The sequence below is a fragment of the Methylobacterium sp. 13MFTsu3.1M2 genome, from assembly GCF_900112625.1.
Lineage (GTDB): Bacteria > Pseudomonadota > Alphaproteobacteria > Rhizobiales > Beijerinckiaceae > Methylobacterium.
On record NZ_FOMM01000017.1, the window covers coordinates 109,965 to 165,445 of the forward strand.

Here is a 55,481-nt window from a genome sequence, read left to right on the forward strand (position 1 = left end):
CGCCCTCGATCTGGTGGAGGCGCCGCCGCCCGGCGCGGCCGCCGGAGAGATCCGGCAGGGACCGCAGCAGGCCGAGCGTGTAGGCGTTGCGGGGATCGGCGAAGATGTCGTCGACCGGGCCGCGCTCCAGGATCCGGCCGGCATACATCACCTGCACGGTGTCGCTGATGCCCGCCACCACACCGAGATCGTGGGTGATCCAGATGATCGCCATGCCGAGCTCACGCTTCAGCTCCTGCACCAGGGCGACGATCTCGGCCTGGACGGTGACGTCGAGCGCCGTGGTCGCCTCGTCGGCGATCAGAAGCTTCGGCCGGCAGCTCAGGCCGATCGCGATCATCACGCGCTGGCGCTGGCCGCCGGAGAACTCGTGCGGGTACTGGTCGAGGCGCGCGGCCGCGTTCGGGATGCGCACGAGGTCGAGCAGCTCCCGGGCCCGGGCGCGGGCCGCGCGGGCGTCGAGGCCGAGATGGATGCGCAGCGGCTCGACGATCTGCGCCGCCACGGTCATGCCGGGGTTGAGCGAGCTCATCGGGTCCTGGAACACGAAGCCGATTGCGCCGCCGCGGATCTTGCGCAGGTCCCGCTCCTTCAGGGCGAGGAGGTCGCGTCCCTCGAACAGCACCTGCCCGCCGGTGATGCGGCCAGGCGGGCGCGGGATCAGGCCCAGCATGGCCAGCACGTGCACGCTCTTGCCGGAGCCGGACTCGCCGACGATCCCCAGCGTCTCGCCCTCGTGCAGGGTGTAGGACACGCCGTTGACCGCGTGGACCGCGCCGCCGTCGGTGTCGAAGGCGACCGCGAGGTCGCGGACGTCGAGGAGGGGCTTCGTCATCGCGGCCGTCATGTGCGCTGCCTCGGATCGAGGGCGTCCCGCAGGCCGTCGCCGAACAGGTTGAAGGCGAGTACCGCGAGGAAGATCGACAGGCCGGGCCAGATCGCCATCCAGGGCGCCTCGTCCATGAAGTTCTTGGCGGTGTTGAGCATCGCCCCCCAGGACGGCTCGGGCGGCTGCTGACCGAGGCCGAGGAACGACAGGCTCGCCTCCGCGATGATCGCGGCCGCGATGGTCAGCGTCGCCTGCACGAGGATCGCCGGGACGATGTTGGGCAAGATGTGGACCCGGGCGATCCGCCAGGGTGGGTTGCCCATGGCGCGCGCGGCCTCGACGAACTCCTCCGCCGCCACGGCGCGCACCTGCGCCCGGGTCAGCCGGATGAAGGTCGAGGTCGCCGAGAGGCCGATCGCGATCATCGCGTTGACGAGGCTCGGGCCCAGGAAGGCGGCGAGCGCGATCGCCAGGATCAGGAACGGGATCGCCAGCAGCGCGTCGGTGAGCCGGGAGATCGCGCCGTCGATCCAGCCACCCGCGTAGCCGGCGAGCAATCCCAGGGGCAGGCCGAGGGACACCGCCAGCGCCACCGAGACGAGGCCGGCGCCGAGCGAGGCCCGGGTGCCGAAGATGATCCGTGAGAGCACGTCGCGCCCGACCTCGTCGCCGCCGAACGGGTGCGCGAGGCTCGGGGGGCCGCGGACGTTGCCCCAGTCGGTGGCTGTCGGGTCGTAGGGAGCGATCCAGGGCGCGAACACCGCCATCAGCACCAGCAGGCCGACGATGACGAGGCCCACGACCGCGCTCCGGCGCGCGCGCAGGCGTCGCCAGAAGGCCGCGAGGGTGCCGGGCTCCTGGATGAGCCCGTTGGCGGGGGCGCCGGACGGGGCGGCCTCCAGGCCGACCGCCTCGGCGCGGGCGATCTCGCTGCCGGTGCTCATGCCCGCCTCAGCTTCGGGTTCACGGCCGCCGCGAGCAGGTCGGCGGCGAGGTTCAGGGCGATGTAGGTGGCGGCCGTGCAGATCACGACGCCCTGCACGGTGGCGAAGTCCCGGTTGAACACCGCATCGACCATCAGCTTGCCGAAGCCCGGCACGGAGAAGACCTGCTCGGTGAGCACCGCTCCGGAGAGGAGCTGGCCGAATTCCAGCGCCCCCAGGGTGATGATCGGGATCGCGGCGTTGGGCAGGGCGTGCCGCAGAGTGACCCGCAGCGGCGAGACGCCCTTGGCGCGCGCGGTGCGGACGTAGTCGGAGCCCAGCACGCCGAGCATCGCCGCGCGGGTGTGGCGCATCATCACCGCCGCGATGGCGTTGCCGAGCACGAAAGCCGGCATCGCCATGGCGGCGAGGTTCTCCGACAGGCTCTCGAAGGGCGAGACGTAGCCCGAGGCCGGCAGCCAGCCGAGCTCCACCGAGAACAGCAGGATCAGCAGGATCCCGAGCCAGAAATTCGGCACCGACAGGCCCCAGAGGGCCACGCCGTTCGCGATCGTGTCGGCGGCCTGCCCGCGCTTGACCGCCGAGAGCACGCCCATCGGCACGCCGATGGCCAGCGCCACCAGCATGGCGAGGCAGGCGAGTTCGAGCGTCACCGGCAGCTTCTCGACGATCAGCTCGGAGACCGGCTTCTGCAGCCGGATCGACTCGCCGAGATCCCCCCGCAGCACGCCGCCGGCCCAGTAGGCGTAGCGCACCGGCAGGGGCTCATCGAGGTGGTATTTTTCCCGGATGAACGCGATCACCTGCGGGTCGCGCTCCTCGCCGGTGAGCGCCGTGGCGACGTCGCCCGGCAGCAATTGCTGCAGGGCGAAGATGATCATCGAGGCGAGGATCAGGGTCGGGACCGCCAGGGCAAGGCGCCGTGCCAGAAACCGCAGCATCAGTTCAGCTTCAGCCCGGTGAAGCGCACGAGCCCGTCCGGGTAGGGCACGAAACCCGTGATCTTCTGGCTGTAGGCCCAGAGCAGCTTGCGGTGCAGGATGTAGATGCCCGGCCGGTCCTTCAGGACCTGATCGGCCAGGGCCTTCCAGGCGGCCTTGCGCTTGGCCGGATCCACCGTCCCGCGCTCCGCCTGGAGGGCCGCGTCGGCTTCCGGGCTGCAGTACTTGGGATAGTTCAGCGCCGCCTTGCAGGCCAGGAAGCTGAACGTGTTGCCGTCCGGGTCCGAGCGGCCGCTCCACGAATAGAGCTGCGCCTCGTAGTTGCCCTTGTCGGCGGCATCGAGCGCGGTCGTGAAGTCCACGGCCTGGATCTTCACGTCGAAGCCGGCCTCCTTGGTCATCGCTTGGATCACCTGGCCGACCTGTGGCGACTCGCTGTTGGCGTAGACGGTCAGCGTGATCTGCGGGTTCGGCTTCCCGGCCTCGGCCAGCAGCGCCTTGGCCTTGGCGACGTCCCGCTTCGGGATCGGGTACTCGGCGACGTAGTTCGGGTTCTTCGGGTTGACCCACTGGTTCCCGGCCAGGAACTCGCCGTTGTAGACCACCTGATTGATGGCGTTGCGGTCGATGGCCGCCTCGAACGCGGCGCGCACCTTCGGGTCGGAGACCGGCGAACCGGCCTTGTGGGGGTTGAACAGGATCTCTTGGAAGCCGAGCTCGTAGGTTGAGTCGAGCTTCAGCTTGGCGTCACGCTTCACCTGTGCCACGTCGGTGGGGGCGAGGCGCTCCAAGAGGTCGAGCTGACCCGCGCGGAGGTTGGTGAGCCGCACGGTGGCGTCGGGGATCGGCCGGAACTCGATCCGCTGGATGTGGATCGCGTCCTTGTTCCAGTAGTCGGGGAAGCGCTCGACCACGATCCGGTCCTGCGGCACCCGCTCGACGAACTTGTACGGACCGGCGCAGACCGGCGCGGAGGCGAACTTGTCGCCGAGCCGCTCGGCGGCCTTGGGCGAGACCATCATGCCGGCCCGGTCGGTGAACTGCGCCAGCAGCGGCGCGAACGGCTGCTTCAGGTTGATGCGGAAGGTCAGGTCGTCGACCACGTCCACGGAGTCGATCGGCGCGATCTCCGAGCGGCGCTGCGAGCCCGGCATCTTCATGTGCCGCTCGATCGAGAACTTGGCGGCGGCGGCGTCGAGCTTCTCGCCGTCGTGGAACAGCACGCCCGGACGCAGGTGCATGGTCAGCGCCTTCTCGTCGGGCGACAGCTCCCAGGAGGTGGCGAGCTGCGGCACCGGTTTCAGGTCCGGGCCGATATCCACGAGCTTGTCGCAGAGCGCGGCGAACACCATCCGGCTCGCGAAGGTCCGGGCGAGCGTCGGGTCGAGGGCGTCCGGATCCTCCATCATGCCGTAGCGCAGGGTCTGCGCGGCGGCGGGCCCGGTGAGGGCGAGCCCGGCGAGGAGACAGGCGGCGTAACGCAACATGAGACCGATCCGGGTGGAGGCGGGAGAAGCGGAGCGGACCGGCCGGTCCGTTCCGGAGGCGGCCGGCAGTGTTGCGCGGCCGTTTGGCATGCACAATCCCAGGCAGCATCCATGCCATACAATCAGGATGCATCTTTTATTCAATCCGCGCCGCCAGCCTCTGAGGCCACCGTTTCGAGCCGGCCGGCGGCGTTCGATGACGGCGCGACCGCGCCAAGGTCGAGATCGGCCTGCGAACAGCTTCGTGAGCGCCGGATCTGCGGTGCGACTTAGATCGGGATAAGTCAAATTTTACGCATTGCTTGAACAGGCCAGAAGAAAATTCGGCCCCAGAAGGTCACCGATGTATTCTTTATGATGATGCGGGTGTGATGGTCCGGCGGCACATCGTCATGTTGCCCGCGTTGTGCTGGAACCAGCGGCGTCGCGATTTCTACGCCGTGACCGCCGACGTCTCGACCGAGGGCATCCGGTTCCGCTCCTCGTCGCTCCTGGTGCCGGGTGAGCATCTCACCTGCAGCATCCGCCATATCGGCACGCTCGAGGCCCGCATCGCCCGCGTGGCCGGTCAGGAGTTCGTTGTCTGTGTCCGCGGTGGACGCGCGACTCTCACTGACGTTGCCCGTCAGTTCGTGACGCTGGCAAAGGCCCAGGACCTGCAACCCGAACCGATCCGCGCGCACCGTCGGATCGTGCCGAAGCAGAAGATCGTCCAGATCACCACTTCATCGGGCGAGGCCCTCCAGGGACACGTCCTCAACGTTTCGGCCTCCGGCGTCGCCCTGCTCGTCGATCACGCGCTGGAGATCGGGGCGATGATCCGGGTCGGGCGAAAGACCGCCACCGTGATGCGCCACTTCACCCACGGTGTCGGAGCCGCCTTCTCGGAGCCGTTCGCGCCGTCCGCGGTCCACGAGGCGATGTCGCTCTGAGGGCCGCCCGCGGATCCGGGCGCCGCCGCGGAGCGGCGATCGTCGGCCACCGGCCCCTCGCAGAGGCGGCGGAAGGGCGCTACAACTTCGCGGGTCCAGCGAAGGATCACCGATGAAGCGACCGCTCTCCGCCCGTTCCGCCACATCCCTGGCGCTCCTGCCGGCCGCACTCGTCCTGCTGCCCCAGGCGGCCTTCGCCCATCCGGGGCACGGCACCGCGACGGGCGCGGAGGCGGGGTTCCTCCATCCGCTCCTGGGCGCCGACCATGTTCTCGCGATGGTCGCGGTCGGCCTCCTCGCCAGCCTGCGCGGCGGACGGGCGCTCTGGGCGCTGCCCCTGTCGTTCCTGGCGTTGATGAGCGTGGGGGCGGGGCTGGGCATGGCCGGCGCGGTGCTGCCGCATGTCGAGCTCGGGATCGCGCTGTCCATCGTCGTGTTCGGCCTCGCCGCCATCGTCGGCCTGCGCGCGCCGGTGGCCCTGCTGGCTGCCCTGGTCGGGGTCTTCGCGGTGTTCCACGGCTACGCCCACGGCGCCGAGATGCCCGAGACCGCCTCCGGCCTGTCCTTCGGCCTCGGGTTCCTCGCGGCCACCGCGCTCCTGCACGCCGCGGGGATCGGCCTCGGCGCCGCGGCGTCGCGGATCGGAGCGACGCGGGCCGCCCCGGCCCTCGGTGCCGGCCTCGCCGCGGCCGGTCTCGCGCTGCTGGCGCTCCCCGCCTGAGCGCCGTACCCGACCCGCTCCGGAGCCCCGGCCGGGCCGCGGGCGCGGCGCCCCGGCTGAGCATCCGCATCGATCTCGGGCCGGGGCACCGCCTCGGCCCCGGCAAGGTGCGGCTCCTGGAGATGATCGCCGAGCACGGTTCCATCGCGGGCGCCGGCCGCGCGCTGGGCATGTCGTACCGCCGGGCCTGGCTGCTGGTCGAGGCGATGAACACCGGCTTCGGCCGCCCCGTGGTCGAGGCGCAGACCGGTGGCCGGGCCGGCGGGGGCGCGCGCCTCTCGGCCTTCGGCGCCGACGTGGTGCGGCGCTACCGGGCCGTCGAGGCGGCCGCGGAGGCTGCGGCCGCGCCGTTCCTGATCTGCCTGGGACAGGCCGGGGACGCGTAACCGGGCCGGGCACGGGCGCGAACCCGGATGCGATGTCACAGGCCCTCGTGGGCTGACGTCCCATCATCCCGCCCCACGTCCAGCCGGTCGCGACAATCCCGGCATCAGGAAGAGAACACCCATGGCAAAAATCACGACGCTCGCCCTCATGAGCCTGCTGGCCGTCACCACCGGTGCGCAGGCGGCGCCGAAGGTCGAGCGCCTGCGCGGGACCGTCGAGGCGGTCGCGGGCGGCGGCTTCACGCTGAAGACACGGGACGGCGCGTCGGAGACCGTGGCGCTCGCCCCCGACGCCAAGGTTTCCTGGGTGGTCCCGTCGAGTCTCGACGCGATCAGGGACGGGGTCTTCATCGGCACGGCCACGAAGGGCGAGCCGCCGGTGGCCCTGGAGGTGGTGCTGTTCCCCGAGGCGATGCGCGGCACCGGCGAGGGACACTACGACTGGGACATGATCCCCGACCACACCGCGGGCGGGGCGCCGGTGCGGAGCGCCATGACCAACGGAACCGTGAAGGCGGACGTGCGCTCGACCGCTCCCGACGCGCCCCGCGTGAAGAGCGCGATGACCAACGGGACCGTCAAGGCGAGCCGCGGCGGGGCGGAGCGGACCCTCACGGTCGATTACGGTCAGGGCCAGTCGCTGCAGATCTTGGTGCCGCCGCAGGCGCCGGTCGTCAGCTTCGAGCCCGCCAGCGCCGCGGCCGTGGCGCCCGGCGCCAAGGTCTTCGTGATCGCCGCGCGCGGGGACGACGGCCGCATCACGGCGCGGCGCGTCGCCGTCGGAAAGGACGGGCTGACGCCGCCCATGTAAGGCGCCCGTCCGGCGCCGGCGAATCGGCTGGGACGGCGTGAGCCGCCCGGTCCCGGGTCGGGGCCGGGCGAAAGGCTGCCCGTCGGCGCGGCAGCTCAGCCGCTCAGGACAGCATTCGTGCACATTCGGCGGACCGTTGCCGACTAAAGCGCCCCGAGAATGTTGCCAGGCCGCAACATCGCGCTGGAACTGCCAAGGCAGCCGCGAATCCTCGTTGCTCGCGGAAACCCGTTCGCACATGGTGATCGTGCACGGGGGCATCGCCAAGCGAGAGCCCGCAGGAGCCTGCCACCTAAGACGCAGGCCAAACCTACAGAACGTGCGGCTAGACCCGGATAACCGGGCAGGTCCGCATCATTGGGTCTCGAAGCTTTGGAGATGTCTATGAAGCTCTTGAAGAGCTCATTGCTCGGGTCTGCTGCTGCGTTCGCGGCGGTAGGCGCAGCCCACGCCGCCGACCTCCCGGTCAAGAAGGCGGTCCCGATCGAGTACGTCCGCGTCTGCGGCGCCTACGGCGCCGGCTTCTTCTACATCCCCGGCACCGACACCTGCCTGCGTCTCTCCGGCCGCGCCCGGTTCGAGGGCGGCTACATGACCAGCTACTCGCGTCAGGGTAGCAACGGCGACACGTCGGGCTACCAGGGCCGGATGCGCATCAACCTCGATGCCCGCACCCAGACCGCCTACGGCACCCTGCGCGCCTTCGTTCGCCTCGATGCCGGCTCCCGCACCGGCTACTCCGGCGTCGGCACCTCCGGCACCCAGCAGCGCATCGGCCAGGCCTTCCCGGGCCTCGGCATCGACCAGTTCGGCCGCGCCCAGCAGTTCGTCAACGTCGACAAGGCCTTCATCCAGTTCGCCGGCATGACCGCCGGTCGCGCCTCGTCGTTCTTCGACTTCTACGCCCACGACTTCGAGTTCGCCGGCGCCACGCTCGGCTCCGACATCGCCTCGACCAACCTGCTCGCCTACACGGCCACGCTCGGCAACGGCCTGTCCGCCACGATCTCGGCCGAAGACCCGGTCTTCCGCCGCAGCCCGATCTTCTCGCAGACCAACAACCCGGGCGGCGTGACGAACAACTCCAACATCGTCAATTTCGCTCAGACGAACGCTCCGGCCGAGGTGTTCATCGGCTACACCGGCGGCGTGCCGACCCGGTACAGCTTCGTCGACGTGATCCAGCGCTCGCGCATGCCCGACGTCGTCGGCGCCCTGCGCCTCGACCAGGCCTGGGGCTCGGCGCAGCTCTCGGCCGCCGTCCACGAGCTGAACGTCGGCAACGTGGCCAACGGCGCCGGCACCGGCACCGGCTCGAACATCAGCATCCCCCACACCAGCAACTCGTACGGCTGGGCGGTGCAGGGCGGCCTGAAGATCAACACGCCGTTCATCGCGCCGGGCGACGCCCTCTACCTGCAGGGCGCCTACGGCTCCGGCGCCCAGATGTACACCGGCTACTGCGCCTTCAGCGGCTGCTACTCGCAGAACCCGGCCACCATCCAGGGCCAGAAGTTCGCGCAGTACATCAACGACGCCACGCTCAACCCGTTCACGGGCCAGATGGAGCAGTCGACGAGCTTCACCGCGACGGCCTCGTACCTCCACTACTGGTCGCCGGAGTGGCGCTCGGCCTTCTTCGGGTCGTACGGTGAGATGAGCTACGGCAGCGGCGCTCGTCTGGCCCAGGGCGCGGCCTTCGCGCTGGCCAACAACACCGGTGCCAACTCCTTCGGCGTGAACGCCGTCGGCGTGCCGGGCACCCGGTTCTACCAGCTCAGCGAGGCGCTGCGCGACACCTACCAGTTCGTGGCGGGCGGCAGCATCATCTGGTCGCCGGTCAAGGACCTCGATATCGGCGTCGAGGGCTTCTACACCCAGATCGGCGTCAAGAACGGCCGCGTGATCGACCGCGACAAGAGCCCGACGGCCTACGCGAACGTCGCCGGCATCAACAACGGCACCTTCGTGCCGCGGACCACGACGGCGGACAGCGTCTCCACCTTCCGCTTCCGCGTCCAGCGCGACTTCTAAGCCACTCCACCGGCGCCGGGGCCTCGGCCTCCGCGCCGGTCCCCGTGCTTCAGGAACCTCAAGGCTCGGCTTCGGCCGGGCCTTTTTCGTTGTGCCGGGCCGCCCTGGATCCGTAACGCCTCCGGCCGCCAGCGCGCGGTCGGCCACGCGACCCGGTGCGTTCCGCGCCGCGATCCCGCCCGCTCCCGGCCGGTCCGTTGACCGACCCATGATAGGGGCCGGCGATGCGCCGCCCCGCGCGCAGGGCGCCGCCGGTGCGCGCCATCGTTCGTTCGGACCCGCTTTCCGGGCGCGCGCCGCGTCCATCGAGCCGGGCAAACGCCGCCGCGCCGTGCGACACGTGCCGTCCCGCAAATGAGCCGAGCCTCCGGCCGACGCGTCGGGCGGGCAGGACCCGCGCGTCGAATCGCTCGCCGGCGACCGCGTGCCGTTCGCGGGGCACCCAGGCGGTTCTGACTGCATCCGCCACGCCTGTCCGGTCAGAGACGGCCCGCACGACAGCTCCGAGTTGACTTCCGGGCCATCGCTTCTCGATTGGTGCTGGTCGTTCGAACGAGCCGGTTTTATCAATATTTAATCCGTTCGGCTAACCTGATAATATATAGATATACTGAGTAATTATCTCCGATTTTGCATTATTGGATAACATTTTGTTGCGTGCGCGCAACGTTCATCTGCAAGATTGAAGATAAATCCGAATCTTTGTTGCGCGCGGTGGGGCCGCTGCACATCGTCGCCGGGCAAATGGGCCTCAAAACCGCCGTGGCGAGCGAGAACATGCCGATGATCTGCGAATAAATCGTGGATTATATTTGGTGTGTCCGGTCTTGCTCATCCGTTTGCGAGAATTGAGCTTCAAATTCCGGAGACATCGATGACATTACTGAGATCATCGCTGCTGGCGACTGCCGCCGCGTTCGCGACAATGGGCGCTGCGCACGCCGCCGACCTGCCGGTCAAGAATGCTGTCCCGGTCGAGTACGTCCGCGTCTGCGGCGGGTACGGCGCCGGCTTCTTCTACATCCCCGGCACCGACACCTGCCTGCGCATCTCGGGCCGCGCCCGGTACGAGGGCGGGTACATGACGGCGTCGACGCGGCAGGCCGGCATCAACGCCGGCGACAGCGCGGGCTATCAGGCGCGTCTGCGCATCAACCTCGATGCCCGCACCCAGACCGCTTACGGCACCCTGCGCGCCTTCGTGCGCCTCGATGCGGGGTCCCGCACCGGCTACGCACGCTCGGGGACGCAGGCGCGCATCGGGCAGGCCTACGACGCCACCGGCGTCGACCAGGCCGGGCATGCGCAGCAGTTCATGAATGTCGACAAGGCGTTCATCCAGTTCGCCGGCCTGACCGCTGGTCGCGCGGCGTCGTTCTTCGACTTCTACGCCCACGACTTCGAGATCTACGGCGCGACCGCGGGCTCGGACGTCTCCTCCACCAACCTCCTCGCCTACACGGTGACGGCCGGCGCCGGACTGTCGGCCACGCTGTCGGTCGAGGACCCGGTCTTCCGGCGCAGCCCGATCTACGCGCCGGCCGGCACTGCGTCGCCGGTCAGCCCGGTCTTCGTCGGCTACTTCAGAGGCGCACCGATCGGGGTCAGCGGCGTCGACAGCATCCAGCGCGAGCGGCTGCCCGATGTCGTCGGCGTCCTGCGCGTCGATCAGGGCTGGGGCTCGGCGCAGCTCTCCGCCGCGGTTCACGAGCTGAACGTCGGCAACATCGCGGCGACGCCCGCGGCGGGCGCCAATGTCAGCGTCGCGCACACCAGGAGCGTCGAGGGCTGGGCGGTGCAGGGCGGCCTGAAGATCAACGCACCCTTCGTCGCGCCGGGGGACGCCCTCTATCTCCAGAGCGCCTATGCCGACGGCGCGCAGATGTATACGGGATACTGCGCCTTCACCGGCTGCTACACGCAGCTCAACAACGGCTTCCAAGGCCAGAAGATCTACCAGAGCTTCTCGGACGCGACGGTCAACCCCTTCACCGGACGGCTGCAGACGTCGCAATCCTTCTCGGCGGTCGCGTCGTTCCTGCATTACTGGACGCCGGAATGGCGCTCGGCGGTCTTCGGCGCCTACGGAGAGCAGGACTTCTCCCGCAACGCGCGCCTCGCACAGGGCGCGCTCTACAACGTCCTGAGCTTCAACGGCGCCGCCAATCTCGGCTCCAACGCGGTCGGCGCGCCCGGAACCCGCTTCTACCAGTTGAGCCAAGCGCTGCGCGACACCTATCAGTTCGTCGCGGGCGGCAGCATCATCTGGTCGCCCGTGCGCGACCTCGATATCGGCGTCGAGGCCTTCTACACCCAGATCGGCGTGAAGCACGGCCGCGCGATCGACTCCGACAAGAGTCCCACCGCCTACGCCAACGTCGCCGGCATCAACAGCGGCACGTTCGTCCCGCGCACCGTGACGCAGGACTCGGTCTCGCAGGTCCGCTTCCGCGTCCAGCGCGACTTCTGATCGACGATCCCGGCGGCGGGGCCTCGGTCCCGTCGCCTGTCCCCGTCCGATGCCGTCATGGCCCGGTCGGCCGCTTGGCCAATTCTGTGAGCTGTGATCACGACGGAGACGGGATCTTAATCCCGGCCGACGGGACAGGTCGCGTCCTTTGTTCCCTGGATCGCGTTGCCGCCCTTCATCCGCGCTGATACGCCGGATGTCACTTTATCGCCGCCGATCGTGCGCGTTCCGATGGATCGCGGCCCGGCGCGCGGTCGCGAGGGCGCGGCGAAGCGGCCCGCGAGCGGTCAGAGATCCGGGGGGACGCCATGACCAGCACCGTTTCACCGAGCCCGATCCCGTCGCCGGCGGAGGGCCGGGCCGAGGACGGGCGCGCGGCCCGGTTCTGGCCGGACGTCTGGTGGCGGCTGATCGACTTCAAGATCGGCATCATACCGCTCCCGATCTTCGTCGTGCTGGCGATCCTCCTCACCGTCCTGGTCCAGGAGGGCGAGATCAAGCCCGACGGGCCGACCATGATCGCCGTGCTGGTGATGGGCGGCTTCACCTGCGCGGAGATCGGCAAGCGGATCCCGATCCTGAAGAACATCGGCGCCGGGGCCATCTTCGCGACCTTCATCCCCTCGGCGCTGGTCTACTACGCCCTGGTGCCGCCGCAGATGGTCAAGGCGATCACCGATTTCACCAAGTTCACCAACTTCCTCTACATCTACATCGCCACGATCATCGTCGGCTCGATCCTCGGGATGGACCGCGAGGTCCTGATCAAGGGCTTCCTCAAGATCTTCGCGCCGCTCGCCCTCGGCTCGGTGGCGGCGGCCCTGGTCGGCACGCTGGTCGGCACGCTCCTCGGCCTCGGCCCCTACAAGACCTTCTTCTTCATCGTCGTGCCGATCATGGCGGGCGGCGTCGGCGAGGGGGCGATCCCGCTCTCCATCGGCTACGCGGCGATCCTGGGGATGCAGCAGGGCGTGGTCTTCGCCCAGGTGCTGCCGCCGGTGATGCTGGGCTCCCTGACCGCGATCATCCTGTCGGGCACGCTCAACTCCGTCGGCAAGCGCTACCCGCACCTCACCGGCGAGGGCCGCCTCCAGCCCGACTCGGACGGCATCAAGTCGAGCGACGCCCAGGCCAAGGCCGAGGCGGCGAAGGGCCAGATCGACCCCGCCACGATCGGTGCGGCCGGGCTCACGGCGATCACCCTCTACCTGCTCGGCGTCATGGCCCACCACCTCGTCGGCCTGCCGGCGCCGGTGGCGATGCTGTTCCTCGCGGTCCTGGCGAAGCTCGCCAGCGCGGTGTCGCCCCATCTCCAGGCCGGCGGCTTCGTGGTCTACAAGTTCGTCCAGGTCTCGATGACCTACCCGCTGCTCTTCGCCATCGGCGTCGCGCTGACGCCCTGGCACGAGCTGATGGCGGCCTTCACTCTGGTGAACCTGATCACGATCGTGTCGACCGTCGTGACGCTGATGACGGTCGGCTTCTTCGTCGGCCGCTGGCTCGGCATGTACCCGATCGAGACCGCCATCGTGAACGCCTGCCACAGCGGCCAGGGCGGCACCGGCGACGTGGCGATCCTCACGGCGGCGAACCGCATGGCCCTGATGCCCTTCGCGCAGATCGCCACCCGCATCGGCGGCGCGCTGACGGTGACCGGCACGATCGTCGCCATGAAGTGGATCGGTGCCTGACGGGCACCCGGAAAGGACGTCGTCATGGCCGGTGATCCCGGGGCCGTCGGGGCCACGCTCAAGTCGCGGATCGGCGCGATCCTCCGCTCGACGAGCGGCAACTTCCTGGAGATGTTCGACTTCTTCCTGTTCGGGTTCTACGCCACCTACATCGCGCGGGCGTTCTTCCCCTCGGGCAACGAGACCACCGAGCTGCTCCTGACCTTCGGCACCTTCTGGCTCGGGGCGCTGATGCGGCCGCTCGGGGCGATCGTGCTCGGCGCCTATATCGACCGGATCGGCCGCCGGAAGGGCCTGATCATCACCCTCGCCATCATGGCGAGCGGCACGGTGCTCATCGCCTTCTGCCCGAGCTACGACACGATCGGGGTTGCGGCCCCGCTGATCGTGCTGGCCGGGCGCCTGCTGCAGGGCTTCTCGGCGGGCGTCGAGATCGGCGGCGTCTCGATCTACCTGTTCGAGATCGCCACGCCGGGCCGGCGCGGCTTCTACACGTCGTTCCAGTCGGCGAGTCAGCAGGTGGCGATCATGTTCGCCGCCCTGATCGGCTACGGGCTGAACGCGTTCCTGACCAAGCAGCAGCTCGGCGATTTCGGCTGGCGCATCCCGTTCTTCATCGGCTGCCTGATCGTGCCGTTCATCTTCTTCATCAGGCGGTCGCTCCAGGAGACGCAGGAATTCGCCAAGCGGACCCGCCACCCGACCACCCGCGAGATCCTGACCACGGTGGCCGCCAACTGGCGGATCGTGCTGCTCGGCATGATGCTGACCACGATGACGACGGTGACGTTCTACATGATCACCGTCTACACCCCGACTTTCGGCAAGAACGTCCTCAAGCTCACCGAGACCGACAGCCTGATCGTGACGCTGTTCGTGGCGATCACCAACTTCGTCTGGCTGCCCGTGGGCGGAGCCCTGTCGGACGCCATCGGCCGCAAGCCGGTGCTGCTGACGATCTCGACCCTGTCGCTGCTGACGACCTACCCGGCGCTGCACTGGCTCGTGGCCGACCCGACCTTCGGCAAGATGCTCGCCGTCGAGCTGTGGTTCTCGTTCTTCTTCGGCGTCTACAACGGCGCGATGGTGGTCTCGCTCTCGGAAGTCGTGCCGGCCCATGTCCGCGCCAGCGGCTTCTCGCTGGCCTACAGCCTCGCCACCGCGCTGTTCGGCACGGCGACGCCCATGGTCTCGACCTTCCTGATCGAGAAGACCGGCGACCGGGCGGCGCCGAGCTACTGGCTGATGGCGGCGGCCGCCTGCGGCATCGTCGCGACGCTCGCCCTGTTCCGCGGCCGGCCCGGTCTGGAGCGCGTGCCGGCTCACGCCTGAGGGTCGGGGGCTCTCAGCTCTCCTGCCAGATCCGGATCCGCGCCTTGAAGGCGGCGCGGATATGGGCCCGGGCCGCGGCCTCGGCGGCATTCCCGTCGTGGGCCCGGATCGCCGCCACGATCGCCGCGTGTTCGGCGAGCGATTCCGCGGCGCGGTCGGGTGCCGCCAGCGTGGTGGCGCCCGGGAGCAGCACCAGGGACAGGCGCATCGTCTCCAGCGTGCCCTGCAGGAAGCGGTTGCGCGCCGCCCCGTGGATCTGGCGGTGGAACAGCCGGTTGGTCCGTGCCAGCGCGGGCGCGTCGCCGAGCAGCGTCCGGTCCCGGGCGACCATCTCCTCCAGGATCTCGGTCTCGACCGTGCTGGCGTGGATCGCCGCGAGGCGCGCGGCCGTCCCCTCCAGCACTTCGCGCAGGTCGTAGAGCTCGCTCACCTGCCCGTAGTCGAGCTGCGCCACGCTGGCGCCCCGGTGCGGCTCGTGGGCGACGAGTCCCTGCGCCTCCAGCCGGCCGAGCGCCTCGCGGACTGGCGTGCGGCTGATCTGGAACCGTTCGGCGAGCTCCGCCTCGCGCAGACGGCTGCCGGGCGCGAGCTCGCCCTCCTCGATCGCCCGCAGCAGCCGCTCGTAGGCGCCGGCGCCGCTGGAGCGCTCCGCTTCGCTGGCCTTCATGTCCGGCTCTCCTCGGCTCGGCCATAGCGCGAAAGCGTGACGCCTGAAACGCTTGCGAAGAATTGCATGCAAACGTATACAATGCTTCGAGAGCAGCTGTTGGAGAGGAGGCAGGCATGCAGCGTCCGGACGATGCGCCGTGGGATGTGGTGGTGGTCGGCTCTGGCAACGCCGCCATGAGCGCCGGTCTCGCCGCCCTGGAGCGCGGCGCCTCGGTGCTGATGATCGAGAAGGCCGAGCGGGACCTCGCCGGTGGCAACACCGCCTACACGGCCGGGGCCATGCGCTTCGTCTACGCGGGCAACGACGACCTGATTCCGCTGCTGGTCGATCCCGAGGACCCGCGCCTGCCGCGGACCGATTTCGGTACCTACACGGCACAGAAATTCGAGGCGGACCTGCTCGGCTTCAACGACGGGCGGCCGCTCTCGCGCGAGCAGCGCATCCTGATCGACGAGAGCGGCGCGGCCCTGCGCTGGCTGGCGACGCAGGGGGTGAAGTTCGAGCCGATCTACTCCCGTCAGGCGTTCGAGAAGGACGGGCGCTTCGTGTTCTGGGGTGGCCTGACGCTCGCCACCCACGACGAGGGGTTCGGCCTCGCCCGGGCCGAGCTGGAGGCCTTCACCCGGGCCGGCGGCGAGATCCGCTACGGCTGCCCGGCCCGGGGCCTGATCGTGGAGGACGGGCGCGTCGTCGGCGTGGAGACGCCGCAGGGTCCGGTCCGGGCGACGTCCGTGGTGCTGGCCTGCGGCGGCTTCGAGTCGAACGCCGCCCTCCGGACACGCTTCATCGGCGAGGGCTGGGACAAGGCCCGGGTACGCGGCACGCCCCACAACCAGGGCGACGGGCTACAGATGGCGCTCGACCTCGGCGCGAAGGCCCACGGCTTTTACGGTGGCTGCCACGCCACGCCGATGGACCTGCACACCCCCGATTACGGCAACCTCGAGCTGCCGCACGGCGAGCGCAAGCACTACCGGAAGATCTGCTACTTCCTGGGCCTCATGCTGAACGCGGACGGCGAGCGGTTCGTCGACGAGGGCAAGAATTTCCGCAACTACACCTACGCCCAGTTCGGCCGCTCGATCATGGAGCAGCCCGGGCACGTGGCGTGGCAGATCTTCGACGCCAAGGTCGATCACCTGCTCTACAGCGAGTACCGGTTCCACGACGCGCACTTCGTCGAGGCCGACACCCTGGACGGGCTCCTCGACAAGCTCGAGGGCATCGACCGCGCGGCGGCGCGGCGGACCATCGCGGCGTTCAACGCCGCCGTGGACGAGAGCGTGCCCTTCGACCCGACCGTGAAGGACGGGCGCGGCACGAAGGGGCTCGCCCTGCCGAAGTCGAACTGGGCGCAGAGGATCGAGACCGGGCCGTTCAAGGCCTACCCGGTCACGGGCGGCATCACCTTCACCTACGGCGGCGTCGAGGTCGGCGACGACGGCGGCGTGAAGCGCGCGGACGGCGGCGCGATTCCCGGCCTCTACGCCTGCGGCGAGATGGTCGGTGGCGTGTTCTTCAACGGCTATCCCGGCGGCTCGGGGCTGACCTCCGGCGTCGTGTTCGGCCGCCGCGCCGGCTACGGCGCCGCCGCGAGGGCGAAGGGCTGAGGTCAGCGGCGGAGCGCGACCGAACTCCTCCGATGCGGGGAGGGAAGCCGCGCGATCGTTCCCCAGCGGCCCATCGTCCCCTGTCCGCCGCCCCGGCGCGGGCGTAGAAGCCCAGCCATGCCCGCCCGACAGGCCGTTTTCACCATCTCCCGCGGCGTCCCGTTCCTGCCGACGCTCGCCGAGGCGCTGCTCTCCGGCCGCCTGGTCGGGCCGGTGGCGGACGATCCGCTGGCGCTCGCCTCCGTCACGATCTACCTGCCGACCCGCCGCGCGGCCCGGGCGCTCGGCGCGATCCTGGCCGAGAGGCTCGGCCGGGACGCGCCCGGCCAGGCGACGCTGCTGCCGCGGATGGTGCCGCTCGGTGAGGCCGACGAGGCCGAGCTCGACCTCGCCGCCGAGCCGCTGCTGGAGGAGAACGCCGACCCCCTGAGCATCCCGATGCCGCCGCTGGAGCGCCGGCTGATCCTGGCCCGCCTCGTCCAGGCCTGGGCCAGGACCGTCGACCGGACGCTGCTGCCGCTGGACGCCGAGGTGCCGTTCCTCGTGCCGTCCTCCCCCGCCGACGCGGTCGGGCTCGCCGGCGATCTCGAGCGCCTGATGGACGCGCTCACCGTCGAGGGCCTGCCCTGGTCGGAGATCGGCGCGGCCGTCGATGCCGAGTATTCCCGCTACTTCGGCCTGACCCTCGACTTCGTGAAGATCGCCGCCGAGAACTGGCCGAAGCTCCTGGCCGAGCGGGGCCTCGCCGATCCCGTCGCCCGCGCCCGCGGGCTCGTGCTCGCCGAGGAGAGGCGCCTGTCGCGCGGCGCGACGCCGGACCCGGTGATCGTCGCCGGCTCGCTGGGCTCCGTCCCCGCCACGGCCCGGCTCATCGCCACAGTGGCCAAGCTGCCCCACGGCGCCGTGGTCCTGCCCGGGCTCGATCTCGACCTCGACGCGGCCGGCTGGGACGGCATCGACACCGGCGAGGGTTTTTCCCGCGTGATCGCGCACGGCCATCCGCAGGCGGTGCTGCACCGGTTGCTCGGACCGGAGAACCTCAACCTCGACCGCGCCGAGGTCGTCGCCCTCGGCGAGCCCGACCCCGGCCAGGCGGCGCGAGCCGCGCTCCTGTCGCAGGCCCTGCGGCCCGCCGACACCACCGACGCGTGGGCCGCCCTCGACCCGGCCGCGCGCGACGCCGTCGCCCGCCTCGGCCTCGCGGGGCTCGCGCTCGCCGAAGCGGCCGACGAGCGCGAGGAGGCGCTGGTCGCGGCGCTGGCGCTGCGCGAGACCCTGCAGACCCCCGGTGCGACTGCGGCGCTCATCACGCCCGACCGCGGGCTCGCCGGCCGGGTCGCCGTCGAGCTGCTGCGCTGGGGCATCGTGGCCGAGGATTCCGCCGGGCTGTCCCTGGCCGTGAGCCCGGCCGGGCGTCTCGCCCGGCTCGCGGCGGAGCTCGCCGCCGACCTCGCCCGCGATCAGGCCGACGCGATCCCGGCCCGGCTGATCGCGCTGCTCTCCCATCCGATGGTCCATCTCGGCCTGCCGCGTCCCGACGTGGTCCGGGGCGCGGCCGCCCTGGAGATCGGATTGCTGCGCGGCCCCGTCCCGGCCCCGGGCTTCGACGGCCTGCGCAAGGCCCTCGCCGCCGAGCGCGTCGGGCCGCCCGAGCACCGGCCCCGGGCCAAGCGCCGCCTGAAGGACGTCGACTGGGAGCTGGCCGCGAACCTGCTGGACCGGCTCGATCTGGTGTTCCGGGATTTCCCGGGACCGGACGGGGCGGGGGAATGCGACCTCGTCACCACCGCCGCGGGTCACCGTGAGGCGTGCGACCGGCTGATCGCCGGGCCGGAGGACGGTCCCCCGGTCGAGACGGACGGATCCCTGTCCTGCCTCGACGCCCTGTTCGACGACCTGGAGATGGCGGAGCCCGGCCTGATGCCGGGGCGGTTCGACGACTACGCCACCTTCTTCACGTCGCTCGCCCGGGAGCGCAAAGTCGCCTGCTCGGGCGACGCGCCGCATCCGCGCCTGCGCATCCTCGGGTTGCTGGAGGCGCGCCTCCTGTCGGTGGATCGCGTGGTGCTCGGCGGGCTGGACGAGGGCGTCTGGCCGGTGCGCACGCTGACCGACTCGTTCCTCAACCGGCCGATGCGCGAGCGGGTCGGCCTCAACCCGCCCGAGCGGCGGATCGGGCAGATGGCCCACGACTTCGTGCAGGCGCTCGGCTGCCGCGACGCGGTGATCACCCGCGCGCTGAAGCGGGAGGGCGCCCCGACCGTGCCGTCGCGCCTGATCCAGCGCCTGCGCGCGCTCTCGGGCGACGCCCGCTGGGACGCCGTCCTGCACGCGGGGCGCCGGCTCGCGGGCCTCGCCGCGCGGCTCGACGCGGCGCCGCCGGAGCCGCGGCTGAAGCGCCCCGCGCCGAAGCCGGACCCGGCGCTGTTCCCGCGCTCGCTCAGCGTCACCGAGATCGAGACGCTGGTGCGCGATCCCTACAGCATCTTCGCCCGCCACGTGCTCGGACTGGACCCGCTCGATCCGCTGGCGGCGGCGCCGGGCGTCGCCACCCGCGGCTCCCTGGTGCACGACGTCTTCGCGGAATTCGCCAGTCGCCATCCCAAGGACCTGCCGCCGGACTTCGCGGAGCGGCTGCTGAACTTCGCGGTGAACGCCTTCGGCGACATCGAGGCGGAGTACCCGAACCTCTACGCCGAGTGGTGGCCGCGCTACGAGCGCATGGCTTCGGCCTATCTGGACTGGGAGACCCAGCGCCGGCCCGGCCTGACCCGGGTCTACCCGGAGGTCTCCGGCCGCTGGGCGATCCCGATGGGGCGCGAGACCTTCACGCTGCGCGCCCGGGCCGACCGGATCGAGCTGCGGCCGGACGGCACCGCCTGCATCGTCGATTACAAGACCGGGACGCCGCCCTCGGGCAAGATGATCTTCTCCGGGTTCTCGCCTCAGCTCACCCTGGAGGCGGCGATGCTGATGCACGGCGCCTTCGCGGACCTGCCGGCCGTGACGACGACGCCGGACCTGCTCTACGTCCACGCCTCGGGCGGCCGGAAGCCCTTCGTCCCGATCCCGGTGAAGCCGCCCCGGGGCGAGGAGCGCGGGGTCGAGCAGATCGTGGCCGAGCACGCCGCGCGGCTCCGGGGGCTGGTGGCCCGGTTCATGACCGGCGAGGCGGCCTACACGGCGCGGCCCTACCCGCAATACGCCAGCAAGTATGGCGCCTACGACCACCTCGCCCGGGTGCTCGAGTGGTCGCTCGCCGGGGACGAGGGCGGGGAGTGACCCCGCCCGCGCCCTCATCCTGAGGTGCCGAAGCGCAGCGGAGGTCTCAAGGAAGCCTCCCGATATCGCCGCGGTTCCGGAGGACTTCTTCGAGGCGACTGCGCCGCACCTGAGGATGAGGTGACCCGGTGGGAGGCGCGTCCTCCGCGCCTCAGAAGAACGCCTGCAGCCCCGTCTGGGCCCGGCCCAGGATCAGGGCGTGAACGTCGTGGGTGCCCTCGTAGGTGTTCACCGTCTCGAGGTTCTGGGCGTGGCGCATCACGTGGTACTCGCCCATGATGCCGTTGCCGCCGTGCATGTCCCGGGCGGTGCGGGCGATGTCCAGCGCCTTGCCGCAATTGTTGCGCTTGACCAGCGAGATCATCTCGGGCGCCATCTTGCCCTCGTCCATCAGCCGCCCGACCCGGAGCGAGGCCTGGAGGCCCAGCGCGATCTCGGTCTGCATGTCGGCGAGCTTCTTCTGGACGAGCTGGGTCTGCGCCAGGGGCCGGCCGAACTGCTTGCGCTCCAGCGTGTAGGTGCGGGCACGGTGCCAGCAATCCTCGGCGGCGCCCATCGCGCCCCACGAGATGCCGTAGCGCGCCCGGTTGAGGCAGCCGAACGGCCCCTTCAGCCCGGAGACGTTCGGCAGCAGCGCGTCCTCGCCGACCTCGACGCCCTCCATGACGATCTCGCCGGTGGTGGAGGCGCGCAGGGACAGCTTGCCCTTCAGCGTCGGGGCGGACAGGCCCTTCATGCCCTTCTCGAGGACGAAGCCGCGGATCGCGCCCTCGTGCGCGTCGGACTTCGCCCAGACCACGAACACGTCCGCGAAGGGGGCGTTCGAGATCCACATCTTGGCGCCGGAGATCCGGTAGCCGCCGTCGATCTTCTCGGCCTTGGTCTTCATGCCGGCCGGGTCCGAGCCGGCATCCGGCTCGGTGAGGCCGAAGCAGCCGATCCACTCGCCCGAGGCGAGCTTCGGCAGAAACTTCTCGCGCTGCTCCTCCGAGCCATAGGCGTGGATCGGGTACATCACGAGGGAGGATTGGACGCTCATCATCGAGCGGTAGCCGGAATCCACCGCCTCGACCGCCCGCGCCACGAGCCCGTAGGCCACGTAGGAGGCGCCCGCGCAGCCGTACTCCTCCGGGAGCGTCACGCCGAGCAGGCCGAGCTCGCCCATCTTGCGGAACAGGCCGGGATCGGTCTTCTCGGTGGCGTAAGCCTCTACGATCCCGGGCAGCAGCTGCTCCTGCGCGAAGCTCTGAGCGACGTCGCGGATCGCCCGCTCGTCCTCGGTGAGCTGATCCTCCAGCAGGAAGGGGTCGTCCCAGACGAAGCGGGCCGAGGCCGGGGCCGACGGGGAGGCGCTGCCCGGAGGGCGCATCGGAGCGTTCATCGAGATTCCTCGCCTGCAGGGTGGCGCGGGTCTTCGCGGCCCGCGCGCTTGACCCTACCCTAGACCCGTGCGCCGCCCGGTCCAACGCGCGCGGTGACGCCGGGGCGCCGCCGTCACGCCCGGCCGAGGAGCATGAGCCAGAGCAGCGTGGTGAGTGGCGCCAGCAGCGTCGAGACCAGGACCGAGGCCGCGACCATGCCGGTCTCGGTCCGGTAGCGCGCCGCCAGCAGGTAGGCGTTGATCCCCACCGGCATGGCGGCGAACAGGGTCGCGACGCCCGCGTAGGCGGCCGGCATCGCGAAGACGTGGAAGGCCAGGAGCCAGACCGCCAGCGGGTGCAGGAGGTTCTTCAGGAGCGCGATCACGAGCGCACCCTTGAGGTCGAACAGCACCCGGTAGCGCTTCAGGCCGGCGCCCAGCGCCACCAGGGCGCAGGTGGAGGCCGTGCCGGCGAAGGCGTCGATCAGCGACTGGGCGATGCCGACCGGCGCGAGGCCGAGGGCCTTCATGGCCATGCCGATCAGCAGCGCCACGAAGATCGGGTTGCGCAGCAGCACCAGGGCGAGCCCGCGGATCCGCGCCAGGACCGGCAGGCCGGAATCGGACTCGATCAGGAAAGTGGCGCTGCCCATCATCAGGGGCAGGTGGACGGCCAGCAGCATGAACAGCGGGAAGGCGCCCTCCTCGCCGTAGGCCTGGAGGATCATCGGGACGCCCACGAACACCGTGTTCGACTGGCTCGCCGCGAAGCCGTGGAGGATCGCACCCCGGCGCTCGATCCCGGCCCGCCGCCGGGCGATCAGCGTGCCGACGGACCACGAGATCGCCGCGCCGCCGAAGTACGCGACCCAGTAGGACCACGCGATGGTCCCGCTCATCCCGGGCTTGGTCAGCGTGGCGATGATCAGCGCCGGGACGGCGACGGCGAAGACGTATTCCGACAGCCCGTCGCTGACCTTGTCGGAGAGGAGCCCCGCGAGGGCGGCGGCCCAGCCGATCAGGACGATCCCGAAGATCGGGGCGATGATGGCGAGGGCGTTCACGGGGCCGGCGGGAGCGGGGGCTGATGCGCGGGGGGAGGACTCGGCCCATAGCACGCCCGCGCGCCGCGTCGCGCCCCGTCGGAAGCCGTGCTGGCATGCCGGACGAGAGGGGGGAGAATCACCGTGCCGCCGAGCGCGCCCGGGTCGCCGCAGCGGTGCGGGCCCTCATGCCGACACCCGGCAACGCGCCGGCCGCGAGACCGTCGACGTCCCCTTCGTCACCACGGCCGACAGCGGCGCGTGACGGCGCCCGCGCCGCCTACTTGTTCTCCAGCACCTGGATCGGATCCGTGCGCTGGCTCGCGGGCGGTTCCTTGGTCAGGTTGGCGCCGCCCTCCCGCTGCACCTTGACGTCCTTCGGCGCACCCGGCCCGCCCACCGCGCGGCCGCCCTCGGCGCTCTGGGTCGGCACCGTGCCGGACGCCAGTTCCAGGCAGGTCACCATCTCGACGTAGGAGGGGAAGCCGCCCGCCTTGAACTGGTTCTGGCACTGGCTCTTCGCGGCGGGCGTGTAACTGCTCCAGTGGCGCTCGGCCTCCTTCTTGGCATCGCGCTCGGAGCGGATGCAGCCGTCGTAATTCGCCTTGTCGCTGATGCTCGTGTTGGCGACCTGAGCCGACCGGCAGGTCCGCTCGACGTCGAGATCGGGCACCGCGTCGGCCCGGGCGGAGGCCGGCGCGAGCGCCAGCATGAGCAGCGCGAAGGTGCCGGGGACCAACGTGCGGGAACGGGTCGTCATGTCGTCAGACTCGCGATCTGTGGCGGTTCGCGCCGCCGGAACTGCCGGCACAACGCGCCAAAAGCCGGTTCGGCACCAAGCGCCCGCGACGATCAGCCCGCGTGGGCGCCGCGCAGGGCCTGGTCGAGATCGCCGTACAGGTCGTCCGTGTCCTCGATGCCGGTGGACAGGCGCAGCAGGTCCGGCGGGCAGGGGCTGCCCGGGCCTTCCACCGAGGCGCGGTGCTCGATGAGGCTCTCGACGCCGCCGAGCGAGGTCGCCCGCTTCCAGAGCCGCACCCGCGCCGCCGTGGCGATGGCGCCGGCCTCGCCGCCGGCGACCCGGATCGACAGCATGAAGCCGAACCCGTCCCGCATCTGCCGGCAGGCGACCGCGTGGCCGGGATCGTCCGGAAGGCCCGGGTAGAGGACGCGGGTCACGTGCGGGTGCCCGCTCAGGCGCCCGGCGAGGCGCAGGGCGCCCGCCGCCTGCGCGGCCGCCCGCAGGTGCAGGGTCCGGAGCGAGCGCATCAGCAGGTAGGCCTCGAACGGCCCGAGGATCCCGCCGCTGCCGGCGCGGATCCCCCGGATCCGCTCCCAGAACGCGTCGGCCCGCGCCCCCGCCAGCACGCCCGCAACCACGTCGGAATGACCGTTCAGGATCTTGGTGGCCGAGTGCATCACGATGTCGGCGCCGAGTTGCAGAGGGCGCGTGTGCACCGGTGAGGCGGCCGTCGAATCGACGGCGAGCCGCGCCCCCGCCGCGTGGGCGATCTCGGCCGCCGCGGCGATGTCGGTGACGGTCCAGAGCGGATTGCCGGGGGTCTCGATCCAGACGAGCTTGGTCCGGCCGGGCTCGATCGCGGCGCGCAGGGCGTCCGCGTCGTCCGTGTCCACGAAACTCAGTGTGAGGCCGCGCCGGGGCGCCTCCTCGCGCAGCCAGCGCTTCAGAGCCCAGTACATGACCGTGCCGGCGACCACGTGGTCGCCGGGCTCCAGCGCGCCGAACACCGCGGTCGCCGCCGCCATCCCCGAGCCGAACAGCAGCGCGCCGGCGGCGGCGCCCTCCAGCATCGCCAGGACCGACTCCGCCTCGCGCACCGTGGCGTTGTCGGGCCGCGCGTAGCTGTAGCCGGAGCTGTAGCCGTTGTCGGGATCGCGGATGAAGGTGGTGGCGACGTGGAGCGGCATCACCACCGCCCGCGTCTCCGGCTCGATCCGCCCCATGGCCTGGGCGGCGAGGCTCCGGCGCGTGTATTCCGGCTCGGCGTCGCTCCGGGTATCCGACGGACCCTGCGGCGCGTAAGGCTGTGACATCTGGCGATTCTCGGCGGATGGAGACGGGCGCGTGCCACGGCGCGCGGGTGCCGGCAAGCCGCGCCACATGCCGGGCCACATGCCGCGCCCCGTGGAGACAGACGATCATGACCGCCGCCACACAGGTCCCCGAGGGATCGCCCCTGCCGCGCTGGCTGCGCCTCGCCGCCGCGATCCTGCCCGTCGCGGCCACGGCCGCCGTCGGCTCGGTGTCGACCCAGGCGGAGATCCCGGGCTGGTACGCGAGCCTGAACAAGCCGGCCTTCAACCCGCCGAACTGGGTGTTCCCGGTCGCCTGGACGATCCTCTACACGATGATCGCGGTCTCGCTCTGGCGCCTGCTCGGCGCCATGCCGCGCACGGGACCGAGCCGCCAGGGCTGGTGGCTCGCCCTCGCGGCGTTCGTGGTGCAGATCGCGCTCAACGCCGCCTGGACGCCGGTCTTCTTCACCGCCCACGCGATCGGCGCCGGCCTGATCGTCGTCGCGATGCTGCTGGTGATGGTGCTCTGGACGATCCGGCTGACCTGGCGGTTCGACCGGCTCGCGGCGTGGCTCCTCGTCCCCTACGCGGCCTGGGTCGCCTTCGCGACGCTCCTCAACGCCGCGATCCTGCGGATGAACTGATTTCCAATTCCGGTTCGGTTTCCTTCCGTCATCGCGAGCGAAGCGACCCAGTGCAGCGTTACCTCGGTCGGCGTGGCGCAACTGGATTGCTTCGCTGCGCTCGCAAGGACGGTCAGGGCAATCCGGACGCCGTCAGGCGTACGGATCAGTGCAGGTCCTTCGTGAACGCCGCGAAGGCGCGCGGATCTCAGGACACGTGCTCGGGCTTCTCCTCGCCGGCCGGCTTGCCGTCGTCGCGGGCGCGGTGCAGCAGGAAGATCGCGAACACCATCGTGAGGATCAGACCCGCCAGCACGCCGAGCTCGATCATCGAGGCCTGGAACAGCGCCTGCTTCTCCGGCGACCAGTCCTTGGCGTGCATGATCTCCGACGATTGCAGGGTGATCACCAGAACCCGCCGGATCGAGGCGATCAGCCCGACGATCAGGAATGGCTCGCAGGTCAGAGTCCCCGACCGCATCGAGACCCGGACCGTGTGCAGGATCTCGATCAGCATGAGCAGGAACAGCAGCCGGTCGATCACCTCGAGGATCTGCTGAGCGCCGCCGAGCGCCCGCATCGCCTCCCAGGTCATGCCGGCGGCCTCGATCAGCGCCACGAGGGCGGTGAGCGCCAGAAGGATGCCGAGCGCCGCGTAGATCGCGTGCTCGGTGTGCAGGAAGATCGCGCTGGCGACCTTCGTCAGGCGTCCCTGGTCTTCTGGAAGTTCCGACATCATTCCCCCCTGGAATGCGCCGAGACGATCAGCTTCCGGACCGCGCGTCCAGTGCGGCGACGCTTGTGCTCGATCGATCGGGATCGGGGGTGGCGTTAAGTCGCTGCCGGCGGCCGGGGCCGCTCAGTGGAAGAACGGCAGGGCGTGCGGCGCGAGGTAGCCGAAGCCGAGCAGCGCCGCCCCGGCGAGGCCCAGGAAGCCGCCGGCGAAGACCAGCAGGCTGATCCCGGTGATGACCTCGGCCGAGGCCAGCACGATCCCGATCTGGAAGGCCGCCGAGGCCAGCTCGTAGTGGTGGTAGCGCAGCAGCGCGAGGTCGCGCCGGCCCTCCGAGGCGCGGGCCTTCTCGGACAGCTCCTTGCGGCCCTCGCCGGTCGCCGGCTCCGAATCCCAGCGCGCCAGCGTCTTCGACCACTCGGCGCGCTTGGCGGCGATCGCGTCCTGGTTCGGTCCCGGGGGCACCAGCGCCAGGGCCTCGTCGGCGGTCTTGAGCACCGTCGCGCGGATCGTGCGGGCCTGGAAATAGGCCCACTGGTTCGCGGCCTCGACGTTGGCGCCGATCGAATCCGTCTGGGACGCCTTGCCCAGTGTCTCGCTGAACGCGAGGAACAGCGCCAGCACCGAGATCAGCAGCGCCACGCGCTTGTTCGACCCCTCGACCGCCCCGTGACCACCCGACATCGTCTCGCTCGTCTCCGTTGATTCGGCGGGGCCGAGTCACAGCCCATCGCGGCGCGCGACGCAATCCGCGACACCGATCCGGCACCCGCTCTCCGCGCCGACCTGCTCTCCGCGCCGACCCGCTCTACTCCGCGGCGATCCGCGGCGGCGGCGGGTGCCCGTCATTGGCCGGATGGGCCGGATCGAAGACGGGGGCATCCTCCGGATCGTCGCGCTCGCCGAGGAAGCGGCCGAACAGCCGCGTCAGCAGGCGGGACAGGTCGTCCATCAGCACGAAGATTGCCGGCACGAAGACGAGCGACAGCACCGTCGAGACGATCAGGCCGCCGATCACCGCCACCGCCATGGGCGAGCGGAACTCGCCGCCGATTCCGTAGGCCATCGCGGAGGGGACCATGCCGGCTGCCATGGCGATGGTGGTCATGACGATCGGCCGGGCGCGCTTGCGGCCGGCATCGACGATCGCGACGTTCCGGTCGACGCCGGCGCGGATCTGCTCGACGGCGAAGTCCACCAGCATGATGGCGTTCTTGGTCACGACGCCCATCAGCATCAGGATACCGATCACCACCGGCATCGAGATCGGCATGTGGCAGATCAGGAGCGCCAGGATCGCGCCGCCGATGGAGAGCGGCAGCGAGAACAGGATGGTCAGCGGCTGCAGGAAGTTGCCGAACAGCAGGATCAGCACGCCGAAGACCATCATCAGGCCGGCGCCCATGGCCAGCGCGAATCCCTCGAAGACCTCGCCCATCACCTCGGCGTCGCCGGTCTGGCTGATCGTGACGCCGGGCGGCAGGTTCTTGGCGGTCGGCAGGTTCATCACCTGGCCGATCAGCGCGGCGAGCGCGTCGGTGCCCTGCATGTCGCCCTCGAGCGCGACGCGCACGGCGCGGTCGTAGCGGTCGATGCCGGTCGGGCCCTGGCCGAGGCTGATGTCGGCCACGGTCGCGAGCGGCACGGCCGTCCCGCCCTTCACCGGCACCTTCAGGGTCTCGAGGTCGGAGAGCCGGCCGCGCACGCTCTCGGGGAGCTGCACGCGGATCGGGATCTGCCGGTCCGTGGCGTTGAACTTGGCGAGGTTCATGCCGATGTCGCCGATCGTCCCGACCCGCACGGTCTCGGCGATGGTGTCGGTGCTGACGCCGAGATCGGCCGCCACGGCGGGCTTCGGCCGGATCCGGACCTCGGTCCGGTCGAGGGGGGCCGTCGACATGACGTTGACGAGGTGCGGGACCTGCTGGGCCTCGCGCTGGAGCTTGGCCGCCGTCTCGGCCACCACGGCCTTGTCGGGGCCGGCGATGATCAGCGCGAGGTCGCGCTGGCCGCCCTCGCGCAGGGCCCAGAAGCGCAGGTCCGGCTCCTCCCGGAGGATCGCCGCGACCTCGGCGTCGATCTGCTTCTGGGTCTTGTCGCGGCTGTTCTTCGGCGTGAGGTTGATGGTGAGGCTCGCGAGGCGCACCTCCTTCTTGGCCGGCAGCTGGCGGCCGCCGTCCACGAACACGCTCTTCACCTCGGGCAGCGCGCGGATCTTCTCCTCGATGCGGTCGGTGACCCGGACCGTGTCCTGGAGCCGGGCGCCCGGCGGCAGCTCCACCACGAACAGGGTGCGGGCCTGGTCCTCGGCCGGCAGGAAGCCCGCGGGCAGCAGGCCCGTGGAGGCGATGGAGCCGGCAAAGCACGCGAGGCCGAGCACCAGCGTGATGAACTTGTGCCGGACCGACCACGCCACGAGGCGGGTGTAGCCGCGCATGACGACGCCGTCCCGCTCGTGGTCCGGCCCGTGGTCGCGCAGGAAGTAGGCGGCGAGCAGCGGCGTGATCAGGCGCGCCACGAGCAGCGACATGAACACCGCGGCCGCGATGGTCAGGCCGAACTGCTTGAAGTACTGGCCGGCGATGCCGCCCATGAACGACACCGGCGAGAAGATCGCGATGATCGTCGCCGTGATGGCGATGACCGCGAGGCCGATCTCGTCGGCGGCCTCGAGGGACGCGCGGTAGGGCGACTTCCCCATCCGCATGTGCCGGACGATGTTCTCGATCTCCACGATCGCGTCGTCCACCAGGATGCCGGTGACGAGCGTGATCGCCAGCAGGCTGACGGCGTTGAGCGAGAAGCCCAGGGCGCTCATCACCCAGAAGGTTGGCAGCACCGAGAGGGGCAGCGCCACCGCGGCGATCAACGTCGCGCGCCAGTCGCGCAGGAACAGCAGGACCACCACGACGGCGAGGAGGGCCCCCTCGATCAGGCCCATCATGGCCGAGTGGTAGTTGCCGATCGTGTTGACGACGCTGGTGTCGATCAGGTCGAACCGCACGTTGGGATTGGCCGCGTGGAGCGCCGCGATCTTCTTGGCGACGCCCATCGACACGTCGGCGTCGCTGGCGCCGCTGGCGCGGGAGATCGCGAAGGCGACCACCGGCTCGCCGTTGAAGCGCGCGAAGGTGCGGGGTTCCTCGGCGGTGTCCGACAGGGTCGCGAGCTCGTCGAGGCGGACCTTGCGGTTGCCCGGCACCACGATGGAGGTCTTGGCGAGCGTGTCGAGGCTCGCCGAGGCGGCGAGCGCCCGGATGGACTGCTCCTGGCCGCCGACCTCGGCCCGGCCGCCGGCCATGTCGGCCGAGGTCAGGCGCAGCTGCCGGTTCACGTCCGCGGCGGTGATGCCCAGCGCCAGCAGGCGGTCGGGCTTCAGGGTGACGCGGATCTCGCGGGCGACGCCGCCGAGGCGCTCGACGCCGCCGACGCCCTTCACGCTCTGCAAGCCCCGGGCGACGACGTCGTCCACGAACCACGACAGGTCCTCGGGCGTCATGGCGGGCGCTGAGGCGCCGTAGACCATGATCGGAAGGCCGGCGATCTCCACGCGCGAGACGATCGGCTCGTCGATCGTCCGCGGCAGGTTCTGGCGGATCTTGGCGATCGCGTCCTTGACGTCGTTGGTCGCCCGGTCCTGGTTCACCTCCAGGCGGAACTCGATCGTGGTGGTGGAGGTGCCCTCCGTGATCGTCGAGAGGATGTGCTTGACGCCCTTCACGCCGGCGACCGAATCCTCGACCCACTTGGTGACCTGGGTCTGGAGTTCGGCGGGCGCGGCGCCCGACTGGGTGATCGTCACCGAGACGATCGGGATGTCGATGTTGGGGAACCGGGTGATCGGCAGCGCGCGGAAGCTCACGAGCCCGAGGATCATCAGGACCAGGAACAGGACCACCGAGGGCAGGGGCCTGCGGATCGCCCAGGCGGAGACGTTGAGGCGCATGGCCGGATCCTTCGACTCGTCCTACCGCGGGGCCGCGTCGGCGATCGGCGTGCTGGTGGGCGCCGGCACGGGGCGCACCCGGTCGCCGTCGCGCAGGAAGCTTCCGGCGCGGGCCACGACGCTCTCGCCGGCCGCCACGCCGGAGCGGAGTTCCGTGAAGCCGTCGGCGGAGAGCCCCGCGGTCACGGACCGCGCCTCGACGCGCCCGTCCTTCACCACGAGCACGCTGGCGCGGCCGTCGGCCGCGTAGAGCAGGCTGGAAACCGGCACGGCCACGCCGGTGCGGCGCGCGATCTCGACGTTGCCGCGCGCGAAGGCGCCGATGCGCAGGGCCGGATCGTCGCCGAGGCGGATGCGCACCTTGCCGAGCCGCGTGGCCCGGTCGACCTCTGGGTAGACCCGGCGCACCTTGCCGACGAGGCGGCGGCCATCATCGAGGTCGAGGCTCGCTGGGTTGCCGACGTGGATGCGCGCCAGCGACGTCTCCGGCACCTCGCCTTCCAACTCGATCTCGCCCCGGGCGATCAGCCGGAACAGCGGCTCGCCCACCGCGGTGGCTGTGGCGCCGATCCGGGCGGTGCGGCGATTGATGATGCCGGCCTCCGGCGCCCGGATATCGGTGCGGGCACGCCGCAGGGCGATCTCGGCGCCGGCCGCCCGGGCGGTGGCGAGGTCGGCCTGCGCCGATTGCAGGCCGCCCCTGGCGGCGGCGAGGCGCCCTTCCGCCCCCTGCGCCGCCGAGACGCGCTGTTCCAGCACGGCCGCGGTTGCGTTCCCAGTCTTGGCGAGCGCCTGGGCCCGCTCCAGCGACTGCTTGGCTTCGACGTTAGCCGCCTCCGCCTGGACGATCTGGCTCTGGGCCTGGACGATGGCCGCCTCGGCCCGGGCGATCGCCGCGGCGTTCGAGGCCTCCTGGGTGACGATCATCTCCAGCGACAGCTTGGCGAGAACCTGTCCCTTGGTGACGCGGTCGCCCTCCTCGACGAGGAGATCGGTGATGCGCAGGCCCTCGACCTCCGGGGAGACGAGGATCTCGTCCCGTGGGACCAGCGTGCCGGTAACGACCGCCCGCTCGACGATCTCGCGGTTCTCGGCCGGGACCACGGTGACGGCGGGCGCGATGGCGGCCGCGTCGGGAACGGCGGCGGTCTCGACGGCCCTGGCCGGCGCCCCGGCGAGGATCGCGAGCCCGCACAGGAGACTGAGGCGGGGCGCGCGCCAACGGACGGAGTTCACGACGGGGGCCTCGCAATCGGCGCTGGACTGGTATTGCCTCTCCCTCGCTGGGCAGGTCGGCGTTTTCATGGCGAGCCACTCCACCGGAGGTCGAGCATAGCGCCATCCGGCGGGGCCGTCGCCGGGCCTCGCGCCGCAGGTGATCGGGGCGGCCGGAGCGCGGCCGTTCACGGCGCTCAACCTGCAACCAGCCACGAATAGCGACGTTAATAGGCCGATGGTCTTCTCGGGACCGGGGAGGGGTCGATGAGCATTTTCCAGATTAGGCAGACGAAGAGCGGCGCGGTGCTCTGGACGGGGGCGGCCGACGACGAGCAGACGGCCCTCGACGCCATGGCGCGCGAGGCGGGCTATCGCGACTTCTCGTCCCTGCCGGACACGATCCGCGCCGACGGGATCGAGGCCGCGAAGCTCGACCTGATATCCTGAGTCCGGACATGAGTGCGGACTGAGGCACCCGCGCCGGCGCGGCGACCGCCCGCTCCGTCGCGGCCCGGCCGTTCAGAGATCCGCGATCAAAGTCTGGATCGTCGCGGCGCAGGTCCGGACAGCGTCCGGGTCGTGCAGGCCGCCGATCACCGATGGGTCGATGGCGAGGGCCGCCGCGATGAGGCCGGGCCACGCCGCGGCCGAGGGCCAGCTGGGATGAACGATCGCGGCCCCGAGCCGGGCCAGAGCCTCGGCCTTCTCGGTCTGCTCCCCGTAGGCACGCTCCTCCGGGAGGCAGACGAAGCGCTTCCGCTGCGCGGCCGCGAGGGCGACCACGCCGTCGCCGCCGCCGCCCACCAGCAAAGCCGCCCGGGCGACCCGCGCCTCGACGTCCGGGACCCAGCCGTGCAGGTGCAGATTGCCGGGGACGGCGCCCGAGCCTGAGACCGGCCCCAACACGTGCCACGGCCGGTCCGGCACCGCCCGCGCGGCCGCGGCGAGATCCGCGAGGTCGCCCCCCGCGCCGCCGCGGCCGAACACGACCACGATCTCGCGTCCCGCCTCGATCGGGGCCTGCGCCGGCGCGCCCAGGAAGCCCGTGTACAGCGTCTTGGCCCGGACCCAGTCCGGCACGCCCGCGCCGTCGAGCGCCTCGGGGAAGGGGGCCAGCAGCCGCGTCGCGCCGCGGAAGGCCTCCAGATGCGGCCGGTCGGTCCGCGTCCCGGCGAGTCTCACCACCAGGGTCGGCACCGACAGGAGGCGCGCCAGGAGCGCCACCTCCACCGAGACATCGACGACCAGGAGGGCCGGCTCGGCCCGCTCCGCCCAGGCGGCGATGCGCGCCATCCGCGCGCGGACCCCCGGATGGTTGAGCGGCGCGTAGTGCAGCGCCTCGGGCCGCTCGGTCGCGCCGTCCCGGCCGTCGAAGGCCGGGTCGCCGAGGGGGCGGTCGTCGGGCAGGTCGACGGTGTCGAGGCCGGCGGTGTCGAACCCGGCCAGCGTCCCGAGGATCGTGCAGGGCCGGTCCAGAGCACCGGCGACGGCCCGGGCCCGCTGGAGATGGCCGGCGCCCTGGTGATGGACGTACCAGCCGATGCCCCGGGTCACGCGGCGTCCCTCAGGGACGACGCGAGGGCGTCGAGATCGGCGACCGCCTGGTCGAGGGCGCAGTCCCGCGCCGGCGGGCTGCGCGACTCGAGGATCCGGTCGGCCCGCTCCACGAAGGCGATGTCGTTCGGGCAGGCCCCGACGGCGGCGAGGTCGTCGGCGTCGAGACCGAGCCGCGCGCAGGCCGCGGCGCGGCCCTGCGGGTCGAGGTGGAAGGCCCGGCGCAGGGCCGCGCGGCGCAGGATCAGCGCCTGCCAGTGCGCGGCCTCCGGCAGCAGGTAGGCCTCCCCGTCGAGGACGCGGGTCCGGCGCAGCATCTCGGTGGCCATGCCGCCCGAGACCCGCCCCTGGTGGCGCGACGAGACCAGCACCTGCACGTCCGGGCAGTGGCGCAGGCGCGCGCCGTTGGCGCGCAGCAGCCCGACGAGGGCGTTGTCCTCGCCGCAGGGCAGCGCCGGCAGCCCGCCGACCGCCCGGTACAAGATCGCGGGAACGGCGAGGCTCGCGCCGGTATGGTCGCCGTGACGGGGGGCGGGATCGTAGGGCGGCGGGTCGAGCAGATCCTCCAGGCGCCGGACGCCGGACCAGTAGCGCTCGATGCGCGCGTGCAGGTCCGTCAGGGCGGGGTCCGGCGTGCCGTCGTCGTCGATCACCAGCCGGCCACCGACGATGTCGGCGGCCTCCAGCGCGCGGAGGTTGGCCGCGACCCACTCGGCCGGCAGGCGGGCATCCGCGTCGGTGGTCAGGAGGATGCCGTCCGGCTCCCCGTCCGCCTCCAGCCACTCGGCACCGGCATCGAGCGCCATGCGCCGCGCCGTGCCGACATGGGCGTCCGCGCCGCCGAGCTCGACCGCGATCAGCCGGAGGCTCAGGGTCGCGAGGATGCCCGAGGCCTCGACGTCCCGCACCGCCTGGACGGTCCCGTCCGTGCAGTTGTTGGCCAGCACCACGACGCGCAGGGGCGCCCGCGCCGAGACGCCGTTCTGCGCGGCCAGGGAGGCGAGCAGGCGCGGCAGGCGCTCGGCCTCGTTCCGGGCGGGGATGCAGACGACGCAGGGGGGCGGGGCCGGATGGTCGGCGTCGGTGGTCATGGCAGGTCTCCCGTGGCACCCTCGTGCGCCGCGGAGGTCAGGGGCGGCCCGTCATGCCGCCGGGCTCCGGGCTCGGGTGCGGATTGCGGCGCGCGGATCCGCGCCGTTCAGCCGCGTCCTCCGGCGACGCGCAGGGCCGGCCGTGCCCGCTCGGCGCAGCGCGCGATCACGGCGTCGTAGGCCTCCAGATAGCGCCCGGTCATGGCGGCGGCGTCGTAGAGCGCCTCGGCGCGGTCGCGGCAGGCCCGGCGCGACAGGCCGGCGGCCTCCCGGATCGCCACCGAGAGATCCTGCGGATCGTCCGGGCGGGCAAGGCGGCCGCAGGACGCGTCCAGGATGTCGGGCATGGCGCCGCGCCGGAAGGCGGCGACCGGCGTGCCGCAGGCGAGGGCCTCCGCCACGACGAGGCCGAAGGGCTCCTCCCAGCGCGGCGAGACGATCGCCACGCGGGCCCGGCCGAGATGATGGGCGAGGTCCCGGTGGGAGAGATGGCCGAGATGCGTCAGGTCCGGCCCGAGACGCGGGGCGATCTCGGCGGCCCAGTAGCCGGGATTGAGCTTGGGACCCGCGAAGGTCAGCGGCAGCCCGGCGGCGCGCGCCGCGTCGATCGCGAGGTGCAGACCCTTCTCGGGCACGATCCGGCCCGACCAGAAGGCGAAGGGCGTATCGTCGGCAGCGTGTGAGAACGCGAAGGTCGAGAGGTCCACGCCGTTGTCGACCACCTGGGCGCCCGGCACGAGATGCGCCCATTCCTGCGCCAGCGACGGGGACACCGCCAGGAAGGCCATGTCGGGGTCGGCCTGGACGACGCCGCCGACCAGGGAGTCGAAGGGCGGCGTGTGCAGCACGGTGACCCAGGGCAGGCCGAGCCGGGCGCTCTCGCGCAGCGGCAGGGCGTGCAGCGCGTTGTTGTGGACGAGATCGAAGCCTCCGGCCGCGACCATCTCCATCATGCGCCGGTAGGCATCCTCCTCCTCCCGGTCGATCGCCTCCTCCCGCTCCGGGTCGAGGAGCGCGTCCCCGGTCGGATCGCAGAGCATGACCGGGTCGAGCGCCGGGTCGGACCCGCGGCTCGCGAACAGCGTGACGTCGTGCCCGTGCCGCTTCAGCGCGACGGTCAGGAGATGCGTGTGCATCTCCAGGCCGCCGGCGTAGGGCTGGCCGATCGGGTATTTCAGATGTGCGAGGACAGCGATCTTCACGCGCGCACCGAGTCCGGTTGGGTGGGGATTTCTGCCGCCCGCAGCGGCGCGAAAGGACTTCTTTCCGCAGCGAGGGTGGCGGGGATCATGCCGAATATTTCTTCAACAAGCGTTGCGTTGACGGGGTCCGAGCGACGACGAACGCGACGCTTGCCGGCTTCCTAAGCGCGGCGGCCTGAACCATTGATGATCGACATCCGCGGGTGACCGTTCACGCCGCGGCGCGGCACGCCTCCGGGCTGCCCCGCGGACACGCGGTCGCGGAGCCCCGATCGGCCTGTTAGGCTGCGCGGCCGCGCCGGCCGTGGCGCCGTCAGGGGAGGGGTGTCGATGGGGCTTCCGTTGGGGCTGAGCGTGTTCGCCGTGGGCTTGGCGGTGCTGGCGATCATCACCCTGGCCGCGGGCGTGAAGATCGTGCCCCAGGGCCACGTCTACACGGTGGAGCGCTTCGGCCGCTACGCCCGCAGCCTCGACGCCGGCCTCGGCCTGATCACGCCCTTCGTCGAGCGGATCGGCCGCAAGGTCAACGTGATGGAGCAGGTCATCGACGTGCCGAGCCAGCAGGCCTTCACCCGCGACAATGCCGGCGTCACCATCGACGCGGTGGTGTTCTACCAAGTGCTCGACGCGGCGCGCGCCTCCTACGAGGTCTCGAGCCTCGACCTCGCGGCCACGACCCTGACCATGACCAACATCCGCACCGTGGTCGGCTCGATGGATCTCGACCAGCTCCTCGCCCACCGCGACGAGATCAACGAGCGCCTGCTCCGGGTGATGGACGCGGCGGCCTCGCCCTGGGGCGTCAAGATCAACCGGATCGAGATCAAGGACATCGTGCTCCCGGCCGACCTCGCCGGGGCGATGGCCCGGCAGATGAAGGCCGAGCGCGAGAAGCGCGCCTCGATCCTGGAGGCGGAGGGGCAGCGCGCCGCCGAGATCCTGCGGGCCGAGGGGCGCAAGCAATCGGCGATCCTGGAGGCGGAGGGCCGGCGCGAGGCCGCGTTCCGCGACGCGGAGGCGCGGGAGCGCTCGGCCGAGGCCGAGGCGGCGGCGACCGGGATGGTCAGCCGGGCGATCGCCGAGGGCGACATCGCGGCGGCGAACTTCCTCGTGGCCGAGAAGTACGTCGACGCGGTGCGGGCGATCGCCACCGCGCCGAACCAGCGGGTCGTGGTGGTGCCGATCGAGGCGGCGGCCCTCGCCGGCACGCTCGGCGGCATCGGCGAGCTCACCCGCACGGTCTTCGGCGACGGCGCCGCCGCGCCCCGGCGCACCGGGACCCCGCCGAACGTCGCGGCGCCGCGGGCCTGACGCCGGTGACGCTCGATTCCCTCGCCGGAACCCTCGGGGCCCTCGGGGCGGCCTGGAGCTGGGTCATCGCCGGCCTCGTGCTCGCCGGTGCCGAGATCCTGCTGCCCGGCGTGTTCCTGATCTGGCTCGGCCTCGCCGCCGTCGCGACCGGCCTCGCGGCCGCGGCGCTGCCCATGCCCTGGCAGGGCCAGACCCTGCTGTTCGCCGGTCTCGCCGTCGCCCTGGTGGCGCTCGCGGCCCGCCTCCAGCACCGCGGCAGGCGGGCCGGGCCGGACCTGAACCGCGCCGACCGCGGCCTGATCGGGCGCGAGGGCGTGCTCGACGAGCCGATCGTGCGGGGCGCGGGCCGGATCCGCTTCGACGACACGCTGTGGCGGGTCGAGGGGCCCGACCTGCCCGCCGGTCGCCGGGTGCGCGTCACCGGGATCGGCGGCACGGTCCTGCGGGTGGAGGCGGCCTGAGGACCGCGCCTACCCGAACGCCCCGACCTCGTGCTGGATCATCCCCGAGATCTCCCGCACCTGATCGAACATCCGGCGGATCGGCTGGAACAGGTTGGCGTGCTCCGCCTCGTAGGTGCCGACGTCGCGCGGGCCGGCCGGCTCGCCGAAGTTCAGGCCCAGCGTCGGGTCCGGCGTGACCGGGAAGATCGCGTCGAGGAGCTTCAGGCAGCCGTCGATGTCCAGCCGCAGGAAGCGCTCCAGCAGCTGCTCGCGGGAGATGCCCGCCTGCGGCCGGAAGCCCGGGATGTGCACCGCCAGGAACCAGATCCGGTGGATCAGGGCGAGGCGCAGGGCGTGGAGCAGCGTCAGCCGGGCCGACATGGCGGGCAGGTCCGGGGCGGCAGCGCTCAGGGCGAGCCAGTCCCGGGTCAGGCGTCCGAACAGGTTCCGCAGCGCTGGGGCGAGGTCGAGGCGCTCCAGCGCCCCGGAGATCACCACCAGCTCGTCCCGGCGGAAATCCTTCTGGGTGCGCCGCGCCCGCTCCAGCCACACGGCCGGGTCCAGGGTGTCGATGTAGGCCCGCAGCACGTCGAGGTCGCCGACTGAGGCGGCGTGCTGGACCAGCCGGAAGGCCCGGGAGAAGCGTACCGAATCGCGCCGCATGTCGCGGAACAGGTCGGGGCCGCGCTGGGCCGCCCGGCCGATCCCGTGGAGGGAGTTCGCCAGGAAGCCGAGCTGGTGCAGGATCGCGTTGTTGGGGATCGCCCGCATCTGGCGCGGATGGGTGATCCGCGCCGGGCCGCCGTTGTCGGTCTGGCGCGCCACCGGGCGCGACCCGGTCCGGTCGATCAGACTCGGGCCGAAGGTGCCGAGGAGCGCCGCGTAGCCCGGGTCGTCGACCAGCGACTCCATGTCCTGGCGGGCTGCGGTGAAGAATTCGAGGGCGAAATCCGGCTCGGCGTAGATCGGGTCGACCTTGCCGTCGGAGGTCCTCGGTCGGTCGTTCAGGGCGTAGTCCGAGAACGAGTCCTCCTCCGTCACGTCGAGCGCGTAGACGTGCTCGGCGATGCGGGCGACGCTGGCGCGCGCCAGCGCCTCGGTGCCGTACAGCAGGTAGCCGTCGGTGCCCTGGAAGCTCGATTCGAGCCGGACGCGGATGCCGGCCTTGCGGGCCCGGTCCCGGGCATCCTCCGGGGCGAGGTAGGCGAGGCGGTCGCGCAGGGAGGTCGGATGCGCGCCGCGCCCGATCGATTCGCCGTGCGTGTCGAAGATCGCGAGCTCGACGTCGGACAGGCCGTTCTGGACCAGCATCTCGGTGATGCGCAGCCGCAGCCGCTCGATCCAGAAGGTCGCCGCGAGCTGGCCGACGTAGCGGCCCGAATCGGAGTAGCCGAACTGCACGGTGAGCCGGCCGATGCGCTTCAGGTACTGCCGCCAGTGCGGGTTGCGCAGGGCGTCGTCGAGCACCCGGATGCCCTGCTCCAGCGCGCTCGCCGTCTCGAACAGCGGCGTGATCTCGAGCTTGTCGGCGATGCCGTAGTGGCGCGCGAGCCAGAGGGCGGCGAGCAGGGTGTAGCCGGTCTCGGTCTCGGCGATGAGGAAGCGCACCGGATGGGTGCCGTCCACGTGCTTGAGGATCTGGGCGATCGTCATCATCAGCCGCGCGGCCGAGGCCCGCTCGGCCGCGAGCGCCCCGAAATCGACCGCCACCGGGCGGACATCGTTCAGCAGCGTGTGGATCGTCGCGAGGTGCGAGCGGCGCCGGGCCGCGTCGGTGGGCTCGCCCTCCAGGTCGATCACCCGCCGCACCGCGTTGTGGATCTGGCTGGCGTTCAGCCGGAAATGCGGCAGGGCGTTCGACAGGCCGTGCGTCGCGACGCCCGCGCGCAGGACGGCGATCCGGCGCTGGTCGGCCGCGTCGTCGGCGGCCTCCAGGGCCTTGGTTAGTGCGGCGACGAGGGCGCCGGCATCGGTCTGGGCGCGCTCCCGCTCGATGATGAGCGCCAGGGCGAAGCGGTGCACCGCCTCGAGGGACGGCTGGTCGCCGAGGCGCGGCGCCACCGTGAGCTGGCGGTTCACCGCCGCCAGGGCGTTCTCGGCGAGCGCCCGGACCTCCCGGCAGGCCGGGATCTCGGGCAGGTCGCGCATTACCCGGTCGAACTGCATGCGCTTCGAGATCAGCCGGTAGCGCAGGGTGTCCCACCAGCCGATATCGGTCCGCCCGTCGGTGTCGCAGCCGACCCAGCTGGCGATGGCGAAGGGGCGGGGCGTCAGTTCGGTCCAGCGGTCGGGCCAGCGGGCGCGGGCGGCGTCGAGAAGGGCGCCGTTGAAGGCGTCGAGGGCGAGACGGCCGTTATTGGCCGCCGCGCAGGCCTGCTCGAACTCGACATCCAGGGTGATCGGCGCGTCCGGTCGGGTCGACAGGGCCGCCGCGCGCGCGACCAGCCCGGCGCGGTCCTTGGTGTCGGGCAGGCTCGCGGCCTCGGCGAGGAGGCCCGCGACGGCCCGCGGCATGCCGAAGGTGGGGTGGGCCGTGAACACCACCGCGAAGGCGGTGCGGTGGATCAGGGCCGCGAAGGCCTCGACGCCGTCCGGCCGGTCGGGTGCCGCCGCCACGAGCCGCGCGGGGATCGCCGCCTGCGGATCCTCCGGCCCGGCATCGAGCCCGACATAGGCCCGCAGCCGTTCCGCCCGCGCCGCCAGCGCTGCGGCACGCAGGCGCACGAACAGGCCGTCGAGGTCGCCCGTCGAGATCTCGTTCCGGTCGAAGCGCCGGGTGATCGCCAGGGTCACCGCCAGGACGGGGTTGCGGAACGGGTCCTCCCGGGCCTGATCCCGGGCGGCCTCGATCAGTCCGAGGAGGTGCGCCTCCAGTTCCTCGGGCTCGCGGCTCGGCTCGTGCTGCATCGGTCGGTCCCGGCTCCGGTCTGCCCGCATCTACCCGGTCCGCCGGCCCACGCAAGGAGCGTTCCGCACGTGACCCGGGACTGACCGGCTACTGACCGAGGACGTGACGTGGGACGTGACGTTGGACGTGAGGGGACACACAACCGCGACGCGGCGGGGCGATATCGACGATGGGATGGGGTGGCGGCGGCCTGAACCGCAGGCTAGAGCTGACCTCCTGATGGAGCGCCTGTTCATCATCCTGGCTATTCTGGTCATCGCTGTCGCCATCGTCGCCGTGGCCGCGATGGCGGCGCGCGGCCGGCGCGAGCCCCTGCGCATGGGTTCCGAACTCGACATCGAGGACGAGGACCTCGTCATCGGCTCGGTCGGACCGCGCAAGAGCCCGATCGACCGCAGCGCCCAGGTGCTCGACCCGCGCGTGCTCGATCTGGACGCGATCGAACTGGAGCCGATCCGCGCCCTCGACCGGACGCAGCGCGACGCGGCGCTCCGCGGAGATCCGCCGGGAGCCGGGCGATGAAGCGATGCGCGCGCGGGGTGGCCGGGCTGCTGCTCGCCGGTCCTCTCTGCCTGTCGACGATGCAGGCGACGGCCGCGCCCGCCGGCAAGTCGGCGGCGGCCGTTCCGGCACCGGCCGCGCCTCCCCAGGCTGCGCCCGCGCAAGTCGCGCCCGCACCGGCCGCGCCTGCGCCGGCCGCGCCCGCCGCGACGGCGCCGCCAGGTCAAGCCGCCCCTCAGGCGGCGAGCCCTACGCCCGCCGCCGGCCCGACCCTCGAGCAGCCCTGCGGGACGCAGGCGGCCCGCTTCGAGAGCGCCAAGGGGTTCAAGATGGTGATCACGCGGGCCGGGCAGGTCCGCACGACGAACCCGCTCAGGCCGCTCACGCCCGAGGTGAACGAGGTTCTCCAGGTGGTGATCGCCGGAAAGGTCGCCACGGCCTACGGCCCCGATTTCACGACGCTGCGGCGCGGCGGCGCCGCGTCGGGCATCGAGGCGATGCTGGGCGGTTCGATCCACTGGGAGCCGACGCTGCCGACCTTCCCCGATCCGATCGCGATCGTCAGCGAGGAGGGGACGCCCTTGGCGCAGCTGACCTTCCGCGCCTGCGAGGCGGCGCCCGCCGTCAAGGCGCCGAAGGTGCCGAAGGCCGAGGCCCGCAAGAAGGCGCCCCGCCAGGCGGCACCGAAGGCGGCGGCGGCCCCGAAGACGCCCCCCGGCTTCTCCATGCCTCAGGGGGCGATCGCCGAGTAGCGGCTACTTCTGCTTGGCGATGACCTTGTCCTTGATGCCGTCGTAGACGTTCTGCGGGATGATCTTCTTGGAGACGAGATCGTCCTTCCCGCGATACGGCCGTCCCTTGATGATCGCGGCCGCGCGCGCCGCGCCGATGCCGGGCAGCGCGTCGAGCTCCTCGGTGCTGGCGCTGTTGAGATCGATCAGCGCCCCCTTGGCGGCGTTCGGCGATCCGGCGACGGGCGCGCTCGGGGCCGCGGGCTTCGCGGGGGCCGTCGGTGCCGCGGTCGTCGGCGCCTGCGGCGCCTGCGCCAGGGCTGGGGCCGCGACGAGGCTCGACAGGAGGGCGAGGAGGGCGAGGGTTTTGGTGGAGGAAGCCATGGCGTTCTCCCGAGAGGCGCGGCCCGCACCGCGGTGCCGTCCGGCCAGATCTGCGCCGCTCCGCTTGAACCCGCCCTTAACGGTTGTGGTCCGGCACCCCTAGTCACGGGCCGGCGCCGGAGCTATAAGCCCGGCCTCATCCGTATCCCGCGGTGTGCGTGGCGATCCTCGATCGAGGAGCCGCCCGCGCGCCGCTTTGTCCGCGGCGTCACGAAGGATCCAGCCATGGCCGTTCCGAAGCGAAAGACCTCCCCCTCCCGCCGCGGCATGCGCCGCTCGGCCGACGCCCTCAAGGCGCCGACCTACGTCGAGGACAAGGATTCCGGCGAGCTGCGCCGTCCGCACCACATCGACCTGAAGACCGGCATGTACCGCGGCCGTCAGGTCCTGAAGGTGAAGTCGGCCGAGGCCTGAGCCTCGCGAGGGCGGCGCCTCAGGCGAGGCGCCGCGCGGCCTCCGCGTAGCGCGCGGCGGCCATCCGGGTCCGTTCCAGGCGCGACGGCAGCAGCGTCGGATCGCCCGCCGTCAGCAACTGCGCGATGAAGCCGGCGCGGGGTCTCCCCGCGGCCGCGCGTTCCGCTGTCCGGGGGGCGGGCGGCTCGTCGGGCCGGCCCCCGTCGATCAGGGCGAGCGCCTGGACCTCCGTCCGCGCCGTCTCGGGGGAGGTTTCCGCGTCCGGGACCGGCGCGCGCCGGGTGGAGCGGACCTGTGTCGGGCCGAGACGGCTGACTGTTCCGATACGCACCATGCGCACATTCTCCGCACGTTTCCGTGCCCGTGTCGCAAAGGTGGGGCCGACGTTTACCGATCGTCAACCCTTCGTCCGGTCGGTCCGGCCGAATTACTTTTTCGCGAGCGCCTCCAGGCGCTGCTGCATCTCCAGCATCTGGCGCTTGAGATCGTCCAGCTCGCCGCCCCCGTAGGTCGCGGGCTGAGTCGCGGCCGGCGCCGTCGGCTGGGCTCCCGGCGCGGGCGGGGCGAAGCCCGTGAACATCTTCATGGCATCGCCGAAGAAGTTCATGTTGGTGCGCACCTGCTGCTCGATGGCGTTCTGGAACGCCGCCGGGCCGAAGCTCTGGGCGAATTTCTCGCGCAGGCCGTCCTGGTCCTTGGCGAAGTTCGCCATCGAGAATTCGAGGAAGCTCGGCACCATCGTGCGCATGCTGTCGCCGTAGAAGCGGATCAGCTGGCGCAGGAACGCCACCGGGAGCAGGTTCTCGGCGCCGGCCTTGTTCTCCTGCTCGAAGATGATCTGCGTCAGGACCGAGCGCGTGATGTCGTCGCCCGTGCGCGCGTCGTAGACGACGAAATCCTCGCCGTTCTGCACCATCGTGGCGAGGTCCTCCAGCGTCACGTACGTCGAGGTGCCGGTGTGATAGAGGCGCCGGTTGGCGTACTTCTTGATGACGGTCTGGGTGGCCTTGACGGTATCCGCCATCGGGAACGGCCTTTCTGGACTCGGGACCGGGGGGCGTTGCAGACGCGCGGTGCTGTCTGACGGGGGCTGTCTTCGCGCCCGCAACACGATCCTTAAAGCCTTCCCCGGGCGCAGAAAACAGCAAACTGCAGCTGTTCAACGCAGAATAATGCAGAGCGGTCGGGGCGGTCGCGCCATTTCAGTCTCGCGGTCGCGTCATCGGCGCGTTTGGCGCGTTGATCCACAACCTTGACTTCGCCCACCTCAGGCCCTTCATCCCAGGGCCGGCACAGAGCGCGCCCCGGGACGTGGAAGGCGCGCCGGCTCGCGAGAGGAGAACGTTCACATGGCAGGCAGCGAAGAGATCGTCATCGTCGGGGCGGCGCGCACGCCGGTCGGCTCGTTCGGCGGCGCCTTCGGGGCGGTGCCGGCCCACGAGCTCGGCGCGACGGCGATCAAGGCCGCCCTGGAGCGCGCCAAGGTCTCGCCCGACGAGGTGGACGAGGTGATCTTCGGCCAGGTCCTCACCGCGGGCGCCGGCCAGAACCCCGCCCGGCAGGCGGCCATCAAGGCCGGCATCCCCGAGAAGGCCACCGCCTGGGGCCTCAACCAGGTCTGCGGCTCGGGCCTGCGCACGGTCGCGATCGGCATGCAGCAGATCGCCAACGGCGACGCCAAGGTCATCGTGGCCGGCGGCCAGGAATCGATGTCGCTGTCGCCCCACGCGCAGTACCTGCGCGGCGGCCAGAAGATGGGCGACGTGAAGCTCGTCGACACGATGATCAAGGACGGGCTCTGGGACGCCTTCAACGGCTACCACATGGGCCAGACCGCCGAGAACGTCGCCCAGGCCTTCCAGCTCACCCGCGAGCAGCAGGACCAGTTCGCGACCCGCTCGCAGAACAAGGCCGAGGCCGCCCGCAAGGAGGGCCGGTTCAAGGACGAGATCGTCCCCGTCACGGTGCCGGGGAAGAAGGGCGACACGATCGTCGACACCGACGAGTACATCCGCGACGGCGCCACCCTGGAGGCGATGGGCAAGCTGAAGCCGGCCTTCACCAAGGACGGCACCGTCACGGCCGCCAACGCCTCCGGCCTCAACGACGGCGCCGCCGCCCTGGTGCTGATGTCGGCCTCGGAGGCCGAGCGCCGCGGCCTGACCCCGCTCGCCCGGATCAAGTCCTGGGCGACCGCGGGCGTCGACCCGAAGGTGATGGGCACCGGCCCGATCCCGGCCTCGCGCAAGGCCCTGGAGAAGGCCGGCTGGAAGCCGTCCGACCTCGACCTGATCGAGGCGAACGAGGCCTTCGCGGCCCAGGCGCTGGCCGTGAACAAGGACATGGGCTGGGACGACGCGAAGGTGAACGTCAACGGCGGCGCCATCGCCATCGGCCACCCGATCGGTGCCTCGGGCGCCCGCGTCCTCGTCACCCTGCTCCACGAGATGAAGCGCCGCGACGCCAAGAAGGGCCTCGCCACGCTCTGCATCGGCGGCGGCATGGGCGTGGCGATGTGCGTCGAGCGGACCTGATCGGTCTGTCACGACAGTATCGGCCCACAACATAGACTTAAGGCCGAAATCAGAAAAAATCGCGTGCGGACGCCATCCGCACGCGGCATCAAGTGATGCGAACAGGAGGAAACAATGGCTCAAGGACGCGTCGCCCTCGTGACGGGCGGCACCCGCGGCATCGGCGCGGCGATCTCGAAGCGGCTCAAGGACAAGGGCTACAAGGTCGCCGCCAACTACGCCGGCAACGACGAGGCGGCCAACGCCTTCAAGGCCGAGACCGGCATCCCCGTCTTCAAGTTCGACGTGGGCGATCTCGCGAGCTGCGAGGCCGGCATCAAGGCGATCGAGGCCGAGCTCGGCCCGGTGGACATCCTGGTGAACAACGCCGGCATCACCCGGGACGGCGCCTTCCACAAGATGACGTTCGAGAAGTGGCAGGCGGTCATCAAGACCAACCTCGACTCGATGTTCACCTGCACCCGTCCGCTGATCGAGGGCATGCGCAGCCGCAACTTCGGCCGCATCATCATCATCTCGTCGATCAACGGCCAGAAGGGCCAGGCCGGGCAGACCAACTACTCGGCCGCCAAGGCCGGCGTGATCGGCTTCGCCAAGGCGCTCGCGCAGGAGAGCGCCTCGAAGGGCATCACGGTCAACGTGGTGGCGCCGGGCTACATCGCCACCGAGATGGTGATGGCGGTGGCGGAGGACATCCGCAACAAGATCATCTCCACGATCCCGACCGGCCGCCTCGGCGAGGCCGACGAGATCGCCCACGCGGTCGAGTATCTCGCCAGCGACGAGGCCGGCTTCGTGAACGGCTCGACGCTGACCATCAACGGCGGCCAGCACTTCGTCTGATCGCCGCGGGCGCGCCGGATCGACCCGGCGCGCCCGCCCTGTGGGCGAGCCGCCCCACCGCGCCGGACGCGCAACTCTCCGTCCGGTGAGCGTTCCTTCCGACACTCCGCGCGGCCGAGCCCGACGACGGCGCTCCCCGCGCCGGGTCCCGCCTGCCGGCGACCGAGACCGTCCCGGGCCGCGCCGGTCCGGCCCACGCGCCGCGCGCGCCGCCGGCCTTGGTCGCGGGCCCGCACCATCCGACCCATCAAGCGTGACGAAAGTCCTTCCCCGCGTGCGGAATCGCGCGTCGGGCGGGATAACGGGCATTGCGGGCAGCGATCGAGCCGCCGGCCCGCGTGTTCTGAGACACGAACAATTCGAACGGCCTCGTATAGACCTCCTTCCATCGGCTCACGGATGGTCCTGCCGATAGAAATCGAGGTCCTGAGGATCATGAACAACTGGTTTTACGGTAAATTCGGCGTTCAGTTTATCGGCGCGAGCCAGAATTGTTCTTCCCGCACGACCGCGATGCGTGACGACCGCTCCGGGCTGCCCGCAATCGCGAAGCTCGGGCTCGCGGCGGCCTGTGCCCTGGGGCTGGCGGCCTGCGTCACCCCGCAAGAGCGCCACGCGCTGGATCAGAACCAGTGCTACGCTTTCGGCTTCGAGCCCGGCACCGACGGCTTCGCCGAGTGCATGATGGGGCTCCACCAGCAGCGCGCCGTCGCCCAGTCCAACAGCAACCTGTACTGGCAGGCGCAGCTCGCCGAGCAGAACCGCCGCCGCGAGGCCCAGCAGGACCTCTACAAGGTCATGAGCCTGCAGCGCACCGGCGACGCGCGGTTCCCCGTCTGCGGCGCCTCCTCGGACGGCGGCATGGATCGCCGGACCATGACTTGGTACGGCCCGAACTGCCGCGCCCGCTGATCCGGATCGAGGGAGGTCCCCATGTCCGACATGACGACGCGCGGCCCCCGCAACCCGAGCCGGATCATCTTCGTGACCGTGGCCCTGATCGGCATCGCCGTCGGGTTCGCGACCGCCAGCCTCGCTTGGTTCACGCTCGCGGTCCTCGGCTCCGCCGCTCTGACCTGCGCGGGCTACGGCCTGATCCGGCGGCGGCTCGGCTGGAAGCCGCTGAGCGGCGAGTACCTGTCCAACCTCCTCTACGTGCTGAGCCCGTACTAGGCGGACACCACGCATGCCCCCGCGGTCGCGCCGCGGGGCTCATCGGCGGGCGGCGCAGGTCCACGAAGAGCTGGCCGCGCCGCGCACCCATCCCCCAGACCGCTCCGCCTCCGAGGCCACCATGACGCTCGCCCTCATCATCACCGGCTTCCTGATCGTGAACTTCGTGATGGCCGGCCTCTTCTCCCTCGTGGCCCTCTGGGCCGACTGAGCGGCGGCGCTAAGGAGCGCCGACGCAGTTGGCGTAGAAGGTCGTGGTCGCGGGCCAGTCGGAGAAGACCCCCAGCACGCCCACCTGACCGTGCAGGACGTCGAGCAGCCGCAGGATGTCGCCGTCGCCGGTGACCACCGGCTTGATCGACTGGTAATAGTACCCGCCGCCGGCCTTCAGGGGGCCCGAGCGCTCCAGCGACCACGCGATCAGCCCCAGCCCGGCCGCCTTGGCCTCCCGGGCGTAGGTCGAGGGCTCGATCGTCCCGTCCGGGCCCGGCCGGACCAGCATCCACAGCGGCGGCGCCAGGATCTTCACGCCCTTCCGGGCGAGCTCGGCCATGCCGGGCTGCCACGTGGCGGGCTTCTCCGGGTCGAAGCCCTTCGCGGTCTCGTCCCGGTCGTCGAGGAAGATCGCCTGGCGGCCGAATTCCGGATCCTTCTCCAGCCAGTAGAGGATGTCGCGGAGCTGGAAGCTCTGCGGGTAGACGTCGGAGGCCGGGATCCCGGCCTCCCGGTACTCGTCGACCAGCTGCTGGGCGTACATGTCCTGCGTGTAGGTGCCCTGGAACGGCATCGGGACCTGGGGCGCCTTCAGTTCGGGGGTGAATTTCCGCCCCATCCCCTTCACCAGCGCGATGTACTCCTTATGCGACATCAGCGTGCCGGTGCCGGCGTAGAGGTCGGTGCGCCAGCGCGGCGTGGCGTTCATGTAGGCCGCCACCGTGGTGGCGTCCGGGTCGGACGCGTCCATCTTCCCGTTCAGCGACTTGAATTCGTCCAGCGTCAGGTCGCTGGTGCAGCACTTGGCCGAGGCCTTCCGCCCGGTGGCCGGGTCGGCCGGCGTGAAGCCCTGCGTGCACTTCGCCGCGAGCTCGGGCCGGGCGAGGATGTCGGTGGTCGTGTGCAGGTCGCACTGGCTGTGGCGGCAGACGAGCTGGCGGTCCTTGGTGAAGGCCACGTCGCACTCGATGATCCCGGCGCCCATCCGGTACGCGGCGAGCAGGCCCTCCCGGGTGTGTTCGGGAAACATCAGCGGCGCGCCGCGGTGCGAGATCGAGAAGGTCCGGGGCGTGTAGGTCCGGTCGACGCCGCAGGCGGCGAGCCTGTCCTTGAGCGGGCCGGGCTTCAGCTGGTCGACGAGATAGAAGGGCCGGGGGCCGAGCTGGGCGGCCTCGCCGGCGAGCGCGGGGCCCGCTCCCAGAAGCAGCCCCAGCCCCAACATGATCGCACGCATCGCGAACCTCCCGTTTCAGGCCGCCGGTAGAGGGGGACGGTGACAGGGGCGTGACCCCGCACGCCCCGGCGCGCCGCCGCCATGATAGCGGCGGATCATCCGCGCGGCGTCGGCCGCCAGTCGGGCGGCGCCATCTCGAAGCCGGCGAAGTCGAAGCCCGGTGAGACCGTGCAGCCGACGAGCGTCCAGGCGCCCAGGCTGGTGGCGGTCTGCCAGTGGCCGGCCGGCACGACGCATTGCGGGCGCTGCCCGGCGGCGAGGTCCGGCCCGAGATGCCGGGCCTCGGCGTCGTGCCCGTTGGGGCTCGTGGTGATCACCAGCGGCGCGCCGGCGTGCCAGTGCCAGATCTCGGTGGCGTCGACCCGGTGCCACGCCGAGACCTCGCCGAGATCGAGCAGGAAGTAGATCGCGGTACCGACCGAACGGCCGTCGACGGTCCGTGGATCGCGGAACGTCTCGCTGTAATGGCCGCCCTCCGGATGGGGCTTCAACCCCAGGGTCGCGATCACCTCGGCTGCCGTCATGTCCAGCTCCCTGTCGATCCCGGCCGCGCGGATCGTCCGCGGCTTGCCGGCACTTGGCACCGATGCTACCGGCCGAAAACCCCGCAAGGTCCGAGAACGATGCCGAGCCCGACCGTACGTCTCCACCGCGGCGACCTGCCCGCCACCTACGACGCGGGGCGGGCGGTGGCCATCGACACCGAGACGCTCGGTCTCAACCCGCATCGGGACCGCCTCTGCGTTGTGCAGCTCTCCACCGGCGACGGCACGGCCGACGTGGTGCAGATCCCGCAGGACGGGCCGGAGCCGGTCGTGCTCAAGCGGGTCCTGGCCGATCCCGGCATCCTGAAGATCTTCCACTTCGCGCGGTTCGACGTGGCGGTCCTGTACAGGGCCCTCGGCGTGATGCCGAGCCCGGTCTACTGCACCAAGATCGCCTCGAAGCTCGCGCGCACCTACACGGATCGCCACGGGCTGAAGGACGTGGTCCGCGAGCTGGTCGGCGTCGACCTGTCGAAGCAGCAGCAATCCTCGGACTGGGGCGCCGAGACCCTGTCGCAGGCCCAGCTCGACTACGCGGCCTCGGACGTCCTCCACCTCCACGCGGCCCGGGAGCGGCTCGACGCGATGCTGGCCCGGGAGGGTCGCACCGACCTCGCGTCCGCCTGCTTCGGCTTCCTGCCGACGCGGGCGCGCCTCGATCTCGACGGCTGGCCCGAGACCGACATCTTCGCGCACACCTGATCGTCCGGCGGGGCCTGCACACTTCCTGTGCGGAGTGAGACTTTCCTGTCACCGCACCGCGATAAGTCGCTGGTAGGTTGTGGCTGCCTGGGCTTCCGAGTCCCGGCCAGGCCCTCCTCGCCGGTCGCCCACCCGATCAGGCCGGCGAGGAGGGTCCGTCGCCCTCAGGTCAGGGTCCGCGGGCCCGACGGCGTGCTGATCCGGGCTGTCCAGCGCGGGCCCCGGCCGGCCACAACCTGCGGTAGAGCGACGAGGCCCAGCGCCGCGTGAAGCCCCGCGACGGCGGCGGGATCCGGATCCGTCAGGACGAGCGCCTCCAGACCGGCGCCGAGATCCGGCATCGTCGCGGCGGGATTGCCGCGCGGTCCCCACGCCATCGCGCAGGGCGCGGCCCCGTCCGCCGGCCACGCCCCGCCCGGGGGCACCGCGAAGCGCCAGGACAGGTCGCCCCGGGTCATCGTCGCCGCCGCGCCGAGGAGCGCGCCGTGCGCGGCGAGGAGGCCGTCGAGATCGTCCGCGCGGGCGACGAAGCCGCGCAGTCGCCGGCCCGAATCCCAGTCGGCCCGCACCCGCGCCGCGTCGCCGAGGCCGAACCAGCGGGCGCCCGACGGCGGCGGCGCCTCCGGATCGACGGCGATCACCTCCAGGAACAGGGCGTCGCCGAGGCGCAGCAGGTGGTTGCGCGTGCCCATCTCGCGGTGGCGACCGCCCTCGGGCATGGCGAGGCCGAGGCAGTCCCGCACATGGGCCACGCCCTCCGCGAGGTCGGGCGCGACGACGACGAGGTGGTCGAGGGTGAGCATCGTTCGGGCTCCGTGTGCGCGGGCACCTATGCAGCCGGCCGCCGGGCATGCCCGGGACCGCACCGGTCCCGACCCGGTCTCGGCGCTCACGGGCTGCCTCGGGTGAGGCGGCGAGGGGTAACGTCTGAGCGTCCCCAAGAAAAAGGCCGGGGCCCCGCGAGAGGCCCCGGCCCGGAAGTGCGTGCTGGGCCGGGCATCGTGCCCGACCGGCTCTCACATCACAGCGAGTAGTACTGCACGAACTCGATCGGGTGCGGCGTCATCTCGTAGCGCAGCACCTCGGTCATCTTCAGCTCGATGAACGAGTCGATCTGGTCGTCCGAGAACACGCCGCCCTCCTTGAGGAAGGCCCGGTCCTTGTCGAGGCTGTTCAGGGCCTCCCGGAGCGACCCGCACACGGTCGGGATCTTCTTCAGCTCCCGCGGCGGCAGCTCGTACAGGTCCTTGTCCATGGCCGGGCCCGGGTCGATCTTGTTGCGGATGCCGTCGAGGCCGGCCATCAGCAGCGCCGAGAAGGCAAGGTAGGGGTTCGCCATCGGGTCGGGGAAGCGGACCTCGACGCGCTTGGCCTTCGGGCTCTTGGTCCACGGGATGCGGCAGGAGGCCGAGCGGTTGCGCGCCGAGTAGGCGAGCAGCACCGGCGCCTCGTAGCCCGGCACCAGGCGCTTGTACGAGTTGGTCGACGGGTTGGTGAAGGCGTTCAGCGCCTTGGCGTGCTTGATGATGCCGCCGATGTACCAGAGGCACTCCTGGGACAGGCCGGCATACTTGTCGCCCGCGAAGACCGGCTTGCCGTCCTTCCAGATCGACTGGTGGACGTGCATCCCTGAGCCGTTGTCGCCGTAGACGGGCTTGGGCATGAAGGTCGCGGACTTGCCGTAGCTCTGCGCGACGTTGTGGATGCAGTACTTGTAGATCTGCATGTGGTCGGCGAGCAGGGTCAGCGTGTCGAACTTCATGCCGAGTTCGTGCTGGGCCGAGGCCACCTCGTGGTGGTGCTTCTCGACCTTCACGCCCATGGACTGCATGGCCGCGAGCATCTCGCCGCGCATGTCCTGCGCCGAGTCCTGCGGCGGCACCGGGAAGTAGCCGCCCTTGGTCTGGACCCGGTGGCCGAGGTTGCCGCCCTCGTAATCGGTGAAGCCGTTGGTCGGCAATTCGGTGGAGTCGAGCTCGAAGCCCGTGCGGTACGGGTCGGCGCCGAACTTCACGTCGTCGAACACGAAGAACTCGGCCTCGGGGCCGACGTAGATCGTGTCGCCGATGCCGGTCTGCTGCAGGTAGGCCTCGGCGCGCTTGGCGGTGCCGCGCGGGTCACGGCCGTAGGGCTCGCCGGTGGCCGGCTCCAGCACGTCGCAGACGATCGACATGGTCGCGGCCGAGAAGAACGGGTCCAGCGTGGCGGTGACGGGATCCGGCATCAGTAGCATGTCGGACTCGTTGATCGCCTTCCAGCCGGCGATCGAGGAGCCGTCGAACATGGTGCCCTCGTCGAAGATCTCCTCGTCGATGAGCGACACGTCGAACGTGACGTGCTGCCACTTGCCGCGCGGGTCGGTGAACCGGAAGTCCACGTAACGCACGTCGTTGTCCCGGATCGTCTTCAGCACCTCGGCCGCAGTGGTCATCGTGGGCATCCTCCAGGGATCTCTGAATCGGCTCTCGTGGCGCACCCGCACGCGGTCGCGCGCACCGGCAAGCGGCGCTTGATATCCGGCGCGGGCGTACCTTGCCACCCGCCGGGCAGCGGAATCGGCCGACGGATGAAACGATCGGCCCATTCGCGCACCCGATCTCGTAACCGTGATCGGCAGCTCCGTTTCTAGGGCACCGTTGTTCTCCGGCAATGGCCTTCCTGGCACGATCCATGCAATTGCGGCCGCAGCCGTCGACGAGGCGGCAAGCCGTTCGCGTCTTCCCGGGTTGCCCAGGTCGCGCATCGATACGGACGAGAGAACCGGAATGACCAAATACAAGCTCGAGTACATATGGCTCGACGGGTACACGCCGACCCCGAACCTCCGCGGTAAGACGCAGATCAAGGAATTCGACAGCTTCCCGACCCTCGAGCAGCTCCCGATGTGGGGCTTCGACGGCTCGTCCACCAAGCAGGCCGAGGGCGGCAGCTCCGACTGCATGCTGAAGCCCGTGCGCCACTTCCCCGACCCGGCCCGCAAGAACGGCGTGCTGGTGATGTGCGAAGTGATGATGCCGGACGGCGTGACCCCGCACGAGTCCAACAAGCGCGCCACCATCTTGGACGATGCCGGCGCCTGGTTCGGCTTCGAGCAGGAGTACTTCCTGTACAAGGACGGCCGCCCGCTCGGCTTCCCGGCCTCCGGCTACCCGGCGCCGCAGGGCCCGTACTACACCGGCGTCGGCTATTCGAACGTCGGCGACGTCGCCCGCAAGATCGTCGAGGAGCACCTCGACCTTTGCCTCGACGCCGGCATCAACCACGAGGGCATCAACGCCGAGGTGGCCAAGGGCCAGTGGGAGTTCCAGATCTTCGGCAAGGGCTCCAAGAAGGCCGCCGACGAGATGTGGATGGCCCGCTACCTCCTGCAGCGCCTCTGCGAGAAGTACGGCATCGACGTCGAGTACCACTGCAAGCCGCTCGGCGACACCGACTGGAACGGGTCGGGCATGCACTGCAACTTCTCGACCGCGTTCATGCGCGAGCACGGCGGCAAGGCCTACTTCGAGAAGCTCATGGAGGCGTTCAAGAACGCCCGCGAGGAGCACATCGCCGTCTACGGTCCGGACAACCACATGCGCCTGACCGGCAAGCACGAGACCGCCTCGATCCACGAGTTCTCGTACGGCGTGGCCGACCGCGGCGCCTCGATCCGCGTGCCGCACTCCTTCGTGAACAACGGCTACAAGGGCTACCTGGAGGACCGCCGTCCGAACTCGCAGGGCGACCCCTACCAGATCGCCTCGCAGGTGCTGAAGACGATCGCTTCCGTGCCGACCGAGGCCGCTGCAGCCGCGTAAGACGCGGAGCTTCGACAGACGATGCGAAGCCGGGCCCTCGGGTCCGGCTTCGCCGTTTCCGGGGTAAAGGGCTTCCGATCTACCCCGTCCTGGGGGTTGGAGCGCGGCGCAGGCCTCGACGGAGGCCTCCGGGGATCGCGCGGACCTCCGGGCGCCCTCTCGAGGCCCGCTGGCGCGGGCACGTCAGGATGAGTGGGTCGGGTGAGGGAGCCCGTCGGGCCCGCGCGACGGCCGCAGGGGCACCATCGCTCCCGAATTACCTCCGCCTCAGGGCCGCCGCGGGCGCTCGTCCTCGCGGATGGCGGCCTCGTGGTACCACGCGCCCCCGCCGAAGCTCGGCACAGGCGCGGGCTTCGCTTCCGGAGCTGCCCGGGCGGTCTCGCGCGCGCGTCGGAACGCGGACAGATCGTAGATCTTGGCGGTCTCGCGCGGGTCCGTGGCGGCCATCGCACTTCCTCCTGCACCGGTTCGAGCGGCCGATCGGGCCGGCCGTTCCCGATGATGTGGGGTGCGGGAAGCGGCGCTCCAGGGCCGGAGGCGCCGATGCCGGACATTCGCGCAGTGCGAAATCTTAGGCAGTGTCGCGCGGTGCGCGGCCGCCGGCGGTCCTGGACCGCGGGCGGGCTCGGGTCAGATCGCGTCCGTGCCGGTCTCGCCGGTGCGGATGCGGATCGCCTCCTCGATCGTCGAGACGAAGATCTTGCCGTCGCCGATGCGCCCGGTCTGGGCCGACTTGCGGATCGCCTCCACGGCGCCCTCGACCAGGGCGTCCGACAGGACGATCTCGAGCTTCACCTTGGGCAGGAAGTCGACCACGTACTCGGCGCCCCGGTAGAGCTCCGTGTGGCCCTTCTGACGGCCGAAACCCTTCGCCTCGATGACGGTGATGCCCTGGAGGCCGACCTCCTGGAGCGCCTCCTTCACCTCGTCGAGCTTGAAAGGCTTGATGATCGCTTCGATCTTCTTCATGCCGCTCGGGCCTGCGCTGCGGTGCCTGGCATTTCTAACATCCTCGTGACGCCTTCGCCACGCCGTTTTCGCGGCGCGTCCGACCATAGTGCCTATTTGCTGTGCGATGCACGCACATCCTTAGAGCGCTTCACCGGAATCTGGCGCGATTTTAGTCAGGGCTGATCGGTGCACGGGCAGAGGCGGAGACGGATATGCGGTTGCTGACGGTCGCGGCAATGAGGCGGGTCGATGCCGCGGCAATCGAGGGCGGCGTGCCGGGCCTGACGCTGATGGAGGCGGCCGGGGCCGCCGTGGCCGGGCGCGCCCGGGCAAGGCTCCCGGCCGGTGGCCGCGTCGTCGTGCTGTGCGGGCCGGGCAACAACGGCGGCGACGGCTTCGTGGCCGCGCGCCTGCTGGCCGAAGCCGGCTACGCGGTCGAGCTCCTCTGCCTCGGCGCGGTGTCGGCGCTGACGGGGGACGCCGCGCTCGCGGCCGCGGCCTGGACGGGGCCGGTGCGCCCGGCCGCGGGCGGCGCGCTGCCGTCCGGCGACCTCGTGATCGACGCGCTGTTCGGCGCCGGCCTGTCGCGCGACCTCGACGGCGCCGCCCGCGCGCTCGTGGAGGCGGTGAACGAGGCCGGGATGCCGGTGCTCGCCGTCGACGTGCCGAGCGGGGTCGACGGCGATACCGGCGCGGTGCGCGGCGCCGCCATCCGGGCAGTGGAGACCGTGACCTTCGTGACCTTCAAGCCCGGGCACCTGCTCCAGCCCGGGCGGGGCCTGTGCGGCCAGCTCAGCCTCGCCGATATCGGGACCGGCCCGGCGGCGCTGGAGGCGGGCCTGGCCGTCGGCGCGCCTCTCGACCGGAACGGGCCCGACCTGTGGGGTCGGGACTTCCCGCACCTCACCGGCGCGAGCCACAAGTACACCCGCGGCCACGCCCTGGTCCTGTCCGGCCCGGCCACCAAGACCGGCGCCGCCCGGCTCGCCGCCCGCGGCGCCCTGCGGGTCGGGGCCGGGCTCGTCACCGTCGCGTCCCCGACCGCCGCGCTGCCCGAGAACGCCGCCCACCTCACGGCGATCATGCTGCGGCCCTGCGAGAGCGCCGACGATCTCGACGACCTGCTCAACGACGAGCGGCTGAACGTGATCCTGGCCGGACCCGGGCTCGGCACCGGCGAGCCGACCCGGGAGCGCGTGGCCGTCGCGGCCGCGGCCGGGCGCGGCCTCGTCCTCGACGCCGACGCGCTGACGAGCTTCGCCGGCAAGGCGCCGCTGCTAGCCGCCCATCTCGCCGACGGGGACGCGCGGGCCGTGCTGACACCGCATGCCGGCGAGTTCGCGCGGCTCTTCGACGGGACGGACGCGATGGCCGAGGGCGCCGACAAGGTCGCCCGGGCCCGCGCGGCGGCCGCGCTCACCGGCGCCGTGGTGGTCTTCAAGGGGGCCGACACGGTGATCGCGGCCCCCGACGGCCGTGCGGCCATCAACGACCACGGCAGCCCCTATCTCGGGACGGCCGGGTCCGGGGACGTGCTCGGCGGCCTGATCGCCGGCCTGCTCGCGCAGGGCATGGAGCCCTTCGCGGCCGCCGCGGCCGGCGTCTGGCTCCACGGGGATGCGGGCCTGCGCCACGGGCCGGGCCTGATCGCCGAGGATATCCCCGAGCTGATGCCGGCGGTCTTGCGCGACCTCGTCGCGTCGACCGGGGGCTGACCCGGCGGCTCACCGCTCAGGTGACCTCGAACATCGTCCAGAGGCCGGTGTCGAACCGCTCCAGCACCGTGGCGCTGATCAGCCAGCGCCCCGGATTGTCCGCCAGGAAGCCGATCCGGGCCGTCCGCCCCT

General features: G+C 71.2%; 52 protein-coding genes (2 of these 52 cut by a window edge). 25 read left to right on the forward strand and 27 right to left on the reverse strand.

What is annotated here, in order from left to right:
- The 4 genes in view from BM314_RS18015 to BM314_RS18030 are tightly spaced (at most 8 nt apart) and all read right to left on the reverse strand, a layout consistent with a single transcriptional unit that may run on beyond the window.
- Positions 1–835, reverse strand: the 5' portion of a protein-coding gene (locus BM314_RS18015) for an ABC transporter ATP-binding protein (protein ID WP_244534798.1). The gene continues 182 nt to the left of window position 1, outside the view; the window shows 835 of its 1,017 coding nt (coding positions 1–835); the start codon lies at positions 833–835; the stop codon falls past the left edge of the window.
- 8 nt (positions 836–843) lie between these two features.
- Positions 844–1,773 (reverse strand): ABC transporter permease, encoded by a 930-nt coding sequence (locus tag BM314_RS18020; protein ID WP_056531468.1) that lies wholly within the window; start codon positions 1,771–1,773, stop codon positions 844–846.
- On the reverse strand, positions 1,770–2,714 hold the full coding sequence (locus BM314_RS18025) for an ABC transporter permease (protein WP_091676321.1): 945 nt from the start codon (positions 2,712–2,714) through the stop codon (positions 1,770–1,772). Before BM314_RS18025 ends, BM314_RS18020 begins: the two co-directional genes overlap by 4 nt.
- Positions 2,714–4,201 (reverse strand): ABC transporter substrate-binding protein, encoded by a 1,488-nt coding sequence (locus BM314_RS18030; RefSeq protein ID WP_091979335.1) that lies wholly within the window; start codon positions 4,199–4,201, stop codon positions 2,714–2,716. The genes BM314_RS18025 and BM314_RS18030 overlap by 1 nt, the downstream gene beginning before the upstream one ends.
- A 392-nt stretch (positions 4,202–4,593) precedes the next feature.
- Here BM314_RS18030 and BM314_RS18035 point away from each other — a divergent pair, with 392 nt between their 5' ends.
- The 9 genes from BM314_RS18035 (at position 4,594) to BM314_RS18070 (ending at position 14,578) form a co-directional block, all read left to right on the forward strand.
- Complete coding sequence (locus tag BM314_RS18035; protein WP_106735895.1) at positions 4,594–5,133, forward strand: PilZ domain-containing protein; 540 nt, start codon at positions 4,594–4,596, stop codon at positions 5,131–5,133.
- A 112-nt stretch (positions 5,134–5,245) separates the two neighbouring features.
- On the forward strand, positions 5,246–5,854 hold the full coding sequence (locus BM314_RS18040) for a HupE/UreJ family protein (protein WP_091979337.1): 609 nt from the start codon (positions 5,246–5,248) through the stop codon (positions 5,852–5,854).
- 62 nt (positions 5,855–5,916) lie between these two features.
- Positions 5,917–6,240, forward strand: coding sequence for a winged helix-turn-helix domain-containing protein (locus BM314_RS18045; RefSeq protein ID WP_210186914.1), 324 nt, complete (start codon positions 5,917–5,919; stop codon positions 6,238–6,240).
- A 121-nt stretch (positions 6,241–6,361) separates the two neighbouring features.
- Positions 6,362–7,051, forward strand: coding sequence for a metal ABC transporter permease (locus BM314_RS18050; protein ID WP_091979340.1), 690 nt, complete (start codon positions 6,362–6,364; stop codon positions 7,049–7,051).
- A gap of 384 nt (positions 7,052–7,435) precedes the next feature.
- A complete protein-coding gene (locus BM314_RS18055) occupies positions 7,436–9,085 on the forward strand; it encodes a porin (protein ID WP_091979341.1) in 1,650 nt (549 codons plus the stop codon).
- A 657-nt stretch (positions 9,086–9,742) separates the two neighbouring features.
- Complete coding sequence (locus tag BM314_RS30655; protein ID WP_170868137.1) at positions 9,743–9,883, forward strand: hypothetical protein; 141 nt, start codon at positions 9,743–9,745, stop codon at positions 9,881–9,883.
- A gap of 76 nt (positions 9,884–9,959) precedes the next feature.
- Positions 9,960–11,555, forward strand: a complete 1,596-nt coding sequence (locus BM314_RS18060; RefSeq protein WP_091979343.1) for a porin — start codon at positions 9,960–9,962, stop codon at positions 11,553–11,555.
- A gap of 308 nt (positions 11,556–11,863) precedes the next feature.
- The gene (locus BM314_RS18065) at positions 11,864–13,246 is read left to right on the forward strand and encodes a 2-hydroxycarboxylate transporter family protein (protein ID WP_056531483.1); all 1,383 of its coding nucleotides are present in this window, start codon (positions 11,864–11,866) and stop codon (positions 13,244–13,246) included.
- A 24-nt stretch (positions 13,247–13,270) separates the two neighbouring features.
- Entirely contained in the window at positions 13,271–14,578 is a 1,308-nt protein-coding gene (locus BM314_RS18070) for an MFS transporter (RefSeq protein ID WP_091979345.1), read from the forward strand.
- Positions 14,579–14,591: 13 nt separating this feature from the next.
- Here the strand turns inward: BM314_RS18070 and BM314_RS18075 are convergent, their stop codons facing one another.
- Positions 14,592–15,245, reverse strand: coding sequence for a GntR family transcriptional regulator (locus BM314_RS18075; RefSeq protein WP_091979347.1), 654 nt, complete (start codon positions 15,243–15,245; stop codon positions 14,592–14,594).
- A gap of 116 nt (positions 15,246–15,361) precedes the next feature.
- On the opposite strand from BM314_RS18075, the gene tcuA reads away from it, so the two are divergent.
- On the forward strand, positions 15,362–16,858 hold the full coding sequence (gene tcuA / locus BM314_RS18080; RefSeq protein ID WP_091979349.1) for an FAD-dependent tricarballylate dehydrogenase TcuA: 1,497 nt from the start codon (positions 15,362–15,364) through the stop codon (positions 16,856–16,858).
- 117 nt (positions 16,859–16,975) lie between these two features.
- Positions 16,976–20,140 (forward strand): double-strand break repair protein AddB, encoded by a 3,165-nt coding sequence (gene addB, locus BM314_RS18085; RefSeq protein WP_091979351.1) that lies wholly within the window; start codon positions 16,976–16,978, stop codon positions 20,138–20,140.
- Between the two features lie 151 nt (positions 20,141–20,291).
- Here addB and BM314_RS18090 read toward each other — a convergent pair whose 3' ends face one another.
- From BM314_RS18090 to BM314_RS18105, 4 genes are all read right to left on the reverse strand, one after another.
- Positions 20,292–21,521 carry an acyl-CoA dehydrogenase gene (locus BM314_RS18090; RefSeq protein ID WP_091676352.1) on the reverse strand — a complete coding sequence of 410 codons (1,230 nt, stop codon included), beginning with the start codon at positions 21,519–21,521 and terminating at the stop codon, positions 20,292–20,294.
- A 113-nt stretch (positions 21,522–21,634) separates the two neighbouring features.
- Positions 21,635–22,564, reverse strand: a complete 930-nt coding sequence (locus tag BM314_RS18095; RefSeq protein ID WP_091979353.1) for an AEC family transporter — start codon at positions 22,562–22,564, stop codon at positions 21,635–21,637.
- Between the two features lie 259 nt (positions 22,565–22,823).
- Positions 22,824–23,303 carry a hypothetical protein gene (locus BM314_RS18100; RefSeq protein WP_020090794.1) on the reverse strand — a complete coding sequence of 160 codons (480 nt, stop codon included), beginning with the start codon at positions 23,301–23,303 and terminating at the stop codon, positions 22,824–22,826.
- Between the two features lie 92 nt (positions 23,304–23,395).
- Positions 23,396–24,598 (reverse strand): trans-sulfuration enzyme family protein, encoded by a 1,203-nt coding sequence (locus BM314_RS18105; protein ID WP_091979355.1) that lies wholly within the window; start codon positions 24,596–24,598, stop codon positions 23,396–23,398.
- A 107-nt stretch (positions 24,599–24,705) separates the two neighbouring features.
- On the opposite strand from BM314_RS18105, the gene BM314_RS18110 reads away from it, so the two are divergent.
- Positions 24,706–25,224 carry a TspO/MBR family protein gene (locus BM314_RS18110; protein ID WP_091979357.1) on the forward strand — a complete coding sequence of 173 codons (519 nt, stop codon included), beginning with the start codon at positions 24,706–24,708 and terminating at the stop codon, positions 25,222–25,224.
- A 187-nt stretch (positions 25,225–25,411) separates the two neighbouring features.
- Here the strand turns inward: BM314_RS18110 and BM314_RS18115 are convergent, their stop codons facing one another.
- From BM314_RS18115 to BM314_RS18130, 4 genes are all read right to left on the reverse strand, one after another.
- Positions 25,412–25,939 (reverse strand): phosphate-starvation-inducible PsiE family protein, encoded by a 528-nt coding sequence (locus BM314_RS18115; protein ID WP_091979408.1) that lies wholly within the window; start codon positions 25,937–25,939, stop codon positions 25,412–25,414.
- A 123-nt stretch (positions 25,940–26,062) separates the two neighbouring features.
- A complete protein-coding gene (locus BM314_RS18120) occupies positions 26,063–26,620 on the reverse strand; it encodes a DUF4337 domain-containing protein (protein WP_091676362.1) in 558 nt (185 codons plus the stop codon).
- Between the two features lie 124 nt (positions 26,621–26,744).
- Positions 26,745–29,882, reverse strand: coding sequence for an efflux RND transporter permease subunit (locus BM314_RS18125; RefSeq protein ID WP_091979359.1), 3,138 nt, complete (start codon positions 29,880–29,882; stop codon positions 26,745–26,747).
- A gap of 21 nt (positions 29,883–29,903) precedes the next feature.
- Positions 29,904–31,187, reverse strand: coding sequence for an efflux RND transporter periplasmic adaptor subunit (locus BM314_RS18130; protein ID WP_091979410.1), 1,284 nt, complete (start codon positions 31,185–31,187; stop codon positions 29,904–29,906).
- A 177-nt stretch (positions 31,188–31,364) separates the two neighbouring features.
- Between BM314_RS18130 and BM314_RS18135 the strand changes: the two genes are divergently transcribed.
- Positions 31,365–31,547, forward strand: coding sequence for a hypothetical protein (locus BM314_RS18135; RefSeq protein ID WP_020090787.1), 183 nt, complete (start codon positions 31,365–31,367; stop codon positions 31,545–31,547).
- A 72-nt stretch (positions 31,548–31,619) separates the two neighbouring features.
- Here BM314_RS18135 and BM314_RS18140 read toward each other — a convergent pair whose 3' ends face one another.
- The 3 genes from BM314_RS18140 to BM314_RS18150 all read right to left on the reverse strand — a co-directional run bounded on the left by BM314_RS18140 (position 31,620) and on the right by BM314_RS18150 (position 34,947).
- The gene (locus tag BM314_RS18140) at positions 31,620–32,654 is read right to left on the reverse strand and encodes a glycosyltransferase (protein ID WP_091979361.1); all 1,035 of its coding nucleotides are present in this window, start codon (positions 32,652–32,654) and stop codon (positions 31,620–31,622) included.
- Entirely contained in the window at positions 32,651–33,745 is a 1,095-nt protein-coding gene (locus tag BM314_RS18145) for a glycosyltransferase family 2 protein (protein ID WP_091979363.1), read from the reverse strand. Before BM314_RS18145 ends, BM314_RS18140 begins: the two co-directional genes overlap by 4 nt.
- Positions 33,746–33,852: 107 nt before the next feature.
- The gene (locus BM314_RS18150; protein WP_020090784.1) at positions 33,853–34,947 is read right to left on the reverse strand and encodes a glycosyltransferase family 4 protein; all 1,095 of its coding nucleotides are present in this window, start codon (positions 34,945–34,947) and stop codon (positions 33,853–33,855) included.
- 330 nt (positions 34,948–35,277) lie between these two features.
- Here BM314_RS18150 and BM314_RS18155 point away from each other — a divergent pair, with 330 nt between their 5' ends.
- Both BM314_RS18155 and BM314_RS18160 read left to right on the forward strand, forming a co-directional pair.
- The gene (locus BM314_RS18155; protein ID WP_056531508.1) at positions 35,278–36,258 is read left to right on the forward strand and encodes an SPFH domain-containing protein; all 981 of its coding nucleotides are present in this window, start codon (positions 35,278–35,280) and stop codon (positions 36,256–36,258) included.
- Positions 36,259–36,263: 5 nt separating this feature from the next.
- Positions 36,264–36,719, forward strand: coding sequence for an NfeD family protein (locus BM314_RS18160; protein ID WP_056531510.1), 456 nt, complete (start codon positions 36,264–36,266; stop codon positions 36,717–36,719).
- A gap of 9 nt (positions 36,720–36,728) precedes the next feature.
- On the opposite strand, the gene BM314_RS18165 is transcribed toward BM314_RS18160, so the two are convergent.
- On the reverse strand, positions 36,729–39,608 hold the full coding sequence (locus BM314_RS18165) for a phosphoenolpyruvate carboxylase (protein WP_091979365.1): 2,880 nt from the start codon (positions 39,606–39,608) through the stop codon (positions 36,729–36,731).
- 220 nt (positions 39,609–39,828) lie between these two features.
- Between BM314_RS18165 and BM314_RS18170 the strand changes: the two genes are divergently transcribed.
- Entirely contained in the window at positions 39,829–40,131 is a 303-nt protein-coding gene (locus BM314_RS18170) for a hypothetical protein (protein ID WP_091979367.1), read from the forward strand.
- Positions 40,128–40,862, forward strand: a complete 735-nt coding sequence (locus BM314_RS18175) for a hypothetical protein (RefSeq protein ID WP_091979368.1) — start codon at positions 40,128–40,130, stop codon at positions 40,860–40,862. The genes BM314_RS18170 and BM314_RS18175 overlap by 4 nt, the downstream gene beginning before the upstream one ends.
- Positions 40,863–40,865: 3 nt before the next feature.
- Here the strand turns inward: BM314_RS18175 and BM314_RS18180 are convergent, their stop codons facing one another.
- A complete protein-coding gene (locus BM314_RS18180) occupies positions 40,866–41,225 on the reverse strand; it encodes a helix-hairpin-helix domain-containing protein (RefSeq protein WP_091979370.1) in 360 nt (119 codons plus the stop codon).
- 225 nt (positions 41,226–41,450) lie between these two features.
- Between BM314_RS18180 and rpmF the strand changes: the two genes are divergently transcribed.
- Positions 41,451–41,639: a 50S ribosomal protein L32 gene (gene rpmF / locus BM314_RS18185; protein WP_003601373.1), complete on the forward strand. Its 189-nt coding sequence runs from the start codon at positions 41,451–41,453 to the stop codon at positions 41,637–41,639.
- Between the two features lie 19 nt (positions 41,640–41,658).
- On the opposite strand, the gene BM314_RS18190 is transcribed toward rpmF, so the two are convergent.
- Positions 41,659–41,973: a hypothetical protein gene (locus BM314_RS18190; RefSeq protein ID WP_091979372.1), complete on the reverse strand. Its 315-nt coding sequence runs from the start codon at positions 41,971–41,973 to the stop codon at positions 41,659–41,661.
- A 93-nt stretch (positions 41,974–42,066) separates the two neighbouring features.
- A complete protein-coding gene (phaR, locus tag BM314_RS18195; RefSeq protein WP_056531522.1) occupies positions 42,067–42,663 on the reverse strand; it encodes a polyhydroxyalkanoate synthesis repressor PhaR in 597 nt (198 codons plus the stop codon).
- A 325-nt stretch (positions 42,664–42,988) separates the two neighbouring features.
- Here phaR and BM314_RS18200 point away from each other — a divergent pair, with 325 nt between their 5' ends.
- The 4 genes from BM314_RS18200 (at position 42,989) to BM314_RS18215 (ending at position 46,189) form a co-directional block, all read left to right on the forward strand.
- Positions 42,989–44,173 (forward strand): acetyl-CoA C-acetyltransferase, encoded by a 1,185-nt coding sequence (locus tag BM314_RS18200; protein WP_091676390.1) that lies wholly within the window; start codon positions 42,989–42,991, stop codon positions 44,171–44,173.
- 114 nt (positions 44,174–44,287) lie between these two features.
- On the forward strand, positions 44,288–45,016 hold the full coding sequence (gene phbB, locus BM314_RS18205; RefSeq protein ID WP_020090774.1) for an acetoacetyl-CoA reductase: 729 nt from the start codon (positions 44,288–44,290) through the stop codon (positions 45,014–45,016).
- A gap of 513 nt (positions 45,017–45,529) precedes the next feature.
- Positions 45,530–45,928: a hypothetical protein gene (locus BM314_RS18210; RefSeq protein WP_091926536.1), complete on the forward strand. Its 399-nt coding sequence runs from the start codon at positions 45,530–45,532 to the stop codon at positions 45,926–45,928.
- A gap of 21 nt (positions 45,929–45,949) precedes the next feature.
- A complete protein-coding gene (locus BM314_RS18215; RefSeq protein WP_091926537.1) occupies positions 45,950–46,189 on the forward strand; it encodes a hypothetical protein in 240 nt (79 codons plus the stop codon).
- 220 nt (positions 46,190–46,409) lie between these two features.
- Here the strand turns inward: BM314_RS18215 and BM314_RS18225 are convergent, their stop codons facing one another.
- Both BM314_RS18225 and BM314_RS18230 read right to left on the reverse strand, forming a co-directional pair.
- On the reverse strand, positions 46,410–47,636 hold the full coding sequence (locus BM314_RS18225; RefSeq protein WP_091979375.1) for a glycerophosphodiester phosphodiesterase family protein: 1,227 nt from the start codon (positions 47,634–47,636) through the stop codon (positions 46,410–46,412).
- A 95-nt stretch (positions 47,637–47,731) separates the two neighbouring features.
- On the reverse strand, positions 47,732–48,160 hold the full coding sequence (locus BM314_RS18230) for a cupin domain-containing protein (RefSeq protein ID WP_091979377.1): 429 nt from the start codon (positions 48,158–48,160) through the stop codon (positions 47,732–47,734).
- Between the two features lie 99 nt (positions 48,161–48,259).
- Here BM314_RS18230 and BM314_RS18235 point away from each other — a divergent pair, with 99 nt between their 5' ends.
- On the forward strand, positions 48,260–48,883 hold the full coding sequence (locus BM314_RS18235) for a ribonuclease D (RefSeq protein ID WP_020090768.1): 624 nt from the start codon (positions 48,260–48,262) through the stop codon (positions 48,881–48,883).
- A gap of 164 nt (positions 48,884–49,047) precedes the next feature.
- Here BM314_RS18235 and BM314_RS18240 read toward each other — a convergent pair whose 3' ends face one another.
- On the reverse strand, positions 49,048–49,686 hold the full coding sequence (locus BM314_RS18240; RefSeq protein WP_091979380.1) for a VOC family protein: 639 nt from the start codon (positions 49,684–49,686) through the stop codon (positions 49,048–49,050).
- Positions 49,687–49,904: 218 nt separating this feature from the next.
- Positions 49,905–51,314, reverse strand: a complete 1,410-nt coding sequence (glnA, locus tag BM314_RS18245) for a type I glutamate--ammonia ligase (protein WP_012322030.1) — start codon at positions 51,312–51,314, stop codon at positions 49,905–49,907.
- A 334-nt stretch (positions 51,315–51,648) separates the two neighbouring features.
- Between glnA and BM314_RS18250 the strand changes: the two genes are divergently transcribed.
- Positions 51,649–52,683 carry a glutamine synthetase beta-grasp domain-containing protein gene (locus BM314_RS18250; RefSeq protein WP_012322031.1) on the forward strand — a complete coding sequence of 345 codons (1,035 nt, stop codon included), beginning with the start codon at positions 51,649–51,651 and terminating at the stop codon, positions 52,681–52,683.
- Between the two features lie 267 nt (positions 52,684–52,950).
- On the opposite strand, the gene BM314_RS18255 is transcribed toward BM314_RS18250, so the two are convergent.
- Both BM314_RS18255 and BM314_RS18260 read right to left on the reverse strand, forming a co-directional pair.
- On the reverse strand, positions 52,951–53,130 hold the full coding sequence (locus BM314_RS18255) for a DUF2735 domain-containing protein (protein WP_091979382.1): 180 nt from the start codon (positions 53,128–53,130) through the stop codon (positions 52,951–52,953).
- A gap of 183 nt (positions 53,131–53,313) precedes the next feature.
- Complete coding sequence (locus tag BM314_RS18260) at positions 53,314–53,652, reverse strand: P-II family nitrogen regulator (RefSeq protein WP_003600526.1); 339 nt, start codon at positions 53,650–53,652, stop codon at positions 53,314–53,316.
- A 194-nt stretch (positions 53,653–53,846) separates the two neighbouring features.
- Here BM314_RS18260 and BM314_RS18265 point away from each other — a divergent pair, with 194 nt between their 5' ends.
- On the forward strand, positions 53,847–55,349 hold the full coding sequence (locus BM314_RS18265; RefSeq protein WP_091979384.1) for an NAD(P)H-hydrate dehydratase: 1,503 nt from the start codon (positions 53,847–53,849) through the stop codon (positions 55,347–55,349).
- A 16-nt stretch (positions 55,350–55,365) separates the two neighbouring features.
- Here BM314_RS18265 and BM314_RS18270 read toward each other — a convergent pair whose 3' ends face one another.
- Positions 55,366–55,481: the end of a multicopper oxidase family protein gene (locus BM314_RS18270; RefSeq protein WP_091979386.1), read on the reverse strand. The gene runs 1,387 nt beyond the window's last position; the window shows 116 of its 1,503 coding nt (coding positions 1,388–1,503); its start codon lies beyond the right edge, outside the window; the stop codon is at positions 55,366–55,368.

What these genes read in the sequence shown, in the direction of transcription:
- BM314_RS18070 (WP_091979345.1), top strand. Translation starts at nt 13,271, where the DNA reads ATGGCCGGTGATCCCGGGGCCGTCGGGGCCACGCTCAAGTCGCGGATC.
- BM314_RS18025 (WP_091676321.1), bottom strand. Translation starts at nt 2,714, where the DNA reads ATGCTGCGGTTTCTGGCACGGCGCCTTGCCCTGGCGGTCCCGACCCTG.
- BM314_RS18175 (WP_091979368.1), top strand. Translation starts at nt 40,128, where the DNA reads ATGAAGCGATGCGCGCGCGGGGTGGCCGGGCTGCTGCTCGCCGGTCCT.
- BM314_RS18040 (WP_091979337.1), top strand. Translation starts at nt 5,246, where the DNA reads ATGAAGCGACCGCTCTCCGCCCGTTCCGCCACATCCCTGGCGCTCCTG.
- BM314_RS18075 (WP_091979347.1), bottom strand. Translation starts at nt 15,245, where the DNA reads ATGAAGGCCAGCGAAGCGGAGCGCTCCAGCGGCGCCGGCGCCTACGAG.
- BM314_RS18190 (WP_091979372.1), bottom strand. Translation starts at nt 41,973, where the DNA reads ATGGTGCGTATCGGAACAGTCAGCCGTCTCGGCCCGACACAGGTCCGC.
- BM314_RS18035 (WP_106735895.1), top strand. Translation starts at nt 4,594, where the DNA reads ATGTTGCCCGCGTTGTGCTGGAACCAGCGGCGTCGCGATTTCTACGCC.
- addB (WP_091979351.1), top strand. Translation starts at nt 16,976, where the DNA reads ATGCCCGCCCGACAGGCCGTTTTCACCATCTCCCGCGGCGTCCCGTTC.
- BM314_RS18135 (WP_020090787.1), top strand. Translation starts at nt 31,365, where the DNA reads ATGAGCATTTTCCAGATTAGGCAGACGAAGAGCGGCGCGGTGCTCTGG.
- BM314_RS18210 (WP_091926536.1), top strand. Translation starts at nt 45,530, where the DNA reads ATGCGTGACGACCGCTCCGGGCTGCCCGCAATCGCGAAGCTCGGGCTC.
- BM314_RS18020 (WP_056531468.1), bottom strand. Translation starts at nt 1,773, where the DNA reads ATGAGCACCGGCAGCGAGATCGCCCGCGCCGAGGCGGTCGGCCTGGAG.
- tcuA (WP_091979349.1), top strand. Translation starts at nt 15,362, where the DNA reads ATGCAGCGTCCGGACGATGCGCCGTGGGATGTGGTGGTGGTCGGCTCT.
- BM314_RS18170 (WP_091979367.1), top strand. Translation starts at nt 39,829, where the DNA reads ATGGAGCGCCTGTTCATCATCCTGGCTATTCTGGTCATCGCTGTCGCC.
- BM314_RS18120 (WP_091676362.1), bottom strand. Translation starts at nt 26,620, where the DNA reads ATGTCGGGTGGTCACGGGGCGGTCGAGGGGTCGAACAAGCGCGTGGCG.
- BM314_RS18115 (WP_091979408.1), bottom strand. Translation starts at nt 25,939, where the DNA reads ATGTCGGAACTTCCAGAAGACCAGGGACGCCTGACGAAGGTCGCCAGC.
- BM314_RS18240 (WP_091979380.1), bottom strand. Translation starts at nt 49,686, where the DNA reads ATGCTCACCCTCGACCACCTCGTCGTCGTCGCGCCCGACCTCGCGGAG.
- BM314_RS18250 (WP_012322031.1), top strand. Translation starts at nt 51,649, where the DNA reads ATGACCAAATACAAGCTCGAGTACATATGGCTCGACGGGTACACGCCG.
- BM314_RS18155 (WP_056531508.1), top strand. Translation starts at nt 35,278, where the DNA reads ATGGGGCTTCCGTTGGGGCTGAGCGTGTTCGCCGTGGGCTTGGCGGTG.
- BM314_RS18130 (WP_091979410.1), bottom strand. Translation starts at nt 31,187, where the DNA reads ATGAAAACGCCGACCTGCCCAGCGAGGGAGAGGCAATACCAGTCCAGC.
- BM314_RS18260 (WP_003600526.1), bottom strand. Translation starts at nt 53,652, where the DNA reads ATGAAGAAGATCGAAGCGATCATCAAGCCTTTCAAGCTCGACGAGGTG.
- BM314_RS18030 (WP_091979335.1), bottom strand. Translation starts at nt 4,201, where the DNA reads ATGTTGCGTTACGCCGCCTGTCTCCTCGCCGGGCTCGCCCTCACCGGG.
- BM314_RS18200 (WP_091676390.1), top strand. Translation starts at nt 42,989, where the DNA reads ATGGCAGGCAGCGAAGAGATCGTCATCGTCGGGGCGGCGCGCACGCCG.
- BM314_RS18235 (WP_020090768.1), top strand. Translation starts at nt 48,260, where the DNA reads ATGCCGAGCCCGACCGTACGTCTCCACCGCGGCGACCTGCCCGCCACC.
- phbB (WP_020090774.1), top strand. Translation starts at nt 44,288, where the DNA reads ATGGCTCAAGGACGCGTCGCCCTCGTGACGGGCGGCACCCGCGGCATC.
- BM314_RS18255 (WP_091979382.1), bottom strand. Translation starts at nt 53,130, where the DNA reads ATGGCCGCCACGGACCCGCGCGAGACCGCCAAGATCTACGATCTGTCC.
- glnA (WP_012322030.1), bottom strand. Translation starts at nt 51,314, where the DNA reads ATGACCACTGCGGCCGAGGTGCTGAAGACGATCCGGGACAACGACGTG.
- BM314_RS18050 (WP_091979340.1), top strand. Translation starts at nt 6,362, where the DNA reads ATGGCAAAAATCACGACGCTCGCCCTCATGAGCCTGCTGGCCGTCACC.
- BM314_RS18225 (WP_091979375.1), bottom strand. Translation starts at nt 47,636, where the DNA reads ATGCGTGCGATCATGTTGGGGCTGGGGCTGCTTCTGGGAGCGGGCCCC.
- BM314_RS18110 (WP_091979357.1), top strand. Translation starts at nt 24,706, where the DNA reads ATGACCGCCGCCACACAGGTCCCCGAGGGATCGCCCCTGCCGCGCTGG.
- BM314_RS18265 (WP_091979384.1), top strand. Translation starts at nt 53,847, where the DNA reads ATGCGGTTGCTGACGGTCGCGGCAATGAGGCGGGTCGATGCCGCGGCA.
- BM314_RS18065 (WP_056531483.1), top strand. Translation starts at nt 11,864, where the DNA reads ATGACCAGCACCGTTTCACCGAGCCCGATCCCGTCGCCGGCGGAGGGC.
- rpmF (WP_003601373.1), top strand. Translation starts at nt 41,451, where the DNA reads ATGGCCGTTCCGAAGCGAAAGACCTCCCCCTCCCGCCGCGGCATGCGC.
- BM314_RS18230 (WP_091979377.1), bottom strand. Translation starts at nt 48,160, where the DNA reads ATGACGGCAGCCGAGGTGATCGCGACCCTGGGGTTGAAGCCCCATCCG.
- BM314_RS18125 (WP_091979359.1), bottom strand. Translation starts at nt 29,882, where the DNA reads ATGCGCCTCAACGTCTCCGCCTGGGCGATCCGCAGGCCCCTGCCCTCG.
- BM314_RS18105 (WP_091979355.1), bottom strand. Translation starts at nt 24,598, where the DNA reads ATGTCACAGCCTTACGCGCCGCAGGGTCCGTCGGATACCCGGAGCGAC.
- phaR (WP_056531522.1), bottom strand. Translation starts at nt 42,663, where the DNA reads ATGGCGGATACCGTCAAGGCCACCCAGACCGTCATCAAGAAGTACGCC.
- BM314_RS18100 (WP_020090794.1), bottom strand. Translation starts at nt 23,303, where the DNA reads ATGACGACCCGTTCCCGCACGTTGGTCCCCGGCACCTTCGCGCTGCTC.
- BM314_RS18165 (WP_091979365.1), bottom strand. Translation starts at nt 39,608, where the DNA reads ATGCAGCACGAGCCGAGCCGCGAGCCCGAGGAACTGGAGGCGCACCTC.
- BM314_RS18090 (WP_091676352.1), bottom strand. Translation starts at nt 21,521, where the DNA reads ATGAACGCTCCGATGCGCCCTCCGGGCAGCGCCTCCCCGTCGGCCCCG.
- BM314_RS18145 (WP_091979363.1), bottom strand. Translation starts at nt 33,745, where the DNA reads ATGACCACCGACGCCGACCATCCGGCCCCGCCCCCCTGCGTCGTCTGC.
- BM314_RS18055 (WP_091979341.1), top strand. Translation starts at nt 7,436, where the DNA reads ATGAAGCTCTTGAAGAGCTCATTGCTCGGGTCTGCTGCTGCGTTCGCG.
- BM314_RS18215 (WP_091926537.1), top strand. Translation starts at nt 45,950, where the DNA reads ATGTCCGACATGACGACGCGCGGCCCCCGCAACCCGAGCCGGATCATC.
- BM314_RS18060 (WP_091979343.1), top strand. Translation starts at nt 9,960, where the DNA reads ATGACATTACTGAGATCATCGCTGCTGGCGACTGCCGCCGCGTTCGCG.
- BM314_RS18180 (WP_091979370.1), bottom strand. Translation starts at nt 41,225, where the DNA reads ATGGCTTCCTCCACCAAAACCCTCGCCCTCCTCGCCCTCCTGTCGAGC.